The sequence below is a fragment of the Shewanella sp. A22 genome, from assembly GCF_053850585.1.
The window spans coordinates 1-57,671 of sequence record NZ_JBSQBN010000011.1 but is presented as its reverse complement, the minus strand read 5'-3'; the positions used below and the strand labels follow the sequence as shown (position 1 = coordinate 57,671).

Here is a 57,671-nt window from a genome sequence, read left to right as displayed (position 1 = left end):
CAGCAGGATTTGAGCAACCTATCTATGCAACAACCGCTACCGCGGCACTATTACCACTGGTAATAGAAGACGCCTTAAAAGTGGGTGTGACGCGCGACCCTAAATTGATCCAGGCATGTATCAATCGCCTTCAAAAACTGCTTGTATCAGTCGATTATGGCCAATGGATAACCTTACCAATAAACAAACCAACAGCCATATCTTCGACAGAAAGCTCTAAAGATACCTCAGCAGAAAAAACCGTCACAGCAATTATGTATCACAAAGCAAAGCTTAAATTTAAACCTGCTGGACACATTCTTGGTTCTGCCTATGTTGAAATAGACTTGATTGGCCCTAAAAATCGCCATCGGGTCGTTTTCTCGGGTGATTTAGGTGCAACCTATGCCCCCTTACTTGCTAGCCCTAAAAGTCCGTATCGAGCTGATACCTTAGTCATTGAATCCACTTACGGAGATAAAAACCATCAAGGCCGCAAAGATCGCAGCAAACAACTCAAAAGTATTATCGAAAGCGCCGTAAAAGATAATGGTGTGGTACTCATTCCTGCATTTAGTATTGGTAGAACCCAAGAGTTACTGTACGAATTTGAGCACATTATCTACCGCAATAAACACAATCCAGTATGGCAAAATATTGACATTATCGTCGACTCCCCCATGGCCGCTAATTTCACCCAAAAATATCGTCAGTTCAAATCATTATGGGACAACGAAGCCAAAAATAAGCTAGCGCAAGGCCGCCATCCACTCGACTTTAACCAGCTCATCACCGTAGATAGCCACCAAGAACACTTATCGGTCATCAACTACCTCGATTCAACCCACAAACCTGCCATTATTATCGCCGCATCTGGCATGTGTACCGGCGGTAGGATCACCAACTACCTCTGTCGATTTTTACCCAATCCCACCACCGACATCCTCTTTGTTGGCTATCAAGCCAAAGGCACCACAGGGCGAGACATACAAACATACGGTCCACAAGGTGGCTACGTTTATATCAACGAACAAAAGATAGATATCAAAGCCACCATCCACACCATCAGCGGTTACTCTGCCCATGCCGACCAACACAACCTCATCAACTTCGTAAAGCGCATGCACCACAAACCTAGCCATATCATAATCGTCCACGGCGACAATGAAGCCAAACAAGCACTGGCAAAAGAATATAGGAAACTAATACCTACGGCAGAAATCGTTATCGGTAAGGAATGATAAAGATAGATGGCAAGCGGTGAAAGACGATAACAAGCGGTGGCGAGCAGAAAAAGATAGATGGCAAGCGGTGAAAGACGATAACAATCGATGACAAGTGATAAATAGCGGTTGCGGTCGGGAATATAAAGGAGGATGAAGTGAAATTTAAAAATTTAGAGGTTTGGCAACTGAGTTATCAACTATCTTGTGCTATTTATCATCAGACCAAAGATCTTCAAGATTGGGGATATAAAGATCAGATAACACGTTCAGGCTTATCTGTTCCATCAAATATTGCAGAGGGTATTGAAAGGCAAAGTAACAAAGAACAAGTTCAGTTTATGTATATTGCTAGAGGTTCATTAGCAGAGTTAATGACCCAGTTAATGATTGGCAGAGACATCAACTATCTGGACCCTGAGTTTGTTGAACAACAATTACAGCAAGCAAACAAAATATCAGCAATGCTCGCTGGATTAATTCATAAAATAAAAAATAGATAATAAAAGAGGTAAAATCGATGACAAACGATATAAAGCGGTAACCAACGGTGAAGAACGATGACAATCGAAAATGCATGACAAAAAAAGACAAAGCTTGTTATCACCTGCCACTGCTTATTATTATCTCAGCTTTAACCGCTTGTCACCGTTTGCTATCATCTCAGCCTTAATCGCTTGAAACCGCTTGCTATCATCTCAGCCCCAACACGCTTGTCATCGTCTCAGCTCTTTAGCGATGTGCTCTGCTTGAGCTTGTGACATTTCTGGATCAGTAGACTCAACCATTACGCGAATGAGTGGCTCGGTGCCAGATTTACGCAATAATACTCGGCCGTTTTCGGCAAGTACTGCTTCAGCTTCAATTACAGCTTGTTTTACGACTTCTGATGCTAATATCTCGTTAGCATTATTAGCGGTTAGACGCACGTTAAGCAGCACTTGTGGCAACTTGTTCATACCCGAAACCAGTTCTACCAACGACTGCTTAGAATGTAATATCGCTTGTAACACTAATAACGATGCAACCACCCCATCACCAGTCGATGCATGGTCAAGATGTAATATGTGCCCAGAACCTTCGCCACCAATACGCCATCCTGTCGCTTTTAATTGTTCAACAACATAACGGTCGCCCACTTTGGCACGTTTAAATGGAATATCCATCTCTTTTAACGCAAGCTCAAGGCCAAGGTTAGACATTAATGTACCAACCACACCGCCATTTAATAAACCTTGCTGTTTAGCCGCCTTGGCAAGAATGTATAAAATTTGGTCGCCATCCACAACATGACCATTGCGGTCAACAAACATCACGCGGTCTGCGTCACCGTCAAGTGCAATACCTAAATCAGCCTCATGTACCATCACCGCGGTTTGTAAGCTGTCTAAATGGGTTGCGCCACAATGGTCATTAATATTGGTACCATTGGGTTTGTCATTAATGCTGATAACTTCTGCACCTAATTCACGATACACATTCGGGGCAATATGGTAAGCAGCACCATTGGCACTATCGACTACAATTTTAAGTCCTGCTAAGGTTAAATCTTTAGCAAATACGCCTTTACAAAACTCAATATAACGACCCGCGGCATCGTTAATCCGGCGCACTTTACCCAAATGTTCAGACGCAACACATTCCATCGCATTATGATTCAGGGCTCGATCTAACAATGCTTCAATCGCAAGCTCTTGCTCATCATTAAGCTTTGTACCTGAATTAGAAAAAAACTTAATCCCATTATCATAAAAAGGATTATGGGATGCACTAATCACCACACCGGCATCGGCTCTAAACGTCGACGCTAAATACGCAACAGCAGGCGTTGGCATTGGGCCAACAAGTGCCACGTTTACCCCTGCGGCCGATAACCCAGCCTGAATTGCCGACTCAAACATATAGCCACTACTGCGTGTATCCTTACCTATCAACACTTCTTGAGTACCCGTTGAGGCTAATACTTTGCCGGCAGCCCAACCTAACTTCATCGCAAAGTCAGGCGTAATAGGAAATTCCCCCACCTTCCCACGCACACCATCGGTGCCAAAATACTTACGAGACATAAAAACTCCAAAAATAAAAAAATGCGCATGCGCAGGTTCTAGGAACTCGCAAGCTCGCCTGAGAGCGGACTGCGTCCTGCTAGATTCTATCAGCGAAGCGCCCGAACAGTGACGAAGTCACGCCCTAGCAACCGCAGGCGCCCTATTATTAACATCTATCAGCAAAGCGTCCTCGAAGACCGAAGGTCGTCCTAGCAGCGGAGCGCTCTAGGCTCCTAGGCCCTAGGCTAAAGCAAAAAAACCAACTACAAAGAGTTGGTTTTGATGTTACCAAAAAAATTTTTTTACTGTTCAAGCATAATTTTTTCAATGCTTTGCTTAAAATCAGCACCCAACTTAGCGTCACGTAAGCCATATTCAACAAAAGCATTCATATAACCGAGTTTATCACCACAATCATGCGACTTACCGGTCATGTTGAATGCTTCAACGGTATCTTGTTCAATCAGCATATCAATCGCGTCAGTTAACTGAATTTCATCACCTGCACCCGCTGGTGTTTTAGCAAGCAATCGCCAGATCTTTTCAGATAATACATAGCGGCCAACAACCGCTAAATTAGACGGTGCTTCACCAACATCAGGCTTTTCAACCATTCTTTTGATTTTAGCTGAATCACCCGGTGTTATCTCAACACCGTTACAATCGGCTATGCCGTATTTATTAACGTCAGATTCAGGTACAGGAGCAACCATAATTTGGCTCGCAAATGTCGCTTTGTAACGCGCTATCATCGCAGCTAAGTTTTCTGTTTTTTGATTAGCAGTGTATTCATCTAACACAACATCAGGTAGCACGACCGCAAAAGGGTTATTACCAATACAAGGGTAAGCACATAGTACCGCATGACCTAACCCTTTAGCTTCGCCTTGACGCACATGCATGATGGTCACATCTTTAGGACAAATCGCTTGTACTTCTTCAAGTAGTTGACGTTTTACGCGTTTCTCTAAAGTAGATTCAAGCTCGTAGGATTTATCAAAGTGGTTTTCTATCGCGTTTTTACTGGCATGGGTAACGAGCACAATTTCTTTCACACCGGCAGCCACACACTCATTAACAATGTATTGAATTAACGGTTTATCAACTAAAGGCAACATCTCTTTCGGAATGGCTTTGGTCGCTGGCAACATGCGAGTGCCTAAACCTGCAACTGGAATAACTACTTTCATTTTAAATCCTAGTAAAAATGAGCCCAATCAAAGATTGGGCTCTGGCCAACAATTAATTAGCGGAGAAATATTAAAGAAACAAAGAAGTCCTGATAATCAAAAAATTAAGATACAAGGTTAATGACTTTCTTAGCCGCATCAGAGTTTTTAGCCTTTTGCTGATAAACTAAATCGCAAATACCATCTGTTGGCGCAAAACCTGTAGGTGTCTTAAGTAAAATATCGCGAATGGCTTCATGATTAAACTGATGACAAGCCAAATCTAAACGGTCTAAAATTACAGAATACTCAGCCCATGTTAAATACAACTCATTTGCTGTCATAATGCGTTCATGTTCGGTCCCAGTGACATCATCGCCAATAAGCAGTTCTTCGTATAATTTCTCACCTGGGCGTAATCCACTGAACTCGATAGCAATATCGCCCTCAGGGTTTTTCTCACTACGAACTTCATAACCACTTAAACGAATCATTTTTTTAGCTAAATCAACAATTTTAACCGACTTGCCCATATCCAGTACAAATACATCACCGCCCTTACCCATAGCACCTGCTTGGATCACTAACTGAGATGCTTCAGGTATCGTCATAAAAAAGCGGGTAATTTCGGGGTGGGTAACCGTTACAGGGCCACCATTAGCAATTTGAGTTCTAAACAAAGGCACAACCGAACCCGATGAACCGAGCACATTGCCAAACCTAACCATACAAAAACGGGTTTTATTATTTTCACGTGACAATGCCTGTAAAACGAGCTCGGCCATTCGCTTAGTAGTGCCCATTACATTCGTTGGACGTACCGCTTTGTCTGTTGAAACCAACACAAATGTTTCAACCTTTGCCGCTATAGCTGCCCTAGCGGTATAAAGAGTACCAAACACGTTATTGCGAACACCTTCAACGACATTGTGCTCTACTAGAGGCACATGCTTATAAGCTGCAGCATGGTAAACCGTTTGCACACCAAACGACTCCATAACCGCTTGCACACGGTTTTCACGCTGTACTGAACCCATGATAGGAAGAATTCTGACATTTAAACTGAGCTCTTTAGCCGTTGCATTTAATTCACGATCTATGGCATACAAAGCAAACTCAGATAACTCAAAAAGCACTAACTTTTTAGGTGACTGTTTCAAGATCTGTCGACATAGCTCCGAACCTATAGAGCCTCCGGCACCAGTGACCATAACCACTTTGTCTTTAATATTGGCAGACAAAAGATCTTCGCGAGGATTCACGGCATCACGCCCCAGTAAATCATCGATTTCGACTTCTTTAATATCACTGTAAAGCTTAGTCCCATTAACTAAATCAGCCATCGCAGGAATGGTTAATATCTGAATAGCCAAAGGTTCTAACCGAGTCAATATCGCCTGACGTTTGGCACGAGTAGCGCTTGGCATTGCAAGTAGCACTTTAGTGACTGATTTTTGCTTAATCAACTTACGAATAATGGAAGGTGAATGAACATGAACCCCTTGTATAACCGTACCATGTAAGCACACATCATCATCGACAAAAGCAAAAGGATGATATTCATGGCTTTGAACCAACGACGTTAATAATTGGCGGCCACTCACGCCAGCACCATAAATGATCACTGGTTCACCAGTACGTTTCATCCCAGAACCAACAATGGAGCGTACAATTGTTCTCGAACCGCCAATAAAAACTAATGAAAAAGCGGCATATATTAACGGGACTGTGCGAGGGATATTAGCTTCAGCATAAAAAGAAACTAATACTAATGTAATGGTTGAAACCGCAACCCCAATGACAATGGCAACAAGAGCTTGTAATCCCATGTAACGCAGCACCGCTCGGTAAAGGCCTAATTTGGCAAATAACACTAGACTTATAGGAAGAACGATTGAAATGACCATCCAAAAAGTAGCATTGCTCAACACGCTGATATCATCGAGTCGGACCAATAGAGCGGCCCAAAAAGCAGAAACTAAAAAAAATGAATCAACAAATAAACTTACCAACCGTTTCTGAGGACGAGGTAAAGAGAAAATACGTTGCAAAAAATCCATTTCGCGCTCCAAATTAATAACATTCATAATAATAAAAAATCTTATCTACATAAAAGCTTGTATAACCAGTCAAAACATCGAGTTTAACACGAGTGTACATTATTGATAAAAGTTATATGATAGTGAAAAGACATATCAGCACAATATTCAATAAGACATTGGCTGATATAGGCTTGATCATGACAAAGCAAGAAAAATTGATGAGACAAATTACCTAGCAAGTAGGATACATTGAGACAAAATTATCATAGTGGACGCCAAACCAAATCGAGCATTGACCAATAGATAGCAGTCAATGGTCTACTTGTTGTAGAACTCACGATACCATTTCACAAACTCAGCAACACCTTCTTTTACGCCGACTCTTGGTTTGTAACCCGTTGCTTCAAATAAATCTTCGACATCAGCATAGGTCTGGTAAACATCCCCTGGCTGCATCTCTCGGAAGTTTTTCTTAGCTTCAATGCCTAACTCATCTTCAATAGCTTTGACAAAGCCCATCAGATTAATCGGTGAACCATGCCCTATGTTATAAACAGAATAAGGCGCAGAGCTGGTCGCTGGTGAACCTTTTTCGACAGTCCAAGATTTATCACGTCTTGGTATGACATCAGCAATTCGAACCACACCTTCAACAATGTCATCGACGTGAGTAAAATCACGCCACATATCACCATTGTTATTGATGTCTATTGTTTCACCATCTAAGATCTTCTTGGTAAAGATGAACGGTGCCATATCAGGACGCCCCCAACTGCCGTAAACCGTAAAGAAGCGAAGCCCAGTAGTAGGAATATCATACAAATGCGAATAGCTATGCGCCATCAACTCATTAGACTTTTTGGTCGCAGCGTAAAGTGAAACAGGATGGTCAACGCTATCTGAAGTTGAAAATGGGGTTTTACCATTTAAGCCATATACAGAGCTTGAGGATGCATAAACTAAATGTTTCACTTTGGTGTGGCGGCAACCTTCTAAAATATTCAAATGCCCAACAAGATTGGAGTCTGCATAAGCATGTGGATTTTCAATTGAATATCGAACACCAGCTTGCGCGGCCAGATGTATAACGCGGTCAAACATTTCACTTTCAAATAATTGCTTAACAGACTCTCTATCAGCAATATCTAATTCAACTAAACGAAAGTTGTTGTGCGCGATTCGTTTTAAACGTGCATATTTTAAATTAACGTCATAATAATCATTGATATTATCAACACCAATAATCTCATGTCCCGCTGCGACTAACTTTTCGACTACAGCACTACCTATGAAGCCAGCTGCGCCAGTAACTAAATATTTCATAAACGTCTCGAAACTTATATTAAAGTACTAATCTGAACCAAAAAGATCACGAGTATAAACTTTATCACTAACATCGCGTATTTCATCAACCATCCGGTTTGAAACAATGACGTCACAAGACGCTTTAAACTCTTCTAAATTCTTAATAACTTTTGAATGAAAGAATTCATCTTGCTCAAGCACTGGTTCATAAACGACAACTTCAATACCTTTAGCTTTCAAACGTTTCATAATTCCTTGGATACTTGATGCTCTAAAGTTGTCAGAACCCGACTTCATAATTAAGCGATAAATGCCAACACGATTGGGATTACGCTTCAAGATACTACTTGCAATAAAGTCTTTACGAGTGGTATTGGCATCAACAATTGCTCCAATAATACTGTTAGGGACATCAGCATAGTTTGCACGAAGCTGTTTAGTATCTTTAGGTAAACAGTATCCACCGTAACCAAAAGAGGGGTTGTTGTAATGAGAGCCTATTCGCGGATCTAAACCAACACCTTCAATAATTTGACGCGCATCTAAACCATGTGATTCAGCGTAAGTATCTAACTCATTAAAGTATGCTACACGAAGTGCAAGATAAGTATTAGAGAATAATTTAACGGCTTCAGCTTCTGTTGAATCAGTAAAAAGTACTTCAATATTATCTTTTACTGCTCCTTCTACTAGTAAGTTAGCAAACACTTGCGCACGTTCAGAGCGTTCACCGACAATAATACGTGAAGGGTAAAGGTTATCATAAAGCGCCTTACCTTCACGTAAAAACTCAGGCGAAAAAATTAAATTATCACAACATAACTCTTCTTTAATTCGAGCTGTATAACCAACAGGCACAGTTGACTTGATAATCATTACAGCAGAAGGATTTATAGTCATCACATCTTTTATTACCGCTTCTACAGATGATGTGTTGAAATAATTAGTTTCAACATCGTAATCAGTAGGAGTCGCGATAATGACATATAGGGCGCTTTTATACGCAAATTCTTTATCAAGCGTAGCTTTAAAATTAAGTGATTTATTAGCTAAAAATTCCTCAATTTCAACATCGACAATTGGTGATTTTCTTTCATTAAGCATCGCTACTTTTTCTGAAACAATATCTACCGCGACAACTTCATGGTTTTGAGCCAAAAGCATCGCGTTTGATAAACCCACGTATCCGGTGCCAGCAACAGCAATTTTCATTATTAATTATCTTCCTACTAAGAATTATTTAGGCTTTACTGCGTCACCAGAACCACTGCCGGTGACTGTCATCATGATGTACTTGAAGTAATCTTTAACTGTTAAGCTATCAATCATCTGCTTATCAGTTTTGGCTAATAAAGCCGGTGTAGACATATCAATATTTTGAACCTGAGCTAAACCTGTTATTCCTGGTAAAACGTTATAAATGCCTAACGCATCACGCTCTTTAATTAACTCTTCTTGGTTAAACAAGTTAGGGCGTGGCCCCACTAAGCTCATCTCACCTTTGACTACATTAATTAATTGTGGTAACTCATCAATTTTTGTTTTGCGCAGAAAGGACCCAAGTTTAGTGATTGAAGCATTACTTGCGAGATGACTAGCGACAGATTTCGTTTCAACAGACATAGTGCGGAATTTAATAAGCTTAAAAGCCTTCTTGCTTTTTCCAACACGAATTTGCACAAAAATAGGCGAACCAGTATCAAACATGCCTATAATGGTGACAACAAGTAAAATAGGCCATAAAAGTAATAAGCCAAAGGAGGCTGCTAAGAAATCGATAAAACGGATCATTTTTTATTCTCAGAAAGTGAAGCCATTGCTTGCTCCATTGTATAAGGAGGAACCCATCCTAACACTTCTTGGGCATTAGATGAGTCAACTTGTAAGTTTCCTAATAGCTGTTCAGCCATTGCATTTTTTCCAACGAGTCGAGCTACTAAGTACATAAGACTAACAGGAACAGGTAGCTGAATTAACTTTTTATTTAGACCTTTAGCAATTGCATTAGTGAATTCCTTGATAGAAACTGTTTCGCCATCTGAAGCAAGAAAAGTATGCCCTGCTGCATTGGGCGCGTTCACACATGTTATTAGCAAATCAGCTAAATTCTGAACAGAAATAAAGTCTCTCTTGTTATTGCAAGCTCCAAAAGGTAAAAAAGGCATATTTTTAACTAACTTTGTTAACAAGCCAAAATTACCTGGAGCTAGTGCACCATAAACTAAAGTTGGACGGACAATTACTACTTCAAGATCCGTCTTCTTAGCAAGATCGATTAAACCAACTTCGGCCTGATATTTAGATAGAGAATAATGATTGTTAGGTTTTTGGGGGGAATGTATTGAAAAAGATACTCGACTAGTAGAAGTTCCATAAACACCGATCGAACTAACGAATATAAAACGTCTAACACCAGCCTTTACAGCCTCTGATGCTAAATGAAGCGTGCCCTCTACATTAACAACGTTAAAATCGTCATAGGAAGCTCTATTTGTATGAGCTAATCCGGCCAAGTGTATCACAGAGTCGCAATCAACAAAAGCCCCATCCCAATCAGTATCCTTAGACAAACTATTAATCTTATAGCTATCTAAAAATGAATCGACATCATTATTACGGATCACACAACGGAATAACGAAGGTTTATTCGAAACCAAAACTCTACCAACAAAACCTGAAGCCCCAGTTAATAAAACTTTCATTACTTTGACCCTTAAAAAAATTATAGACAAAAGATAACCAACTAAAACTAAGAGCAGGCTACCAAATTCGAATTCATAGGATTAGCGTCTAATTATAAAAAAGAATTGAAACAAATTTTAATTCACTAAACCTAAAAGTAGCTGGGCTAAAGCATGAGTGATTGAATTTTAGATAAATCGTGAAAGTTTATTAAACAAAAATCCATAAAACCATCCATGTTAGCTTAACAAACGCGTCCATGCGGTTGATATTCGTTTAATAAACTTCCACTAATCAAACGAAAAGCATTCGCGATCTAACCCTACTAAAGTAGCCCTATTTAATCTAAAATCTGCAATTTTTAGATTAAACATCCAATTCGGAGTAGAGCGACAAACTACTTTAATGATTTAATTCTAAACCAAAAAATTTATAAAAAATGTCGCCAAATTAACTATAAATAAAATTCCACAAAAATGTTTTACTATAAAAAATAAAGCAGAGCATTATAAAATAAGTAAAGTGCAAGTTAGGGGTAACACTTTTAATCTAGTCACATAAAACTTATTAAAAAACCAGCAAAAAGAAACGTATACCACAATTATTTTCAAAAATTTTAAAATACCAGCTTTTGCAATAAACCGCTTTAAAATTTAGACTTACATCAGCTAAGTTAAACTATCAAGACTCTTAAAAATGCAATTTAATGCGAAAGATTACTCGGCTTGTATAAACCAATTTGTTAAATGATAAAAAAATGGATGTAGATACGTAATTAAGCAGTGTTACGCCTAGGGTCAAACTTTCTAAATATCGCGTTAAAAAACCTTTGAAAACAAACTGGAAAAATGATTCTGAAACAAGGATAAAAACACAAGAGCGCTTTATGAAGGGGCAAGCCTAATCGCAAGCTACCTTTAAAACCTATTTTACCTTGCTCATAATTCAACTTAAAATTTTGTTTTTTTATAGTGTGATAGTCAAATCGATAATAAATAAGGCTTTCACTCAAATTATGAAATCTCAAGTTGTTACTTGCTAATCTAAACCAAAGTTCATAATCCTGCCTACGCCTCAGGCTTTCGTCATATCCGCCATAATTAATGATTTCAGATTTTCTAAACATAACGCTCGGATGTATAATTGGATTGCACCATAAAGAGGCAATTATATCGCTATTATATTCTGGATTTACCTTTTCACCTGTGACATTCCCTTCAAGATCGATTACTGTCGCCCCACTCCCTAATACTGATATCTCGGGATGACTTAATAAATAAAAAACTTGTTTTTCTAACCTCTCAGGTAAAGCAGCATCATCAGTATCTAATCTTGCTATAAACTCTGCTTCGCAGAAAGAAAGCCCGTAATTAAGTGATTTAGCCAATCCTGAATTACAATCTAATTGAACAACTTTTATATCCATTTTATGTACAAATTTATTTACAACTTTTACTAGTTCGTTATTTATAGGGCCATCATAAACAACTACCACTTCAAAATTATAATAAGTTTGTTCAGATATACTTTTTAAGCACTCATAAAAAAACTTAGGTTTTTCTGCATCGTACAAAGATAAAAGAAAAGATACCTTGTGACTGTTAACTAAGCTAGGAACTACTTGCATAATAAACGCTTAATTTCCTGATGGTTATAGCCTTGACCTAAACAGAACCCATAAAAATTCATCAATTCTAACGAGGCTCGCTTCTTTACATATAAAGGTAGCAACCTATTTTTAGAGATTTTTTCGATTACATCAATAGGTACCACTTGTAAAACAACCTCGCTTAGAAACTTGTCCAAATTTATATCAAAATAAAGATCAACACCTCTTTTAGACTGTGACCAATTAAGCTCTTTAATCAAGAGACGTCTCAGCAAAATCTTATTTTCATACAGCTTAAAATCAAATTTATACTCCAAAGGCAAATTAAATACATAGTTTGCTAGGTCCTCATCAACCCATGGAAAATATACTTCGCAACCAAGTTCCTTGGCTGCAGCTCTAGTTTTTCCCATCATACATTGGTGATCATGAAATGATCCCCGAGAAAAAGCTCTAAAATCAATAAACTCTATTTCATTCATAGATTTATTTATCTTTGAAAAAAATGAATTTAAAGAAAAGCTCCCTTTCAATGGAAAAAAACATGATAAAGCGGATAAGTCACCATGCGACTCTGCAGGTGAACGTATATACCACCTTAAACCAGGCAAAGAGTTAGGCCTAAATTTCCAAAGGTTTATGAGTGACAGCTTGAAGGACTTAACTTGGTCAATCGACGGAAGATAACCAAATGTTTCATCATTGCCTAATCCATCAACTACCGCATAATCCTTAGGTGAAAAACCAGTCTCATCGAAGAAAGCACGTAAACCAAATAAAAAGAAAAGATAACCTTGATCCATTACTAGATTTGGCATTTTGTTACAGGAATTTAAAAAAACTTTTGAATCAAACTTATCGATTATTGTATCCACATCGACAAAATAAGAAGTATGACCTAACTGAGTAGCAATTTTTTTTATATACTCTTTCAATTTGTGATCATCTTTTCTTAAAAAAGTTAGTGTATCAACAGAAACTCCGGCTTTCTTGTATGCTAACGCAAGAGACATTGAGTCTTTGCCATCGCTTAATAATAGCAATGGCTTCTTACATCCGCACTTTCCCAAGGCTGTCTTTATCTTTTCTAATAAAATATATTCATCAGGTATACTATCTTGAGTATAGTGTTTTGAACTCATACGAAAAGCATATGAATTAAAACATTCGAGCCCTGCGGCGCCTACAGATAACTTTTCATTGAAACTTGTCTTACTATCACTAAAATATTTAGGGCATATCATGTGTCTAGCAAAAGTAACTAATGCTTTATTAATTTCCATTTTTGTATTCATAATTGTTACACTTCGAGGTTGTTATTTCATTATGCCTGATTCTAGTTTGAAAAAGGCACGAATTCCAGAGAAGAAAAATTTATACCTTTTTAATTTCTGATCCAAAGTTAAAATTTCAAATAGCGTAAAACACAACTTCATCAATAGCTTAAACTTTAGTTTTTTTGTGCTAACACATGAAAATATCAAACGCAACGAGTCCCTTGATCTATAGTGTAACCTGAACGGAGCACCATAAAAAAATTTATAGCCAAATAATGAAGAAAAACCATCCCCGTAATCATGAACAAGCTGAACGTCATTATTTAAACGAAAATCATATCCTTGTTGCTTGGCCCGCAAACACCACTCTGTATCCCCCAAGTTCAAGAAATAATCTTCATTAAATAATCCAACTCGACCTAAAACCTCGTATTTAATTAACATTCCTGACAATTGTGTTCTTTCAACTAATGAAAATTTATCACCATTATTTTCCGCTTTGAAAAAGCTATCGTGAATGTTTTTTCCAGCAGAGTTGACAATAGTTGGGGCTATTATTGGATAATTACTATTAATCGCATCTTCAATAAATTTAGATAATTGAACTGATGAAAAATAGCTATCTTGATCTAGGAGTAGAAAGTAATCAAATGAATTGCCAGCATACTTTATACCTGAGTTCATTGCTCCAGTAATACCTGAGTTATCCTGCGAGAGCTTTTTTACTTTATCATACTCAAAACCAACAATTTTATTATCATCAGATGAATTATCCACAAGGATAACAAGGTCGGTTTGCTCCAATAAATTAGGAAGTAGTGCTGCCAAGTTATCAATGCATGGGTTATACAGTGAAATTATCACACATATTTTTTTCTTAACAGTCACTTTAAGTACCTAACCTTTACAAAAAAATAAAACATAAAATAAAAAAACAAATTGAAAAACATTGTAGAAATCCAAATCTGAGGATTGTATATTAAGGTATAAGCGCCTATAGCCAAAATAGTATAAAAAATTAAATGGGCTTCATTTTTCAACCTAGGTCTATACTTCGCAAAGAAACCAACAAAAATACCTATAAAAATAGAAATTACGTATGAAAAATTATTGAAATAAACATAATTAAAAATGTCGAATGTAGATGACGGTCCAATATTATCCTCCAAATAAGGATAATGAATATGCATAACCTTTACGCCTAAAGAAGGGCCAGTAAGCTGCACTCCAAAAATGGAAAAAAGCCCTTTAAGTTCAAAAAACAAAATACTTAGAATATCTTCTCCGTTATATAAGTGGTCAACATAACCATTTGGCAAAGATAAAATTTGCATATCGCCTGACATCGCTAAACGTTGTACAACTAACTGTAGTGGATTTACAGTAATACCATTCGTATATAACTGATTAAAAAAAACCCCACCTAAAACAACTACAAAAAAAGTTGTCGACAAAAAGAATACTTTCTTAACCTTATCTCGGCTTAATCTAATACCAAATAGAAAGTGCACAAGATAATAAATAAAAAAATATGAAAGGAAAAACATTTTTGAACCAGACAGCAAACCTGTGACAAGTAAAATAAAAATAATAAAGTTATCAAAAAAACTAAGTTTAATTTTACTAATTACTTTAATAGTAATAAATACAATTATAAAAATATATGTAGAACTACCTAATCGACCTATTATTCCAGCCAATGGGATTGATGAAAAAACAGACCATTTACTATTTTCAAATAATGGAATCCCAAAAGCTGTATATGTGATTAAAATGGAAAAAATATAAATGTAACATGATAATTTATATGAAAAGCGAAATCCTTTGGAACAATTAAAACCATTAAAATTACATCTATTATTTCCATTTATTGACAATATACTAAGAATAAATGTTGAAAAAATGAAACCTATCCAGAAAAGTGCCTGAACCATATAGAAGTAGTAGGAGTATTTACTTTCTATATAACCAAGTATATCTAGGTAGATAACACCAATTAGTGCAAATTGGTAATTAAAAAAAACAAAAAAAACAACAGGGTGAAAAAACTCAAATCGACATAATTTTAACAAAATGAATGATAGAAACATCACACTGAAAAGTACACGATAATATAGGTATGGATAATCAAAAAAAAGCAACCAAAAATCTAACTTAGACATATTTTTCCGATGATCTTTTTATAAATTAGTTTAATGGTTTTTTGTGGATAAACTATGAAACATTGAACTTTAGAGCCAAAATGAAACATTAACCATGCTCTATAAGAGCATTCTAGATTACCTGCCGCACCATAGATACCACTTTCTAATTTACTCAATATCTTATAATAATCATTTTTCAGCATAGGGTTTATACCAGTTGTAGATACACCACCAGTTTTATAATATATAATAACCTTCCTTAGATGATAAATTTTGGTTCCTTTGGACAAAGATCTTAAATAAAAAGGTAAATCTTCTAATAATCTAAAATCATCGTCGAAATAACCCATGTTTTCAATAAAGCTTCTTCGATAAGAAGTCCTAGCTCCGGAAATAAAGTTTCCGTATTGCAAGATGTGACCTAAAATACATTCCGAGCTTAATTGAAGTAATTCTCTATCTTTCTTTTTTGGTAATCGATTACCTATCTCTTTAGAAGGATCATCATCATATACTAAACAGTCATAAGTTACTAAGTTAACATTTCCTTTATCAAAAGCAAGGGCTATTTCTTTAATAGATGAATTATCATAAAACACATCTCCTGAAGATAAGGGAATAATAATTTCACATGAGGTTTTCAATAAGCAAAAATTAAAAGCTTTTACTGTACCCTGATTTTCATCTGATCTTATATAAGTAACATTTTTTCTGTTTGCTATTAAATCAAATAAATCTGAAACAACGCTGTCATCTAAAACACTAGAACCATCATCATAAATAATGTATTGATAATCGAATTCTTGCTCCAAAACGGAATTAACAGTCTTTATTAGAGAGTTATAATTATTATAAATTAACGTAACAATACAAGTTTTCATTTTTGCCTTATCATAAATAGCTTTTAGGCCATTGAGGAAAATAGGATCACCGAACTATTTTTTTTATATTAAAAAATAAAAAAACAAAATAGATAGAGTAGTTAATAAAATATGCGAGATTTGCACCTTGAGTTTTATACTCAGACACAAAAATAAACGTTAGAAAGACAAAACTAAAAGCAAACAATATTTCTGATGTGATAAATAATTTTGTTTCGCCACGTGAAATCATAGGAAAAGCATAAATCCAACTTGCAATTTTCATAACGTCTCCCATTAACTGGACACTAAATAGTTCTCGTGCAGAATAAAACTCTTTAGTAAATAACAACCAAATAGCTAAGTCACGAAATAGGTAAACGACCAAAGATAGGAATATCACTAAAGGTATTATTAATTTTGCGGTTTGATGTATTTCTGTGATAATTTCATCGGCTTTACTAATGGATGAGAGCCTTGGCAAGTAATACGTTCCCAATGCAACTGTTATGACGCCTAAATATACCTCTGAAATTTTCCATACAGCCTGCCAATGTCCAGTTTCATCCCAACCTACTTCGCCGATCAGTATATTCCGGACAAAGATTAACGCAATAGGTAGTGATAAACCGGATGTAATAGCCATCAAAATATAGCCACCAATATCCGACTTTGCCTTGGAAGTACTCCGCCCCCAGCAATACTTCAACTTTAACCATGGCTGCCTAATATTTACTAAGAACATAAAAGCACCAATGATTGCTGATTGTGATGCTGCTGCTAACAGAGCTCCTTCTATACCAGCCCACCAAATCATTAGTGACATTATAATGCTAGATATCGTAACCGCTATCATACCTAAACATACATAGCGCCTATATTGTTGCTGCCCGTTAATAACAGAATTGCAAAAAGTCCCCAAAGCAGTAATAGGTAAGAGCACAACTGAAACCTCTATAACCCAACGAAACTCAGTTTCGTGAAATAACCACAAAGCGACATATTCAGAAAAAAATAGTCCTACAGGGATTATTATCAATGAGAGTATAACAACCCATTGAACTGAAGCTCGCCACCATGGCGAGCAATTTATAAAACCTTCCTTATGCTTCTCTGAGGTAAATCTTACAATTCCGTTACTCACTGGGGCTGTGACTAAACTATTTAAAACACTAATCAGACTTTGGACTTGCCCCAAAATAGCCATACCGGAAGGTCCGGAATACACAGCTATTAACTTCGCAATAACAAACCCCATAAGCATTTTCAGCAACGTCAACAAACCGGTCATGGATGTAACTTTGATTAATCTTTTCATTTACAAAAGTTATTGATAGTTCTTATTACGAAATCAACATCTTCAGCTTTCATAGTTGGATCCATGGGTAAAGATAATACTTCATTATGAATAAGCTCAGTTATAGGCAATGAAATATTGTGAAAATCTGGATATGCTTTTTGTTTGTGTACAGGTATAGGATAATGTATTAACGTTTCTATACCTTGCGTACCCAAAAATTGTTGTAGCTCATCTCTGTATTTTGTTCTTATAACAAACAAATGCCAAACATGCTCATTTTCACATTCAACTTCTGGTGTAACAATAAGAGGATTATCTATGCCATTTATATAACGTTGAGCAATTAACCTTCTTTTCTCAATATCAGAATCTAAAAAAGCTAGTTTTACTCTTAACATAGCAGCTTGAATTTCATCTAAACGACTATTTGTTCCTTGATAAAGATTTTCATATTTTTTATGTGAACCATAATTTCTTAATGCACATATTGTTTCTGCAAGCTCTTTATCATTAGTAGTAACAGCTCCTGCATCCCCTAAAGCCCCTAAGTTTTTTCCAGGGTAGAAACTAAACGCTCCTGCATCACCCCATGTTCCAGCTCGTACATTTTCAATTGAAGAACCGTGAGCCTGAGCACAGTCCTCTAGAACTAGTAAATTATGTTCTTTTGCAAACGCCATAATTTCTTTCATCGGCGAGATTCTACCGTATAAATGCACTGGTAAAATTACTTTAGTTTTTCTGCTTATACTTTTTTTAATGTTATCTATAGTAAGATTGAAGGTAATGGGATCTGGTTCTACCAAAACAGGAGTTAAATTATTATTAGATATTGCAATAACTGATGCTATATAAGTGTTTGCAGGGACTATTACTTCATCACCATCTTTTAACTTTCCTAGCTCTTTCCAAGCTTTCAAGACAAGCGTCAAGGCATCTAAGCCATTCGCAACACCGATTACACTTTTGCTATCACAATACTCAGCAAACTCCTTTTCAAAAGATGCTAATTCTTTTCCCATAATATACCAACCTGAATCAATTACACGTGAACAAGCTTTCTTTAATTCTTTTTCATATTGTTGGTTTATTGTCATTAAATCTAAGAATGGGATCATTTAATTATTTCTCTAGCAGGATTACCGATAACGGTGGAGTATGGTTTAACATTTTTAGTAACTACAGAGCCCGCACCTATCATTGCAAACTCCCCAACAGTAATTCCGGGTAAAATAGTCGCGTTAGCACCTATAGATGCATTTTTTTTAATAATTGTTTTAAAAAAGTTGTCTGGATATTCTTTTGAGCGTGGTGACTTATCATTAGTAAAAGTTACATTTGGGCCAATAAATACATTGTCCTCAACTTTTATACCATCCCAAATTTGCACCCCACTTTTAATAGTAACTCTATCTCCAATCTCTACATCGTTTTCTATCAAACAATGAGAGCATATATTACATTCTTTACCAATTTTAGCTTGGGGTAGAACAACACAGAACTGCCATATATTTGTATCATTGCCAATATCTATTGATTGAACATCTGATAATTTATGAATCATGATTAGCAATCTCCAAAAAAGACTGATAGTCTCTAATATAATCAGTTTCATCATAAAATGAATCTGCTAAAACCAATAAAACACAGTCTTCAGAAAAGTCAAACATTTCTCTCCAAATAAATGAATCAATAAATAATCCTTGTGATGGATTATCTAGCAGCAACTCTATTTTCTCTTTCCCATCATCTAACATAAAACGACAAGAGCCTTTCAGTACTATAGCTAATTGCTTTAGCTGCTTATGCGCGTGAAAGCCACGTCTCACATCTTTTTTCGTATCGAAAATGTAATAAGCTCGCTTGATTGTAAAAGGAATATTCTTATGATCTTCTAATGAAACTAAGGAACCTCGTTCATCACCGTGACTTTGAAACTGTATAAATTTAATGTTCATTTCAATATGCCTATTTGACTAATGCTTGATCCATTTTTATCTTTTCCTGAAAGTATAACTGGGCCATTCAAAGGCCATTTAATTCCGATATCAGGATCATTCCACAAAATACTAACTTCAGAATCAGGATGGTAATAGTTACTACATTTATAAACAAACTCTGCTTCATCGCTAGTCACGTAAAAACCATGAGCAAAGCCTTCAGGGACCCAGAGTTGACGTTTATTCTCGGCAGAAAGATATTCACCAACCCATTGGCCAAATGTTGGCGAACCCTTTCTTATATCAACAGCCACATCAAATACCTCCCCGGAAACTACACGGACTAGTTTTCCTTGGGTATTTTCAGTCTGGTAATGTAGCCCACGCAAGATCCCTTTCTTGGATTTTGAATGGTTATCTTGTACAAATTGCGTATGCTTACCTGTGACTAATTCTTCGAATTTTTTTTGATTCCAGGTTTCCATAAAGAAACCGCGTTCGTCAGCAAACACGCTTGGCTCTATAATTTTTACATCAGGAATACGGGTATCTATTACTTTCATTCTATTATCCTGCATATGCTTGAATATTATTTAATGCTATTTTCCAATCACTTGCTTCAATAGAAAATACTTTGTTAATTTTTTCAGTACATAGACGAGAGTTACTAGGTCGCTTTGCCGGTGTTGGGTATTGCTTAGTTGTGATGCTAGTTAAGCTTGGCTTGATTTGAATTAGGCCTTGGCCGATGGCGTTATCAAAAATAGTTTCTGCAAACTCGTACCAGCTTACATGTGGTAAACCAGAAAAATGATATATTCCATACTCAATTGGCTCACCTTCATCAATGCGCTTAGCTATTTGTATTAAGGCATTAGCAATATCACCTGCGTAGGTTGGTCCACCATACTGGTCACCAACAACACTCAATGTATCTCGAGCCGCCCCTAAGCGCAGCATGGTTTTTGCAAAGTTGTTACCATGTTCACTAAAGACCCAAGCTGTACGTAGAATAATGTATTTATCACATTCTTGAACCACAGCAATTTCGCCTGCAAGCTTACTTTTTCCATAAACACCATGAGGGTTTGTAGCATCCGTTTCCAAATACTCGCCCGCTTTATTTCCATCAAAGACATAATCGGTCGAGATATGCAAAATGGCCGCACCAACAATTTGTGCAGCCTGGGCTAAGTACTTTGGACCATCACGATTTATAGCATAAGAAAGTTCGATTTCCTCTTCAGCCTTATCAACCGCAGTATGCGCTGCTGCATTAATAATGATGTTAGGCTTAAAATCAGTAACCGCTGAATTGACTGCATCTCGATTGGTAATATCAAGATGTTCTCTATCTAGCGCTAGTACCTCAGCATTCTCATGATTCGCTAACTGCTCAGTTAGGCTAGCCCCTACCTGGCCATGACAACCGGTAATTAAGATACGCATTAGCTTCCAGCCTTTTTCTGAGAGTCTGTCACTAGACGTGTCAAATACTGTCCGTATTCGTTTTTCATCATTGGCTTAGCGAGCATCAATACTTGCTCATTGGTCAACCAACCATTGCGCCATGAAATTTCTTCGAGACAAGCGACTTTTAATCCTTGGACATTCTCAATAGTTTGCACGAAAGAAGAAGCTTCATGAAGGCTTTCATGCGTGCCTGTATCTAGCCAAGCAAAACCACGGCCTAGTAGCTCTACATTTAGTGAGCCGTCATTTAAGTACATTTCATTGAGAGTGGTTATTTCTAGCTCACCACGATGTGAAGGTTTAACTTTTTTTGCCATTTCAACAACACGATTGTCATAAAAATAAAGCCCAGTAACCGCATAGTTTGACTTTGGCTTTTCCGGCTTCTCTTCAATCGATATCGCTTTCATATCTTCGTCAAACTGAACTACGCCAAAACGCTCAGGGTCTTTAACTTGATAACCGAAGACAGTAGCTCCTGACTCACGTGATGCAGCATTTATTAGCGTTTTTGAGAAAGATTGTCCATAAAAAATATTATCACCCAAAACTAAGCAAACGCTATCATCACCAATAAATTCCTCTCCGATGAGAAATGCTTGTGCTAAGCCATCTGGACTAGGTTGGATTGCGTACTCAAGGTTAATTCCAAAATCTGAACCATCTCCTAATAAGCGCTTAAAGCCCGCATTATCTTCAGGGGTCGTAATAATTAAAATATCTCTAATACCTGCTAGCATTAACGTTGCTAAAGGATAAAACACCATAGGTTTATCGTAGATAGGCAAAAGTTGTTTTGAAACACCACGAGTTAGTGGATATAAACGAGTACCACTGCCACCTGCTAATACAATCCCTTTCATTACTTATCACCTGCCTGTGAATTACTAATTACACCTAAACGTTCTCTTTGATATGAACCGTCTTGTACACGCTGACTCCACACCTGATTATCAAGATACCACTGTACCGTTTTGCGAAGTCCTGTTTCAAAGGTCTCTTCAGGCAACCAGTTCAGCTCTTTACTCATTTTGCTGGAATCAATAGCATAGCGACGGTCATGACCTGGACGATCTGTCACATAAGTAATTTGTTCTGAGTAAGGAGCACCCTTAGGCATTAGCTCATCTAAAATGGCGCAGATAGTTTGTACTACTTCCAAATTTTGTTTTTCATTGTGACCACCAATGTTATAGGTTTCACCAATCACACCTTCAGTGACCACCTTATATAGAGCACGAGCATGATCTTCTACATAAAGCCAATCACGGATCTGGTCACCTTTGCCATAAACTGGCAAAGACTTGCCTTCTAATGCATTCAAAATCACTAGAGGGATAAGTTTTTCAGGGAAGTGGTAAGGACCATAATTATTTGAGCAATTGGTCACAATTGTTGGCAAACCATACGTGCGTAACCAAGCGCGAACAAGGTGATCACTAGATGCTTTAGATGCCGAATACGGACTACTAGGAGCATAAGGAGTGGTTTCAGTGAATAGGGGTAACTCGTCTGAATTTTGTACTTCATCAGGATGAGGCAAGTCGCCATAAACCTCATCGGTAGAAATATGATGAAAACGAAAAGCTGTCTTTTTATCTGCTGATAGCTCGTTCCAATATGCACGAGTCGCTTCAAGAAGGGTGTAAGTGCCAACGATGTTGGTATGAATAAAGTCAGCAGGACCTGTTATTGAACGGTCGACATGAGACTCTGCTGCCAGATGCATTACAGCATCTGGCTTATGCTCATCGAAGACTCTATCTAGTTCAGCTCGGTTACAGATATCAACTTGCTCAAAAGCGTATCTTTCATCTTTCTCTACGCTGACAAGCGACTCAAGATTGCCAGCATAAGTTAACTTATCGACGTTAATTACGCTATCATCGGTATTGTTGATAATATGGCGAATGACAGCAGAGCCGATGAATCCGGCTCCACCTGTGACTAGAATCTTCATTTTTTACTACCAAATTTAATGAGTTTAGCCATACTACATGGCTATTTAGGAGTGATAAATTTTGAAAAATTTCACTATCATATCTCAGCCTTTTAAACTTCGCTGAGACACTTTTTATCCATTTTGAGACAATCGAATTTTCGTTATCCCTTGTAGAGCCTAGGTTTTACCGTTTTTTCGAAAATGGTCCAAATAGGCAAATAAAGAGTTGAGCCTAGATTGCTAGAGCGCTTCGCTGCTAGAAACTATAAAAGCAAAGAGTCTTAATTCTCTTTTCTAACAAAATATCTAATTAATACCAACATGACACCCAACATACCACCAAGCATTGTGCCTAAAACACAGATTAAAGCTCGCTTAGGTTTTGATTTCTCTTCTGGTATTAATGCTGGATCGATCGTTTTAAATACATACTCATCACGTACTTCAGCAAACATAATTGTTTTCGCTTGCTCTTCTATTAATTTATATAAAATTGAGCGAATATCTGCGATATTTGTTTGTTCGATTTGAGATTTTAAAAATGTTGTGCTGCGGTTAGCTTCTGCTACATCACGTTGCTTCATTTCTTTATTAATATCAGCTACCAACCAATTAACCCATTGTTGGGCAACTGTGGGGGACAAGTGTTCTACCGACACTGTGACCATACCAGTATCTTTTGCCACGTTAACCGCAATAATTTTACTGAATTCTTTATAAGCTTCTTGCATTGAGGGTTTTGGCTTAAACGGGACATTGACTATTCGAACCCATTTTTGGTCAACTTGGTTATATAACTCATCATCGTATATAATCGTGTTATCAGCCATGTTCCATTTTTTTGCGGCCATTAAGTCTGGCAAAATATTATGATTTTGTATAAACGAGCTGGCAAATTTACGCGATTTAATCACTTCTATTGCCATTTGGGTTTTATCTCCCCCTCCACCACTTAAATTAATACCCGCCATGCTTGCCAGGCCACCAACCTGACCTGCAAGGGCGGCTAAGCCACTGACACCGATTTCTGGGTCAGTCTGTACCAATAATGCTTCTGATTTATAAATATTTGGCTGGCTTACTGCAAAAATAACAGAACCAATAGCAAACACGGTTGTGATTGCGATAATTAACCATTTTCCTTGCCAGATTACCGAAAATAACTCACGAAGATCGATCTCGTCATCTGGTGCATTACCCATAGATTGAGTAGAAACAAAGTTTGCGTCATAAGTAGGTTGAAGGTTTTGTTTAGTCATAAGTCTTTTTTGTCTGGGTAGCAGTGTCTAGATTCTAGGACGCTATGCGACTAGATTGCTACGCTACTATAAGGTCAAAAGATGTCGGCTGAAATCTGCCAATTTATAATTAGTGTCGGTAAATGCAATAAGTATCTTGAAGCATAATCTTAACGACAAAACTATTTCTAGAAACGAATTATCACACTAGGCGCAATCCACTTAAAAATAGCGACAACACTATTTAGTTAGTAAAGAATAAACGTAATGCCCTATCGCTCATTAAGTGTTTAGAATTAGATTCCTGAAACAGCAGCAAATGCTACAGCAGTATTATAAATAATCTGGGTAACTTGCGACCAGAGAGTTAGCTTATCTTTGTATTCTGTGTCAAGAGGAACAATCACCGTGTCACCTGCAGCAATTTGCGTATCAGTATTAAACCAAATGTTTTTCGTTGGCATCATTACCGAACCATCCGCCTTGATAACATAAATTCTATCATCATCCCCTCGCTCTCTTGGGCCACCAGACATAAGTAGGTAATCGTCTAAGGTTAAGCCTGCTTTAAATCTATGTGTTGAAGGATGTTGAACTTCCCCCATAACCGCAACAGTTTGCTTAATCGTAGGCACATAAAGTACATCGCTGTCTTCTAGCTGGAGGTCAGCTTCAGGAATCCCCATTTTGATGGCATTAAGGTCGACAACTAACCGCCCTACCGCTTTAATATTTCCTAAGTCAGTAAGCATTAGCTGTGCTTCTGAATAATTAACGACAGAACCGTCTTTTGATACCCCACGAGTTGCAAGGTCGCGTCGAAGTTGGTCGGCTAACTTTTTAATTTCTAGCTCTTCTTGTATTCGCACTGATTCACGCACAAATACAGCCGCAGAAGGATAAGCGAACTCAGTAAACCCACCGGCTCTAGCAATAGCATCCGATAGTTTTTCACCTCGTCTGATGTTATATGTACCAGGGAATTTAACTTCACCTCTGATTTCAATCACTTTTCTTTCTTGCCAGTCTGGAGTGGTAAGAACAGTTACCATATCGCGACCTTTCAGTTCGATATTGTCTTGCTGATTACCATTAATCGCTGAATTAAGATTAATTTGTTGATGAATAATATCTGATACTGCGGCAGTGGTATGAGTTCGAGTGAGCTCGGCTCGCTCAGTATAGGCACCTTCTAACAATCCACCAGCCGCTTTCAATAAGTCGGTTATTTGGGCTGCATTTGTTAAAGGATAAACACCTGGGTGACGAATTTTACCTGTAATGGCAACGATTTGAATGCCTTGTTGTGCACTACTTTGCTCGGTTAGTTTGGTCACAATAGGATACAATAATTCTTTACGTGACATAACATTGCTGAGTTTAATTAAGTCTCGGTCTTCAAACAAATTAGACAGCATTTTAGCCACTTCATTGCCGACTAAGGTTTGTTCTTCTGATTTTTTGGCATTAAGCGCTACACCCGCTATCTGGGTTGAATATTTACTTGCCACTGTGTGATCTAAAGTTTCGAACCCTACTTTAAATAAGTCGGCCCCCAGTAATGAGTCACCTTTAAGGGATGCAATTTTATTAACACGTTTTTTAACTAACGAATTTAACTCAAAACGATTTTGACTGTCGTCATTAAAGTTAAAAATCATAACCTTATCGCGAGGCTGCAAGATAATATTTTCAATAGAATTTGGCGATGTAATGGCTTCGCCTGGGGCAAACTGTAATGTTTCTATATCACCGTGCTTGTTAATTTCGCGCACAACCAAACCATAATCAAGATCAGCCGAAAGCAGTAAATCCCCCCAAATTGAAGGCAGTAAATCACTAATACGCTGTTGCTTCCATTGATATTTACCAGGACGAACTACAGCTCCCACTATAGTGATGGCATCTTCATACTGACTTGAAGCATTTTTAACACGAATAAAATCACCAGCCTTAGCTAATGTTTTGTTGCCTTTTTCCGTGGTTAAATCGACATTGATAATACTTTTTAAGCCATTAGCATTGTAGCGCTCTATGCTGCTATTTTTAGGATAAGCACCTTGCTTAATGCCAGCAGCCATATTGATCACGTCTGCAATCGTTTCATTCTTTTTTAACTCATAAATAGCAGGACGTTGAACTTCCCCAGCCACACTAACAAGCCCATCTATTGATGGAATAAATACCACGTCTCCAGAACGAAGATTAATGTCGCCAGAAGCGTCACCACGCAGTAGCAAATCATATAAATCAAGTGAACCTACAAGCTTTCCGTTACGCTTCACTTGTACATTGCGTAAACTGCCTATTTCATTAACGCCGCCGGCCACAAATAATGCTTGAGTAATGGTTGATAAACTAGAAACGGTATATGAGCCTGGTTTATAGGCGTCGCCAGCAATGAAAATGCGAATTGAACGTAATTCACCCATGGTGATATTAGATTCGATGCCTATCATTTGTTGCTTAATGCGCTTTGACAATTCTTGACGTAAATCTGAAAAACTCAGTCCAGCGACTGAAACGGGTCCTAAATCAGGAATTTGAACCGTACCATCACGATTAATAGTTAAACTGTATTCGTTACTTTCTTTGCCGTATAACTGAAGCTTAATGACATCTCCAGGGCCAACCATGTAATTACTTGGAACGGGCACATCACTTACTGGCGCAAATGTTGTGGGTTCACCAGCAAACATGTCATAACCAAAACGTTTTAGCCTATCTTTATCACTGTCTTCTTTAAAATCAAACTCGCTATTTTTAGCTATTGTTGGTTGTTCATTTGCTGAACTTTGACGAGGCTCCACGACATTAGGATTAGTCACATTAACTGCGCTACTAGCACTACCAGTCAGTATTGAAGGATCAATACCATACTGCCTAGCCATTCTTTGTTGTTCTGATTTAGGCAGCTGTTTAAATTGCTCTATCATTTGTGGTGAAGGCGTAACAGCTTGAACAGGTGTGCTGAAAATAATAAAGGCCGACAAGCCAGCTAGTAACATGTTTTTGGTTTTATGTAGCACCAGATATCTCCAATATTATTTTTATGAGTGAGTAAAAATGACAAACGGTCGAAAACGATAGTAAACGGTGTAGCCTAATAAAAATCGATTACAAACAATGTAGATAACGAGCGATTACAAGAGTTAACTTCAACTACGAAGATTCAAGGCCGCTACGTGGATACTTGGCTGCATTTTTAGGGACTTCTTGCTGTTAAGACTCATGTAACACGCTACCGTTCCGCGTGGGGTAGCCCTGATTCAGTACATCCTGTACTTCTTTCTTCGGGCCAGCTAAAGCTGTTAATAATTGTTCCCGGCAATTATTAACAGGCACGCTACCGCCCATAGATTACGGCTTCCAACATGCCCTTCGCGAAGCGAAATATGTATTTTTTTGACTGAAAATGCATAACAGTCGTAAATCAAGCGCGGAATTATACTCAAAAATCAACTTGGATGCTCGAGTAAAAACACCTAAACGTTTCTAAAATGTTGCCACATAGTATAAATATGGCTTCAGAGAGTCAAAATTAAACCTTTTTAGTTTCAAATAGCTCTTTTTTTCACCTAAATTTATTTCACAAATAGACAATATCCTACAAAGAGTATCGCTATTATCTGACTCATTACCCTTTAGCTTACTTGCTCACTTTCCGCCACAGCTTGCAAATTGGCAAACTCAACTAACATTCGTTTCTGTTGCCCCATAATGTTAAATAATACATGGCAACGCTTATCTGGATTATTTTCATCAAATATGGCTTCGAGGTCTTTAAACGGTCCGTCGATAAATTTGACTTTGTCACCCTTGGTTAATGGTTTTTCGACTTGTGGCACAAAATCTTGCACGCGCCTTTTGAGCGCTGAAATAATTCTGTCGTCAATGGGGGTCATTTCTTCTCGGCAGCCGACGATTCGGTTAGCACCACGAGTGCTGTGAATCTTGCTCACGCTAGTGATTTGGGGATCAAAATAGATAAACAGGTAACTCGGGAATAACGGTGCCGTAACCATTTGCTTTTTGTTACGAACCATTTTTTGTTGGGTGATCATCGGTAAATAACTTTCGACTTGTTGTAAAGCCAAATTTTGCTGAGCACGTGTTTCTTCACGTGGTTTGCAGTACAGTAAATACCAAGATTTCATCATGACTCGCTTGTTTAAATTTGTTCATTTGTCTGAACAAGTGACGTCCCATTCACGGAGTAGGATAATAGCAAAATAACTTACCTTTTTGAATGGATTTTTTAAGCAATAATGCTTATAAATTCAGCATTTAATTCATTCTATGATTTCAGAACAAGCAAAAAACAACCACTTACTTAGTAACTAATTGATTTATCGTATGACGTTTACTTAACAACGATTAAAGAGGAAAACCAGCAAGCTTTATAGGAATCAATTTAGACAACATTAATTCTGATATTAGCTTAAGCAAAGTCGTTATAAAAAAGCCTCGAAAATCGAGGCTTTTTTAGTACGGTTACTCTTTGCGGGTTGAATTTGGTTCAAGGCAAAGACGTTTTAATCAAGGTGAGTGGATAGCGGCCTTGCATTGATGACCAACATTTGCAGCAAAACCAATCTTAAAAGATAAACAAACCTTAATACGCTTTTAGCAATAAATATTATTTTGTTGGCTTGGGTGGATAATTCATCATGACAGTGCTAATGGCTTTATTGATGCTATTGATACGTTCTTCTGGGGTGCTTTGCTCGCGTACTGTATCGGCCACTGTACCACGCCAAACTAATATGCCTGTTTTATTGTCAACCAAGTCGACCATTAGCGTACCTACGTCGTATTCTCGCACTGTGGTTTCACTTTGTATGCTGCCACCCCATCCCCAACGAGGACCATAATATGGGTTATAACCATAATGGCTGTTAAAGGTGTCTATGTTGATCTTTTTATCGACTTTAGTGATGTAGTTAACTAATAAATCGGCGGTTTGCTTATCTGTTTTACTGATACCTTTTTGGCTTAATTGGGTTTCAATGGCGGCGCGCACACGTTGGTCCATAAGGCCGTCTAAATGATAGCCCGCATCATTATTTTTTTTCTCTACCCATGAGTAGGTTTTATATTGCTCAAATGATACCGATGGATCGAAGTCTGAAGTTGATTTCATGGTACTACAAGCGCTCAATGCTAATACTGCAGCAGCTATAAACAGGTGTTTCATACAGGCTCCAAAAACAAGATGTTAATTGCTACAAGCTTATAGAGAGCAAGGGCATTGTCAAGTTAACAAGATTTCATAACAAACGATAACAAACAGAATAGGTGCCAGTAACGATGGCAAGCAAACACTTTCACCCGCTTGTTATCGCTTGTTATCTATGCTCATCATTTACATTGCTTATCCATACTGTTTGATAGGGTTGCAGCTGTATGGTTTGGTTAGTGTCTTCTATTTTTTGCCCACTTAATAGATCCACCCAATCTTCTGCAATGATAAGGTTGAGCTCACTAATGGGTAGGTCGGTAATGTGATCCGATATATTACTAATGCAAAAGATACTTTGCTTTCGATTTCGGCTCTGACGCCAAAAACCAAATAACTGTAACCCTAGATGTAAGGTAAATTGAGTGGCATTAGGATGAAAGGCAATTTGTTGCGTACGGATATTAATTAACCCAGTAAGCATCGTTAACACTTGGTTGTGGGTGCTAGTAGCGTCTGTTAACTGTTGTGTTAATTGTTCTATATCCCATCGATGACGGTTAATGGCTCGATTATGTGACGTATTGGCCAGTTTTTCATAGTCGTTGCGTGTGCCGAGTAAACTATGAATATAAATACCTGGGATCCCCTCCAATGCCAACATAATGGTATGGGCGCACACAAAACGTTCCATCCCCCATAAATCTTTACCTTTGGTGGTGCCTTGCAGTGCATCAAACAATGCAATGTTCATTTCGTAAGGTTTCTGTTCACCACTTTCTGTCGTTCTTGATGATATTTGGCCACCAAATTGCCTCATTGTATCAACTAAGGTTGTAATTTCATCTTCATCTAACAAGCCTTCAACAGGCCTTAAGCCAACTCCATCATGGGACGCAATAAAGTTAAAGTAGGTTGTACCATCTTGTGCGGGTGGCATACTCATTAGCCAACGCTTTAAATACAAACAACTGCCAGTAATAAGACTGTTAATTAACAATGGCGGCAGTGAAAAGTTATAAATGCAGTGGGCTTCGTTAGCATTGCCAAAATAGGTTAAGTTTTGGGTATTAGGAATATTGGTTTCGGTAATGATGATGGCATCTTGTTGGCTATGTTCAATGAGTGTACGTAACAAACGAACTACGCCATGAGTTTGCGGTAAGTTAATTGATGTAGTACCAACTATTTTCCATAAAAAAGCCACTGCATCGAAGCGAAAAATACTCACTCCGGCATCCAGATATTGACGAATAATTCGAACAATTTCGATTAATACCTGCGGATTACGAAAATCGAAGTCGACTTGATCATGGCTAAAGGTGCACCACACATGTTGGATCCCCTTTGTTGTATCGGTTGGTCTTAACAGTGTTGATGTTCTGGGGCGAACAACAGCACTTAAATCGTCAGTAGGATCAGCCGTAAAGAAGTAGTCGTGGCCAACACCCTCGCCTTTACAAAAGTTCTCAAACCATAAGCTACGGCTAGAACAATGGTTAATCACTAAGTCTGACATTAATCGTCGTTTACTGGCAATGGCGCTAATATCTGCCCATGACCCTAACCCTTCGTTAACGCTAGAGTAATCAATAACCGCAAAACCATCGTCTGAACTGTAAGGAAAAAAAGGCAAAATATGCACAGAATTGATGCAACTTAAATAACTGTCAATAAATTGCGCTAGCGTGGTTAGCGGCGGCTCACCTTGTTGGATAACACTGTCGCCATAAGTGATCATGATAATGTCTTTTTCAGACCAATGATTTACAAAGGGTTCTGGTACTTGGCAATACTCAGTGATACGCATAATATCGATCAGTTGTGTTGCCAACTCTGAGATACTGATATTAAGTTCAACATCATTGTAAATACTGCCAAGTTGTTGCTGCAGCTTTTGCTGTAAATCATCTAATACTGACATATGGTGGTCCTTGTTAACCATTAACCTCAACTAAACTCAGCGTTATCTGCTTCAACAGCGGCTTTTAATTGTTCAAGTACATCAGGCATAGCACTTACCACTCGGCTCCATGTTGGCATAAATGGCGTTTCCATTGGATTATCTAAGAATCGTTGCCCTGCCGTAACAATGTTTTGAGCAAACATTTCAACGGCTTTTTCTTCTAAATGAATATCTGTGGTAAGGCCATTCATTAAGGCATCGTTATGATAAGTTTCGACATAATCGAGAGCGACTCGGTAATAAGTCGCCTTGAGGGTTCGAAACGATTCGGTGCTAAAGGTATGACCTTGGGTAGCAAGTTTACGGAAAAATGCCTTGGTAATGTCAATCGACATTTTAGACAGACCGGCATCTTCGTTATCTAATGATAAATCTTGATGTTTATGATCGTAATTATCGGTAATGTCTACTTGGCAAATGCGGTTATGGGCATAATTACGCTGCATTTCTGATAGCACACCAATTTCTAATCCCCAGTCGCTTGGAATACGTAAGTCATTAAGTACATCTCGTCTAAATGAAAACTCGCCCGCTAATGGATAGCGAAAACTGTCCATGTATTCTAAATATTCGTTATAACCGACTACTTTTTTAAGCGCTTTGATCAACGGTGTCACTAATAAACGAGACACTCGGCCATTAATTTTTCCGTCGGCAATGCGCGCATAAAACCCCTTACTAAACTCATAATTAAACTGCGGGTTGGCGACTGGATATAATAAACGAGCCAGTAATGATTTTTCATAGGTGACAATGTCACAGTCGTGTAATGCTACTGACTCCGTTTTACCCGATGCCAAAATATACCCCATGCAATACCACACGTTTCGACCTTTGCCCATTTCTTTAGGTGCTAAACCAAGCTTTTGTAATTTGGCATCTAACGCTTTTAAACGTGGGCCGTCATTCCATAATATGCGGTGATGTTGCGGTAAGCCGCCAAAAAAATGTAATGCATGCTTGTACTGGGTAAGATCGGCTCTGTCTAATCCAATAACAATTTCGTTTAAATATGGCACTTCTTTTAATTTGCTCACAATATCTTTTAGTGCGTCACCCTCTAACTCTGAATACAGTGACGGTAAAATGAGCCCTAGAGGCCGTGTTTTGGCAAACTTAATTAAGTCTTGCTCAAGCTCTTCATGGGTGCGTCTTGTTAAGTTATGCATTGTGGTGATAATGCCATTTTGATAAAAATCGGCCATGTTACGCCCCTTGGGTTAATTGTTGATTTAATGGTGATGTTGACGACAATAGCGTTTTAGTAATGCATTCAGCCCAACCTTTGGGACCATATTGACTGCTTTTAATCGTTGTATTTTCTGTGGTTAATACAGGAAATTCGTGTGTAGGCGACTTAATTTGAATGGCAATATCGGCAGCTTCGAGCATGGCATTGTCATTACCACTGTCACCAAGCGCAATTGTCGTAACAGGTGTGCAATATTGTGTAGCGAAGACATCGGCTAACCATTTCATCGCCCTGCCTTTATCTGTATCGCCGCCGATATGTAAAAAACGTCCTCCCTGCAACGTATGCGCACCAGCATGGGTCATCAATTCAATAAAAGCTTGTTTACGCACATCATCGCCTTTCCAAAAAATGGGTTCAGCATAATGTCTGACCAGTGCTAGCTTGGCGTTATCTGGTGACAAGTCGGTGAGTTCACACAGCGTCTCAACAGACAAAGACGAAAAACCAACAAAATCATTACTGAAGGTTTGGGCATGTTGGTTTAATAGTTCAAGCCAGTATTGTCGTGGTTGGCAGAATTCTTTAACCCAATAATAGCCTTGGGTAAAGGTACCTATAGGCTGCTGGTCAAAGTAGCCAATGGGAATATAAATGACCGCACCATTTTCTGAAATAAACGGCGAATTAAAGCCAATGGTTTGTTGCAATTTTTCCATTTCTGCAAAGGTTTTACTGGTATTGGCAATAATAGGAATTTGTCGCTCATTCAGGGCTTCTATCACGTCGATGGCATGACTAAAACTGTAATCAAAGTGATCAAGCAACGTTCCATCTATGTCAGTAAAGATAAGTGGTCTTGGTGTCATATCATGTCCCTTTTCAATCATTGCATGCTGACTATAAAGAACGGTACAAAGTGATAACGGGCGGTAACGAAGATAACAAGCGGTGGCAAGCGTAAGGCCTAGAAGCTAATTCGCGGCGCGGCTAGATTCTATAAAAGCTGAAAGCCAACGTTCAGCCGTTTCCACACTATCCGTTTGTTATCGATTTTGACTGCCCTATTCGTTAAGTGAACGTTCGCTTGTTGTCTTCTTTTCATTCTTTTGTAAGCGCTGCGTTCGTTTATTATCGCCCGTTATCGCTATTTCGTTGTCGCTGTTACTCGATTAACAAATAAGTAGATTCAGGATGTGTGCCAAACATAGGCCCTTTGCACCTTAATGGCACAAATTATCTTTACTTATTGATATTTTTGATTTTATTTATAGATAAAAAACGATGATGTATAAATACGTCTTAAGCTGGATTCACTGATATGTGCAACCACGAATAAAAAACGCACCATTTTGGTGCGAGATAACAAGGGTGGTGAAAGCGATAATAAGAGATGACAGACGAAAAACGACAAGCGACAGATACTGGAACACTTCGCTGCTAGATGTTATAAAATCTTAGCAGCAAAGGGGGCTAGAAGCACAACGCGCTATTCCCCGGAGCGGCTAGCAGTTAGGAGTAGGTTAAAATTGATTTTCAAAATAACTTTCAACAATCAGTACCGCGGACACTGCATCAATTTGACCTTTAGTTAACGCTTTATAACCACCAAGTTCAAATAAACGTGCCTTAGCATCTGCTGTGGTTAAGCGTTCATCTTGGGTGGCTATGTTAACCCCAAAACGACCATTAATTCTATTGGCAAATTTTCGCGCTCTTTGTGTCATGTCTTGTTCGGTGCCATCCATATTTAGTGGTAAACCCACCACCACAAGATCGGGCTGCCACTCTTTTAATAATTTATCAATATCATCCCAATTAGGGATCCCATCAACGGCTTTGATTGACAGCAAAGGTGTTGCACTGGCAGTAATGGCTTGACCAATAGCAACACCAATACTTTTGGTGCCATAGTCGAACCCTAAGACGGTTTGTGGTTGCATGTGTCTCTCTTTGTTTACTCTGTAAGTACCTAGGTGATGATAAAAGAAGTGCTGATGACAAGCGAAAAAACAGAGTGCTAAGGTTACTCTATTGGTCAGCAATGGATAGTCATCACTGTGGCCGCCTGTTATCACCTTGCATCGACATTAGCGCTTGTTATCTTATTTTATGCGTGACCGACTTGGCTGGACATTTGCCAAATATCAAAACCAAGCTGTTGGGTTGCCATTTGCCACATTTGTTCAGGATCTGCATTAAAAAGTAACTCTGGTGTCGCTTTGATTGTTAACCACGTATTGTCGGCGATTTCTTGTTCAAGCTGATCTTTACTCCAGCCGGCATAACCGAGCGCCACAATGAAGTTTTCTGGAGACTTATCAGAACCGATTGCAGCCAAAATATCGCGCGAAGACGTTAACATGGCATGTTCACTAATTTCAGTGCTGTTTAGCCAGTGCTGTTGAGGGGTATGTAACACAAAACCGCGTTCTGGTGCCACAGGGCCACCGATGAGCACTTGACTGTCTAATGAGAATAAAAACTCTTGAGATAGGTGGAGCTCCATCTGTTCAAGCAGATCCTCAACCTCAACGCCAATTGGACGGTTAACCATTAACCCCATAGCGCCCTTTTGATCATGCTCGCAAATGTAAATAACTGAACGCTCAAAAAATGTGTCGTCTAGTGACGGCATCGCAATTAAAAAGTGGTCTTTGAAGCTATCCATATATTCTCCTCAATAGTGTTTTAGCCTGTTATCCACCCGCTAATTTCACTGTGAAATTCAACTTTTCTAATATGGATTTTATCTGTTCGCGGTTATCTGTTTGTACTTCAATACTGAAGTCTTTCACTGTACCACCGCAGCCACATTGTTTCTTTAGTTTTTGTGCAAGGTCTTTTAACGCTTTTTCATCTAACGCTAAGCCTTTAATCACGCTAACGCCCTTACCTTTACGACCTTTGCTATCTTTGTGGATCCGCACTATACCATCGCCACTTGGTATTTCTGCTTGTGGCTTAGGTTGATCAATACGACCTTTATCAGTGCTATAAACTAATGCGATATTGGGATCTATTCTCATAATATTTCTTTAACAGCAAAACATTGTTTGAGTTTAACAAATCATAAAAGCGGAGGCGAGGATATAAAGCTAAAAGCCTGGGGACTGGGACGCTTCAAAAGCAACAGCCTAGAGAGCTGCGCAGCTAGATCCTATAAAATCTTAGCAGCGAAGCTGTCCCTAGCTGTGATGTGGTATGCCTTAACAGCGAAACCGCCTAGATGACTTAAAGAAAAGGTTTTACCAGATTTGCCATCATATTGATGTGGTCGTCGTTGTCATTCAAACATTCAATGTATCTGAAGTTTTTTCCGCCAGCATCTTCAAAAACGTGGCGATTTTCACCTTTGATTTCTTCTAATGTTTCTAAACAATCAGCGCTAAATGCTGGGCAGATCACCGCAATGTCAGTGATACCTTTAGCAGGCAAGCTACCTATGGTTGCATCTGTATAAGGTTGTAACCATTTTGCTTTACCAAACCGAGACTGGAATGTGGCGACATAATCGTCTTCACTAAAGCCTAGCTTTTCCACCACTAAGCGAGTTGTTTTCATGCAGAAGCAGTAGTAAGGGTCGCCTAAATGCAAGTTACGCTCTGGCATACCGTGAAAAGACATGACTAATTTTTGTGGTTTGCCGTGTTGGTCAAAATCTTTTTGAATTGAAGCAACAAGTGCATCGATAAAGTCAACGTTGTCATGATAGGTATTAATAAAATGCAGTGCTGGGATATAACGCCATGTCATTAGCTCTTTTGCTAAAGCATCAAAAGCTGAAGCGGTTGTTGGCGCTGCATATTGCGGATACAAAGGCAAAACAACAATGTTATCGATGCCTTGCTTGTGCATAGTTTGCAAAGTACTCGAAACAGATGGCGAACCATAACGCATCGCCAAATGCACACTTGCATCGTACCCTTGGGCTTGTAACTGTTGGGCTAATTTGGTTTGTTGATGTTGGCTGATCGCCAGTAAAGGAGAGCCTTCGTCGGTCCATACTTGTTGGTACAAGGCTGCCGATTTAGCTGGACGAATTCGCAAAATAATACCATGAAGAATGATCATCCATAATAATTTTGGAATTTCCACCACTCGTGGATCGGCTAAAAATTCTGCTAAGTAAGTGCGAACAGCAGATGCAGTAGGCGCATCTGGTGTGCCTAGATTCATTAATAATACACCTGTTTTGCCGCGAGCTTTATGGCCGGTGTCTTTATCTAACCCTGAAAAACTAGCCAAAGTACCATCTCCGTTATTAATATGGATTTACAAATACATCTCACTTTGAATAACCCGTGAGTTTGCAATAAGATTTTATCGCATTTATTTAACACAAAAAGAGCGCTAAGTATCGATTTTATCATCTACTTAACTCGTATTCGGCAAAAATAATTTGAGCTAGCTGATTCAGTAAAATAACATTTACTGTTGCACAATCAATTATAAAACTGACTCAATCGCATTTTTTAACTCTTGGCTATCCGGTTTTACCCGCGAGTTAAACTGTTGTACTGTTTGACCATCACCTGAAACAAGGTACTTATAAAAGTTCCATTTGGGTGCTGCGCTTTTGTCACCTAAATATTTAAAAACTGAGTTTGCATCGCGGCCTCTCACTGGTGATGTTGCAACCATAGTGAATGTCACACCGTAATTGATAAAGCAAACATCAGCCGTTTTGGCTTCGTCTTTTTCCTCTTGGAAGAAATCATCTGACGGAAAACCAATCACCACCAGTCCTTTATCTGCATATTGTTTGTGCAATGCTTCAAGCGCTTCAAACTGAGGTGTAAATCCACAATGTGAAGCGGTATTAACAATTAATACAGCCTTACCTTGGGTGAGTTCGCATAAATTGACGTTGTCTTTTGAATGTAATTTACGGGCTTCAACATTGAGATAGTCAGGACAATTTGCAGCTAAAGCCCCAACACTGAATGTGAATAAGCCAATTGCCGTTAAGTATTTAATCATTTGTATGTGTCCTTTTATCAAAAAAGAATCGATAAAAAATAGGCATCGATGAATCAATTCATCGATGCCTATACGCTGTAGCGGTTAATTCAGATCAAAAATGATTAAAAATAGAAGCCAATATTGATGTTTAATCGAGAATGCCACGATGTATCACCATTATCGACGCCAACACCTGGACCATCAACAAAATACATATTTTTTCCGGCAATCCAATCTACATAAGAATAAAGCTTACCCGCTGTGATAGCACAACCAGTCACGTTTTGGATAGAATCATCTAACCCTTGACCTGATACCATCACTTGGCTGTAGTCGTTATAACAATTCACATTAGTGATTGGGCCCCAATCAACATCAAACGATTTAGCAATGTTTACTGTCGCGACATCGGCTTTAGCCGCTATTGGAGACTGATATTGGAATGCACTAATTGCAACGCGTTCGCTATCTTTAATATCATAATCGTAATGGATGTACTGTAACTGTAATTGCCATTGTTTCCAGTCTAATTGCCAATGCGCTGCAGCTGCAAGGCTATTGGTATCTTCACCATCTACGGTAGCAACATCAGCCATAAAATCTAACTGACTGTACTGTAATGAACCACCTAACTTATGAGTCACATCACCAGAGGTAAACTCACGCTCTACACGGGCGTTGATTTGTCCTGATTCTTCATACGGAGATTGATCAGTTGTAGCAACGTCAAATGAGTAACGGTCGTAACGCGAACCATTGCCATATTCGTCATTAGCAAAGTAAGCTAAGTCGTAACGCCAGCCGTCTTGTTCATTTTTATAATGGATACCGGCATCGTAGTCATCTTCAAAACCAAGATAATACGTTGCGCCAAACCAAAATGAATGGGCTGCATAAGGTAATAAACCAAATGGAACTTGCGTCACACCCACTTGCACAGATTGCGCTTCGTCAAATTGATATCCCATGTAGGCATGATGTACTACGTCCATGTCTTGATACCAACGATACTGAGCAGAGGCAAATATGCCATCTTTACTCTTGTAGTTAACGTCAGCACGGAACAATTCAAATTCAAGCTTTGATTTGTTGTCGTAGTCTTTCCAACCATAATTAATTCTTACTGCACCGCCGATATCGACTTCATCAGTAACAGGTACAGCTGAGGCCACAAATGGAAACAAGATGAGTGAAGAAAGAACGGTAAATTTTTGCCATAACTGCATAGAACATCCTTGAAATAACAATGTTAAAAAGCGTGAAAAAAATGAGTAATGTGTAGTGTGTTTAAAACGGATAAGGATACTAGATAAAGGTGTTAATCTACTTTTGTCACCGTTAAATTCACAACAACAGTAGTCATTATTACAATATTGACCAGTATGATAACAAAAAAGGCCACAAAATGTAGCTTGTGACCTCTCATTACAAATGGTTCGAGTGATAATTAGCCTATTTAATTGGCTACATTAACCACTAATTCATATCTAACGTAATACCTTCCATTGATCCCGAAGAAGATGTTTCATTATTAAGCAATTTAATCATCAGACGTAAATCATTGGGTGAGTCTGCATGATGTAAAGCATCTGCGTAGCTAATTTCACCTTCCACATACAAATCGAGCAAAGCCTGATCAAAGGTTTGCATTCCCTGCTCGCGCGACTTACCCATGGTTTCTTTCAGTAAATGCAACTCATTTTTAGCGATCAAACTGGCCACGCGAGGCGTGTTAATTAATACTTCAATGGCTGCACGACGGCCGGTTCCGTCTGATTTAGGAATAAGTTGTTGCGCCACAATACCGCGAAGGTTTAACGATAAATCAAAAAGCAGTTGATTATGTTTACTTTCCGGCACTAAATGCATAATGCGGTCAAGTGCTTGGTTAGCATTGTTTGCATGCAAGGTCGCCATACATAAATGACCCGTTTCAGCAAATGAAAGGGCAAATTCCATGGTTTCTTGCGTACGTATTTCACCAATAAGAATCACATCTGGCGCTTGACGCAACGAGCTTTTAAGCGCGGCATCAAAAGAGTCCGTATCGATACCGACTTCTCGCTGAGTAATAATACTCTTGCGATGTTCATGTACAAATTCAACGGGGTCTTCAATCGTTAGAATATGGCCTCGAGCATGAGCATTTCGATACCCCACCAGCGCGGCTAAGGATGTTGACTTACCCGTACCAGTACCACCAACCATAATAATAAGGCCACGTTTGCTCATGACTAAATCTTTTAAAATAGCGGGTAATTTTAAATCATCAACTTCAGGGATTTGAGTTTCAATACGGCGCATAACACAACCGGCTGATTCACGTTGCCAAAATGCGCTCACCCGGAAACGGCCTAAATCTTTTGCCGCAAAGGCAAAATTACACTCACTGGTGTCGTGAAACTCTTTCTTTTGCACATCACTCATTAATGATTCAACAAACAACAACGATTGCTCTGACGTTAATGGACTTTCAGATAGTTGACGTAACTCACCATCAATTTTTGCACTGGGCGGAAAACCGGCAGTGATAAATAAGTCTGACGCCTTTTTCTCTACCATGATATTTAAAAATGGACGAACATCCATGACCCAGTTCCTTAGAAATTAGTTTGTTTATTTGAACTTTTTTGCATCGCGTCTTCACGGGTAATTAAGCCACGATTAACGAGATTTTGCAGACATTGATCAAGGGTCTGCATACCGTGAGACATCCCCGTTTGAATGGCCGAATACATTTGCGCGACTTTGTCTTCTCGAATAAGATTTCGAATCGCTGGTGTGCCCATCATAATTTCATGTGCAGCCACTCGGCCTCCGCCAATTTTCTTTATCAATGTTTGTGAAATGACCGCTTGAAGAGACTCAGACAACATGGTGCGAACCATACTCTTTTCACCTTCGGGAAATACATCGACCACACGGTCAATGGTTTTTGCAGCTGAGGTGGTATGTAAAGTACCAAACACTAAATGGCCAGTTTCTGCCGCCGTCATGGCTAAACGAATGGTTTCAAGGTCACGCATTTCACCCACAAGAATTACATCGGGGTCTTCACGCAATGCACTTCTCAGTGCCGCATTAAAGCTATGGGTATGTTTATGAACTTCACGCTGATTGATTAAGCATTGTTTGTTTTGGTGTACAAATTCTATTGGGTCTTCAATGGTTAAAATATGGTCATGTCGATTTTCATTCACATAATCGACCATCGCAGCCAATGTGGTTGATTTACCAGAGCCGGTAGGCCCTGTGACCAACACTAATCCACGTGGAAAACTGGCGATTTTCTTAAAAATTTCTGGCGCCCCCAATTGTTCAAGCGACAGAATATCAGACGGAATAGTACGAAATACAGCACCTGCACCGCGCGATTGATTGAATGCGTTAACACGAAAGCGGGCTAAATTGGGCACTTCAAATGAAAAATCGATTTCAAGATGTTCTTCATAGTCTTTACGTTGTTTATCATTCATGATGTCATAAACAAGACCGTGAACGCCTTGATGATCTAATGCAGGCAAGTTAATTTTTCTTACCTCACCATCAACACGGATCATAGGAGAAACACCTGCAGAAAGGTGTAGATCTGATGCTTTGTGTTTTACACTAAAGGCGAGTAATTCAGTGATTTCCATAGTAGAGACATCCATTAAACCAACATGATGACAACAATAGCAGACAGAATATCAATCGCCCAGAATAGAATTAACCAAGCGGCGCAAAATTATTCACGTTCACCGAACGAGATAACCTTACTTGCTGTAAGCAAAACCAAACCCATTAATGACATTATTGCGGCTTATCAAGCAGGACAGCGTCAATTTGGTGAAAACTATGTGCAAGAAGGCGAGAGTAAAATTATTGCCTTGCAGGCAGATTACCCCGATATAAAGTGGCATTTTATTGGCCCATTACAATCCAATAAAACCAAGATTGTCGCAGAGAATTTTGATTGGATGCATACTCTCAGCCGAGAAAAAATAGCCCAACGTTTACATGAACAACGGTCAGAGAACAAACCGCCATTAAATGTGTGTATTCAGGTTAATATAAGCCAAGAGGAATCTAAATCTGGCGTTAAATCTGCCGATGTCGCCACGTTAGCACTTACTATTGCATCTCTACCCAATCTTAAGTTACGTGGATTAATGGCCATTCCAACTGCCACTGATAACGTTCATATTCAGCAGCAGGAATTTGGTCAATTAAAGCAACTTTTTGACCAACTTAAACGGCAATACCCAAGCGTTGACACCTTGTCGATGGGCATGAGTGGCGACCTAGACATTGCTATCGCTAACGGTTCAACCATGGTACGCATCGGCAGTGCAATCTTTGGCCAAAGATAAAATCAACAGCCTAGAGCGCTGCGGTCTAACAGGACGTAGTTAGCCCTAGAACCTAGAAGCGTAGCGTCCTAGGGCTGAATTAGGTAACATACACAGCAACTGGACATCAATTCTCTTATATATTGGATACAGACTTAATGACTCAAGCAAAAGTATGTTTTATCGGTGCGGGTAATATGACCCGTAGCATTATTAGTGGCTTAGTTAAACATGGCTATCCTAGTGATCTTATTCATGCGACCAATCCAAGCAAAGGAAAGCTAGATGCGTTGCAGCAAGATTTTGCAATTCAAGTTTCCCATGATAATCACACTGCTGCACAAGCTGCTGATGTCATCGTATTAAGCGTAAAACCTCAATTAATGGCATCTGTTTGTGAAGACTTAAGCTCATTGGATTTAGCCGGTAAGTTGATTATTACCATTGCAGCTGGTATTCCGGCGTCTCGTTATCAAACCTATTTTAAGCAACCCATAACATTGATTCGCACCATGCCTAATACTCCTACCCAAATTGGTTACGGTATGACAGGCATTTATGCCGATGACAGTATTTCTTCCGAGCATAAAGCTATTTGCGAAACATTAATGCAAAGTGGTGGAAAAGTGGTTTGGGTTGATAAAGAATCAGAATTAGATCAAGTCATTGCACTTGCTGGTAGCTCACCTGCTTATTTCTTTTTGTTTATAGAGTCGATGATCGCCTCTGGGATCAAAATGGGAATGGATGAAGATAAGGCAAGGTTATTGGCAGAGCAAGCAGCTTTAGGCGCGGCACAAATGGTTATTCAAAACCAACAATTATCGGTGACAGAATTACGTCAAAATGTGATGTCAAAAGGTGGGACAACAGCTAAAGCCGTTGAAACCTTCCAACAAGGTGGTTTAACTGAGTTGGTCGATAAAGCCATGACAAACTGCTTGGCAAGAGCGCAAGAAATGGCTAAAACATTTTAGCGCCGTAAGATGAACGATTATTTAACGTCAGATTAACCTCTTTGGTGTAAAATACTTTATGTAAAACTGTATTTATGTAGACCAAATTTGAGTAAAAATCAGTTATATTGATTATTCTGTAAGTCGTACAGATAAATATTGACGCAGTTAATTTTAGTTCTAATTTACGTACTAACTATATTAAGCACTAGATCACATCAACGTAAGGCAATATTCATGAATGCAATGAGTTTTTTAGTCAGCACCCTGTTTGACTTGTACCTAATGGTCGTCATTCTTCGTTTTTGGCTACAACTTGCAAGAGCGGATTTTTATAATCCATTTAGCCAATTTGTTGTTAAAGCGACACAACCCATAATCGCCCCAATGCGTCGACTATTACCCTCAGTAGGACGTATAGACACTGCATCAATTTTACTGGCTTTAATCGTTGTTCTCGTAAAAATGTTAGTACTTACTTTCATTGCCGGTGCAACAGTAGACATGATTACCTTATCACTGTTTTCTGTCGTCTCTGTGGTAAAACAAGCTGGTGTATTACTATTTTGGATGTTACTTATCCGGGCAGTATTAAGTTGGTTTAATCAAGGCTATAACCCAATCGTTATGGTGATGACACAGCTAACCGAACCAATCTTGGCGCCTGTGCGCAGAGTTATTCCTGCGATTGGTGGCTTAGATTTATCTGTCTTAGTGGTATTTATTGCAATGAACTTCATTAATATGTTGTGCGCGCAATACATTCCATTTTGGGCAATCATTTAAATATCGAATACTTCTAAAGAATGAAGCCAGTCAGCTATATTAATGATGAGCAGCAAGGTGACTTGCTGCTTTTTATCTATGTTCAACCAAAAGCAAGCCGCGATCAAATCGTCGGCTTACATGGGGATGAATTGAAAATAGCCATTACAGCGCCACCGATTGACGGTAAAGCCAATGCTTATTTATCTAAGTACCTAGCTAAAGCCTGTAAAGTGCCTAAAAATCAGGTACAGATCCTCAAAGGTGAGCAAGGGCGACATAAACAAATAAAAATATGTCACCCCAAGGTAATCCCTGCGGAAATAGCCGCACTTTTATAACAGACTCATCTATACCAGCGTTATGGCTCACGCCCGCTAAGGACAAATTATGTTTCAATTAATGCGCTTATGTCGCTCTTTCTTATCCATACTGTTGTTATGCCTTGTCACTGTCTGCAATATTGGCCAAGTCCATGCAGAGCAAAAGCAACAAGTCGGCAATTTCGATATTCATTATATGGCTCTCAGTAGCACGTTTATTACCCCTGAAATCGCAAAAATATATGGCATAGAGCGCAGCCGTTACAATGGCTTCGTTAATATTACTGTATTGAATACTAACCAAGATGGCTATCCTGCTGTTCCCGTTGAAATATCTGGCATCGCCAATAATTTACTTGATGCACGTGTCACACTTGATTTTAAAGAGATCCGTGAAGGTAAATCGATTTATTACATCGCAGAAGTACCTTATCGTGACGACCAAGAAGTCAATTTCACCATTGCCATTAAGTATGGCAATCAGTTAAACACTTCGTTGAAATTCAAACAAAAGTTCTATGTAGATTAAATCATCGATAACAAGCGATAAAAAGCCTAGAGCGCTGCGCTACTGGACGCTTCGCGGCTAGAAGCTGTAAAATAAAAAGACACAGCAAAAAGAGTCGGTGACGAGCGATATCGAGCCATGGCAAGCCAAAGCCTTGTCACCCAGCGACTCAATCTTAGCCGCGAAGCTGTCCCTAGCAGGACCCTGTCCGTCCTAGAAGCAAAGCGCACTATCCGCGTAGCGGCCTAGCCACTCCCGTAGCCTATCGCGGGGTAGTTAGCGTATAATAAACGTAAATTTACCCCAACCTTAACTTAGACATATGCAAACTCAAGCCAAACAACAAATTGTTCTTGCCAGTGGCAACAAAGGCAAACTTGCCGAATTTGATCAAATGCTGACAGCATTTAATATTGAAGTATTACCACAGAATCAATTTAACGTGACTGAGGTTGCTGAAACTGGCACGACGTTTGTTGAAAATGCCATCATAAAAGCGCGTCATGCCGCTGAAATAACCGGTAAAGCAGCTATTGCGGATGACTCAGGTATTGAAGTTGATGCGCTACAAGGTCAACCAGGGATATATTCAGCTCGTTACTCTGGTGAGAATGCGACTGAAACCAGCAATTACCTCAAGTTACTCGAGGCATTACAAGGTGAAACGCTTCGTTCTGCCCGTTTCCAATGTGTGCTTGTGTATTTGCGTCATGCTAAAGATCCTACACCAATCATTTGCCAAGCCTCATGGGAAGGTACAATAAACCATGCCCCACAAGGTGAACACGGCCATGGCTATGACCCGGTATTTATTCCCCAAGGTTTTGATTGCTCCGCAGCAGAATTAACCCGTGAGCAAAAAAATGCCCATAGCCATAGAGGTAAGGCACTTGAACTGCTAGTGAGTGCCATGAAAGCACAAGGGATTATTTCATCGACAAATACATCAATTAACACTTTGGATGATAATCAATAAATGACATTGCAATTACCACCGCTTAGTTTGTATATCCATATTCCTTGGTGCGTACAAAAATGTCCTTATTGTGATTTCAACTCCCACGGTCAAAATGGTGAGTTACCACAGCAGCAATATGTTGATGTGTTATTGGACGATTTAAAACAAGACTTGGCTTATGTTCAAGGCCGAAAGTTGCATACCATCTTTATCGGCGGTGGAACGCCATCGTTATTTGATGCCAGTCAAATTCAACGTTTGCTAGAAGGCGCGCAAGCTTTAATCCCTTTTGAAGATAATATTGAAATCACTATGGAAGCCAATCCAGGTACATTAGAACATGACGACTTTAGTGCTTACCGTGGTGCGGGGGTCACTCGATTATCGATTGGGGTGCAAAGCTTTTCCAAAGAAAAACTTAATCTGCTTGGGCGTATCCACAACGAGGATGAAGCTAAAATAGCCGCGCAAAAAGCCAAACAAGCTGATTATTTAAGTTTTAATCTCGACTTAATGCACGGTTTGCCTAACCAAAGTTTTGACGAGGCAATGCATGATATCGATACCGCAACAGCCTTAGCTCCGCCGCACCTTTCTTGGTATCAACTCACCATTGAACCCAACACCTTGTTCCATTCAAAGCCGCCACAATTACCCGACGATGAGAACTTGTGGCAAATTTATGAGCAAGGTCAGCAGCGCTTGGCGGCATTAGGCTACGAGCAATACGAAATATCGGCCTATGCCAAACCTGGATACCAATGTCGCCATAATCTAAATTATTGGCAATTTGGCGATTACCTCGGTATAGGTTGCGGTGCTCACGGCAAAATCACCCTGCCCGACTCAAATCGGATTGTCCGTACCGTTAAAATAAAGCACCCTAAAGGTTACCTAGCGGCGGATAAATATACTTTTGAAACCACTGATGTCATTGAAGAAGATCGCCCATTAGAATATTTAATGAACCGCTTAAGATTAATGAAGCCAATCCCTAAAACAGAATTTGAGCAACGTACAGGACAATCTGCAGAGGTCGTAAAATTGGGAATGCAAAAATCAATTGAACGGGGATTATTGACCGAAACCACAACACATTGGCAATTAACACCTAAAGGCCACATGTTTGTAAATGATCTCTTGTCTCAATTTATTTAAGCAGTCTATTTAATAACACACGATGACTCGCGGTTTACTTTCCAGACCAGTAACTGCGAGTTATACCAATCTCATTAAATATCTGGTCAGTTCACATATTTAATAGGATTGGTATTAATCCTCAAACAGTCCCACTGCAACCTCAATTCACTGACGTTAAAACACACTTTCTAACATTTCTGTTCACATTTTTAGACAAAGCTTGATTAGGATATGCGCCTATAACTAAGATACTTTGGAAAGATATCAATGACTATTAAAACTAAAACAACCCTCGTTGCTGTCGCGTTATCAAGCCTTTTAAGCGCATCAGTTATAGCCCATTCGAATAACATGCCACAATTGAACTCGCAAGAAAGTGCCATAAAAGCAAGCCAACCATCAGAGTCAGAAAAGGCTAATGCATTATTTGAAGCCATTTTTATGGAAAATGTGATGGCGAATCCGGTTAACCAAACTTACCTTGGTATCAAACAAGATTACGGCAAATGGAATGACTTATCAGATACTGCTGCCGACGCAGATTTAGCGCGCACTAAAGATCAACTTGCGAGGCTAAACCGCCTTGATGTCAATAAACTCAATGAACAAGCTGCGTTAAGTTATGAGCTATTAAAAATGAGTTTAGAACACAGCATTGCGGATGACCAATGGCGTTATCACACCTATCCTATTAACCAAATGTATGGTGTCCACTCAAAAGTGGCTTCATTTCTTATCAATCAACATCAAATAACTGATGAGAGCGATGCCAAAGCCTATATCAGTCGCTTAAATGGGATACCAACACTACTATCGCAATTAGAAACCTCATTAGACATCCGTGCTAAAAAGCATATCATCGCGCCAAAATTTGTATTTGCCTATGTGATTTCAGATAGCAAAAACATTATAAATGGCGCACCATTTTCTGATACTGGAAAAGATAGCGCTTTATGGGCAGATGCGACACGTAAGATCAATAAACTCAAAATCTCTGATGACAGTAAGCAAGCTTTATTGACCGAAGTTAGACAAGCCCTGCTTACTAAGGTAAAGCCTGCATATGAGCAATTAATTACCTATACCAAGTCACTTGAAGCACGTGCAGATACTAAAGATGGTGTGTGGAAACTGCCTGAGGGAGAGGCGTTTTACAATAACGCTCTTGCCCGCACCACCACAACAAACATGACTGCAGACACCATCCATAAGCTTGGTTTAACTGAAGTTAAGCGTATTCATGATGAGATGCGGGTTATCATGAAAAAACTAGGTTTTACCGGGAGTTTGCAAGAGTTCTTTGTTTTTATGCGCGATGATAAACAATTTTATTATCCTAACACCATAGAAGGTAAAACAGCGTATCTAACCCAAGCCAAGTCGCTGATCGATACTATGGAGTCTCGTTTAGACGAAGTGTTTACCATTAAACCTAAAGCTGCGTTAGTGGTGCGAAAGGTTGAAGCATTCCGAGAAAAATCAGCTGGTAAAGCATTTTATGATCAGCCCGCACCAGACGGCTCACGCCCTGGCAGCTATTACGCCAACCTTTACACTATGGAAGCAATGCCAAAGTATCAAATGGAAGCTCTGGCTTACCATGAAGGGATCCCAGGACATCACATGCAAATTGCCATTGCACAAGAATTACAAGGCATTCCGAAATTCCGTAAGTTTGGTGGCTATACTGCTTATATTGAAGGCTGGGGGCTTTACTCAGAGTATTTCCCTAAGGAAATGGGGTTTTATGCCGATCCTTATTCTGACTTTGGCCGTTTATCAATGGAGCTATGGCGCGCATGCCGTTTAGTGGTTGATACTGGTATACATGCTAAAAAGTGGACTCGAGAACAAGCAATCGCTTATTACGTTGAAAATACACCTAATGCTGAATCTGATGCGATAAAAATGGTCGAACGTCATATTGTTATGCCATCACAAGCAACGGCATATAAAGTCGGAATGATTAAGATATTACAGCTACGTGAGCAAGCTAAAAAAGCATTAGGTACTAAGTTTGATATTCGTGAATTTCATACCTTAATCTTAAAAAATGGTCCATTGCCATTAGATATACTTGAAGAACAAGTAAATAAGTGGATTGAGAAGGTTAAATTACAGTAATTTAATCGTAATAATGAAACAAATGGCAACTCTAGGTTGCCATTTTTTATCGCTTTCCACAAAAAAATAACCCCAGAACAAAGTCTGGGGTAAACCAAAAAAACTAGGATGATGGTTTTAAGGTTGGCATTGTTTTAGTTTGTAACAATCATTGCCAACACTGATCCAAAACTTGCAATAATGCCGATTTGTACGCCTCTCTGGAAAGGGGTCATTTTTCAGAAAAACGTTTGGTTCAAATCATTTTGAATCAACTCACTACCATTGTATTGATATAAGAACAGAGTTCAACCATTTAACAAATGTAAATCACTAACCTCTTGATTAGTAAATCGCATATTAACAGAAAACATTATATTCAATCACAACAAAATCAAATGCTTAACCTGCCACTACAGGGCGAGAGATAGCGCTGTTTCAAACAAAGAACAATGTTTTCACTTTTTACTTACGAAGTTTATACAAATGGTCATACTTAGCGTCCCAATATGGCGGGCTACCAATATGAGTTTTGATAAAATCAATAAACGCACTCACCTTTGGAGCTAAATGTTTACGGCGTGGGTAAACGGCTTGCAATGGCAGATTATGAGTTAATTGCCAGTCGGGTAACAAAGGCACTAATGTCCCTTGGGCAATTTCATCTTCCAGTAAATAACTGGCTAGATATACAATACCTAAACCACTTACGGCTGCAGATTTTAATGCCGGGGCATTATCAACACGGAAATTACCTGACACCCCAATTTCACAATAATCTTCGCCCTTTTTAAATTGCCAAACACTGTGTTCATGCCATTCACCTTGGTACACTAAACAGTTGTGTTCAACCAACTGTTCAGGTCGGCTAATATTGCCATGCTGAGCAATATAACCTGGGGATGCCACGAGCAAAAACTGGCATTTCATTAATGGTCTAGCCACCATGCCTAACGGTAATTGTTCAGACATAGTTAACAGTAAATCTAAGCCTTCACTGACAACATCAACTTTGTGATCAAGTAAACTCACTTGTAACTCAAGTTCTGGATGTTTCGCCATGAATTCCGGTAAAGCTGGAATAATATGCATAGTACCAAATGATTGCGATATCCCGACTTTTAACACTCCGCGAGTTGCATCATTTAAGTTATGCACACTTGAGACCGCTTGCTCAGCATCTCGAAGTAGCTCTTCACCTTGTAAATATAGTAAGTTACCGGCTTCAGTCAGACTTAAGCTACGTGTCGTACGTTGAATAAGCTGCACACCAAGTTTATGTTCAAGATCTGCAACTTGAGTACTCACTTTAGATTTAGAAATACCAAGACGTCTGGCGGCTGCACTAAAACTTCCTGCTCGTGCAACATGAGTAAAAATTGCGATAGGTTCTAACAGTTCTAACATGAAAGTCGCCTTAAGCTGTTTACGACATTAATAAAAATTTCAGATTTTTGTATGCCATTGTGAATAACTAAACCTTGTAACATATCGATATCAATATTCAGTTATTATATTTATTCATGCAAAAAGAGCATCAAAGTTAACCAATACTGCAAATCAGCACCAACAAATGACCATTCCGAAATATAACCACATCTAAAGTAGAGTGTAATTTTGTTATAATTTTTATGAGTATAACAAAAAAAGCCCATATGGCTCTATATTTATAATTGACAATTTTTTTATCAGAACAAAGCAACGCAAGCTATAGCGGTGAAATCGGTAAATTAGCCAGGTAAAAAAAGCCCCTGTGTCTTCAAAAAGAGTACAGGGGAAAGTCAGGAGTCTGGAAAGGGAGATTGAAAAAAATAATTTTTATATTTACTCCTTTAACTCACCTAGTTTAGCTAATGTATAAGGTGCTAGTTCTGGAATGGCTTTCCGCACTTGGCTTTCTAACACCAATAATCCTTCAAAATTGTCACATACTTTATTTGCTCGCTGCTCAAGTCCCTGCGATTGCGATTCAAATTGTTGCTCAATATCCTTACCAATATTTTCCATTTTTACTGAAAAGGCATTTATTTTCTCTTCAAATGTCCCGCCTTCTGAAGACATGATTTGACTGCCTAATGTCATCATTAATGTGCCCATTGAATTGGATACCATTTGTTCTACTTCTTGCTCAAACTCTTCATTAAATGCATGTTCTATTGAAGAGTCAGTTGAACCTAGGTAAAATTTATCGCCTTGTTGATATGCCATAGTATCAATACGTTTTTGAATACCACGGGTTAATGTTTCAATTTGACTACCTGTTGCATCACCAAAAATGGGCGTTAGCGCCATATTAATCGCTTGAGAGGCCATGGAAACCACATCCGCCACCAAATCAATCACGTCAGGCACTTGTCGTGATAACTCTTCAGAATACTGTGTAAGTAATGCCTGTTGCTTATCGTTTAGGGTGACTTTTTTGCCATCAACATATAATTGCCCCAGTTCAACACGGTACTTCTCTGTACCATTATCGCTAAGCTGTAAATTTGAAGGTTCAACGGTAACGTCGTAGTTTAATGTGACGTCACACTTTTCATCATTAATTGACATTTTTGCCATGGCAGGAGTGGATACAACGGCAGTAAATAACACGCTGGTTAATGCTAAACCACAAATCAATTTTTGTTTGGTCATAATAAAAGTCCTTTTGCAAAACGAATATCAATGAAGTATTAGTTAATGTGAAGCATTAGTTGTGCCAAGATAAATAAAACACTATTTTACAAACACTTAAACCACTAAATACTTATAGGAATAGATTTAAAATTGAGAAAATGAATGAGGATATGCATTTATTTGTAAAATAAACCAAAAAGTAGTCTATTTTACAAATATAGATGTGACATTAAAAAATAGAGCGACCTAGTGTTTGACTTAACAGTTCGAGCATGGCCGTTCCAGCCAATGAATTACCATTTTTATCAAGCTCTGGAGACCATACACAAATAGACATGTCGCCAGGAATAACCGCAATAATGCCGCCTCCAACACCGCTTTTACCGGGCATACCCACTCGATAAGCAAACTCACCTGCGCCATCATATAAACCAGATGTCGCCAGTAATGCATTGAGTTGTCGAGTTTGTACAGGCGACACTAAACTGTCACCATCAAGTGTCTTACCACGATTAGCCAAATAGAACATTGCACGAGATAAGTCTGCACAGTTCATTCTTAGCGCACAATAATGGAAATAGGTTTTAAGCACCGTATTCACATCACCATCAAAATTACCAAATGACTTCATTAAATAGGCAATTGAAGCGTTGCGAGCACTGAACTGGAACTCCGAATCAGCGACAACCTTGTCGTAAGATAACGTTGGGTTTTGACTTAATTGACGGACAACCTCAAGCATACGATGCTTAGGCGCCCCTAAGCGTGCGTATAACAAGTCAGCAATCACCAATGCACCAGCATTAATAAAAGGGTTACGAGGTTTACCACGTTCTAATTCAACCTGTACGAGTGAGTTAAATGAATGCCCTGAGGGTTCTTTACCCACACGACTCCATATTTCGTCTTCGGTATATAGATTAAGCGCTAAAGTAAGGCTAAAAACTTTTGAAATACTTTGAATTGAAAAAGGTTCTAAATAATCACCAGCCCCCATTGTTTGGCCGTCAATGGTTGTCACTGCAATTCCGATTTTGTTGGGGTCAATACAGGCAAGCGCAGGAATATATCCTGCGACCTTGCCTTTACCCAATAGCGACCTGACTTTATCGACTGCTTGTTGAAGTAATAATTGTTCGGGCAATTTGACCTAACCCCACCAAATATCAAACAACTCACTCACATTAAGATCAGTTACTGGCTTGTCTTTCCAAAATGCATTGACTGCAGCAATATCATCATCAGTACATTTGCCAATCATTTGGGTCGCAATAATACCTTCCCATTGTTTATGTCCACCGCCGTGGAAACCTAATTGACGAGGCTCAATCACTTCAGCAATAAACTGATCAACTAAATTATCGATATCTTCTTCAGATACAGATTCATCAAACGTCCAGTTAAGTTCAAATCCTAACTCTTGAAACTCATCAACCCGTAACTTTTTACGTAAACGACGACTGCGGTTTTGCGCCATGGTGCATTCTCCAATTGTTGAAAGTGTAGTTGTGATTAAGCGATACGCTCAAACATGATATCCCATACGCCATGACCAAGTCGGTGGCCTCTAGCTTCAAACTTTGTTAGCGGACGATGCTCTGGACGTTCGACAACGGTACCCGTTTCCGATTGATTTTTATAGCCATCTGCAGCATTCATTATCTCTAACATATGCTCGCTGTAATTTTCCCAATCTGTCGCCATATGAAACACACCACCAATTTTAAGCTTACGACGGATAAGTTGCACAAACTCAGCTTGCACAATTCGGCGTTTATGGTGACGTTTTTTATGCCATGGATCAGGGAAAAATAATTGTACTCGCGCAAGAGAGCCATCGGCAATACTGTGTTCTAACACTTCCATTGCATCATGATGATATATTCGTAAATTAGTGACGTTAGCTTCACCCGCATCCGCAAGACACGAACCAATACCAGGTTTATGAACTTCGATGCCAATAAAGTTTTGCTCTGGGGCTGCTTGGGCCATTTGGACTAATGATGCGCCCATACCAAAACCAATTTCCAAAACGGTATTCGCATCGCGACCAAAAACGTGGGCCAAATCCAACGGTTGTGGAGTATAATCAAGGCCCATAGTTGGCCAATATGCCTCAATTGCTTGAGATTGACCTTTAGTTAATCGGCCTTCACGTAAAACAAAACTTCTGATTTTACGAATATACTTACCGTCTTCGTTAAATTCAGCTGTGGTAACGTCGCTCATTATTGCCTCATTGCTTGCATACTTTACGTAGCGTATTTGTTGTAGCAACTGGCTAGGTAGCCTGTCGCTATTTGTTAATACACTACGTCATTGCTATCTGTTATAGATCATTTTAAAAATTCAGTTAGCCATTATACCTAAACTCGTAGCACATGTTTACGCTAAATTAGACAAGATCATATGATTCTGCTCAGCTCACGATATAAAGCTAAAACACTTTGCCTACTTGTTTAATAAAATAGCTATAGATACACTGCGCCCATGAAAAAAGAGACTTCGTTTGCCGAGCATATTATCGCTTGGTACGACCTACATGGTCGTAAAACCCTGCCATGGCAGATTAACAAAACGCCCTATCGAGTTTGGGTGTCGGAAATTATGCTCCAACAAACCCAAGTAGCAACGGTTATTCCATATTATGAAACCTTTATGGCTAGATTTCCGACGGTAGTAGACCTTGCCAATGCACATCAAGATGAAGTTTTACACTTATGGACTGGACTAGGTTACTACGCCAGAGCGCGTAATCTACACAAAGCGGCGCAGCATATTCGTGATGCCTTTAATGGTACGTTCCCGAGCCACTTTGATGATGTCGTCGCACTACCAGGTATAGGTAAATCCACTGCTGGCGCAGTGTTATCCTTATCACTCGGGCAACACCACTCGATTTTAGACGGTAATGTAAAACGAGTTTTAGCGAGACACAGTGCTATTGCAGGTTGGCCCGGACAAAAAAATGTTGAACAACAATTATGGCAATTAACCGATGCATTAACACCAGCCAAAAATGTTGAAAAGTTTAACCAAGCAATGATGGATATTGGCTCAAGTGTTTGTACTCGCAGTAAACCCAATTGTGCCGTTTGCCCAGTAGCAATTGATTGTGTCGCTCAACAAACGGGGCACCAAAGCCAATACCCGGGTAAAAAGCCTAAAAAAGTCACGCCAGAAAAGTCAGCTTTTATGCTGGTTTTAGTCGATAACAGCGCAGACTCGGTGAAAGTTCAGCTTATCCAACGTCCACCCGCGGGTATATGGGGAGGCTTATGGTGCTTTCCGCAATTTGAACACAAAGCAGCATTAGATGATTATTTATCGCTACACAATTTAATTGCATCAGATCAAGGGCTAGCAGGATTTAGGCATACTTTTAGTCACTTCCATCTGGATATTCACCCCGTATTAGTTGAATTATCTGACGAACACCCAACAGGCATCATGGAACAAACCTCGGCTCTCTGGTATAACATAGAGCAACCTGCGAAAGTCGGGTTGGCAGCTGCCACAGAACGTATTTTGGCTAATTTAGCCGTACTTTTCGCGACACATTAGTTTTTACAATAATTAAAGTTAGTAAGGAATCATCATGGCTCGCACAGTTCACTGTCAACATCTCAATAAATCAGCTGACGGCTTAGATTTTCAGCTTTATCCTGGCGAATTAGGTAAGCGTATTTTCGACAATATCAGTAAAGAAGCATGGGGCTTATGGCAAAAAAAGCAAACTATGCTCATTAATGAAAAGAAGCTCAATATGATGAATGTCGATGATCGCAAGTTTCTTGAAGAGCAGATGACGCACTTCTTATTTGAAGGTAAAGATGTCGAAATCGAAGGCTATGTTCCGCCAGCTGAAGATGAGTAACGAACCGATATAAACAATCATGTTGTCAAGATAAAGCCGCTTAGTTTAGCGGCTTTATCTATTTAATAACTAACCAGCGAGGTTATTGCTTAACGCCTTCTACTACTAATGCTAATTCAACATTAGCAGAGGCTGGGCCTAAATCCATTTTGACACCAAAATCTTTCATTGCAAAAGTAGTTGTACCACTAAAACCTGCACGATAACCGCCCCAAGGGTCTTTACCTTCACCAATAGCAACTGCATCGATTGTTAAAGGTTTTGTGACGCCATTTAAGGTAAAGTTACCATTAATGACAAACTGATTGTTACCTTTATCAACTATAGATGTCGATGTAAAAGAAGCTTCTGGGAATTTACTGGTATTTAAAAAGTCTGCACTGCGTAAATGCTTATCACGCTCGGCATGATTAGAATCTACACTGTTAGTATTAATTTTAACATTCACTTTGGCATCAGCCACTTTGTTAGCATCAAAACTAAAGTCACCAGAAAACTCATTAAAACGTCCTACAACAAAACTATAACCCAAATGGCTTACGCTAAATTGAATCGATGCATGTGCACCTTGAGTGTCGATAACATAGTCGGCAGCATTAACAGCAACAGGTAACATAAACGTTGACCCTATTAGGGCTGCTATAAGGTGTTTCTTCATGATTTTTATTCCTTTAAGTTAAATAGTTAGGTAAAGCTTTTTTTGTCAAAAATCACAACCAGGCTTGTTGATTTATCGTGGTTGAAACATCAGCAGGCCCAAATGCATTAGAGAATAAGATGGTGCAATTACTTGCTAATACGACTCGGTATCAGCATTCGCTTGAGGGTGTTATCTTTATCAATCACATGATGCTTTATCGCCCCCGCAGCATGTAAAACAACTAGTCCGATTAAGCTATAAGCAAGATACTGATGTATTAGTCCCGCGATATCTGCTTGGTCCTCAATAAAGGCATTAGGAAAAGGCACCGCAAACCAGTCAAAAATCCAGATATCTCTACCATCAGCGGTTGAAATCATAATGCCTGAACACATGATCAGTAGCATAAGCGTATAAAGGAGTGTGTGCGCCCATTTCGCCAAACGTTTTTCCCATTGCTGATGATTCGGTAGCGGTTTAGGGGTGTGAGATATCACTCGCCATACTAATCTTAACAAGGTCAATCCAAGTAAAAGCAGACCGACACTTTTATGAATATGGGGTGCGGTTTGATACCAACTACTGTAGTACGTCAGCTCGACCATCCAATAACCCACACTAAAAAGGCCAATAACTGCGATAGCAGACAACCAATGGATAAAAATGGTGACCAGCCCATAGCCCGCTAAAGTGTTTTTAAACATGTCTTGCTTTCCTTGGTAAAAGTCACAACATCTTAACGTCATTTTCCGGAAAGAAAATCAGTAAAAGTAGCCAATATCATTCGATAAAATAGAAACAAACATAAATGCCCTAAATTCACTATCAGAATGGGGATGATTAAAGGCAATATAAGTCAATTATGGTTGTTAAATAATCGAGATATCACCCATCACTATGGGCAATAATTTTTGTTTTCGAAATAACAACACCTTAAGCACTGTTAATTAAGATGTTTCAACCTACAAAAAAGTTCGCTTATTTACATGTAAATTTATTATTCGTCAGCCTCCTACATTGAAATGGGTGTTCAAACGATAAAATTAACTAAAAACACACAACACAATAAAATCCATCAGCGTTCTTGCACTCTCGCAATAGAAAATTGCGAAGTCTATACTACCTTGCTAACGCAAAAAATGACCTCTTGTATTAAAAACAATCAGAAAGCGATAAAAAAGCCCCCATTTGCACATTAACTAGCCGAACAAGTAAAAACATTTGAAAAACCACTTGCACGATAAAATCCATCACTATATTATGTGCGCACTCCAGACGAGACAGGCATTGATTACCAAGTTAATACCTAGTTTGAAGTAGCTAACTAACGCTTAGTTAGTTGCCCGAATAGCTCAGTCGGTAGAGCAGAGGATTGAAAATCCTCGTGTCCCTGGTTCGATTCCGGGTTCGGGCACCACAATTTAGCCGGCATAGCTCAGTTGGTAGAGCAACTGACTTGTAATCAGTAGGTCCCGAGTTCGACTCTTGGTGCCGGCACCATAAAAACAAAAACGCCACTCTTTGAGTGGCGTTTTTGTATCTGTAATATTAGTTGAATGAAGTATCTATATTCATACCAATCCGCATTAGAATATGATCTATTTTAATAAGGATTGGTATCAAATGTGTTATACACGTTCCAGTAATGATGTGATCAGAGCCACTCAGCTTTTTCGGTTTGAGACGTATTATACCAATCTCATTAAATATCTGGTCAGTTCAGAGTCTCTCAGTTTTTTCAATTCAAGGCACATTGATGTAGAAATGGTTGTTCCCTTTTAAATCGATGTAACACAGAAGTGGAATACCTGAGAGACGCCATTCTGGCGGGTTTCAAAGTCCTTTATGCTTCGTTAGATGCTTTCAAAATACGACTGCATGGTCTATTTTTTTCCATAAAAAATAACACATTCCCACC

General features: G+C 38.9%; 54 protein-coding genes and 2 tRNA genes (1 of these 56 running past the window's edge). 14 read left to right on the top strand and 42 right to left on the bottom strand.

Annotation, left to right across the window (positions count from 1 at the left end):
* Positions 1–1,220: the 3' portion of an MBL fold metallo-hydrolase RNA specificity domain-containing protein gene (locus tag ACWXWT_RS03915; RefSeq protein ID WP_456040301.1), read on the top strand. The gene continues 244 nt to the left of window position 1, outside the view; only the last 1,220 of its 1,464 coding nucleotides appear in the window; its start codon lies beyond the left edge, outside the window; it ends in the stop codon at positions 1,218–1,220.
* 140 nt (positions 1,221–1,360) lie between these two features.
* Positions 1,361–1,705, top strand: a complete 345-nt coding sequence (locus ACWXWT_RS03910) for a four helix bundle protein (protein WP_456040300.1) — start codon at positions 1,361–1,363, stop codon at positions 1,703–1,705.
* 213 nt (positions 1,706–1,918) lie between these two features.
* On the opposite strand, the gene glmM is transcribed toward ACWXWT_RS03910, so the two are convergent.
* The 35 genes from glmM to ACWXWT_RS03735 all read right to left on the bottom strand — a co-directional run bounded on the left by glmM (position 1,919) and on the right by ACWXWT_RS03735 (position 41,171).
* Positions 1,919–3,268 carry a phosphoglucosamine mutase gene (gene glmM / locus ACWXWT_RS03905; protein WP_456040299.1) on the bottom strand — a complete coding sequence of 450 codons (1,350 nt, stop codon included), beginning with the start codon at positions 3,266–3,268 and terminating at the stop codon, positions 1,919–1,921.
* A 284-nt stretch (positions 3,269–3,552) separates the two neighbouring features.
* The gene (gene galU, locus ACWXWT_RS03900; protein WP_456040298.1) at positions 3,553–4,440 is read right to left on the bottom strand and encodes a UTP--glucose-1-phosphate uridylyltransferase GalU; all 888 of its coding nucleotides are present in this window, start codon (positions 4,438–4,440) and stop codon (positions 3,553–3,555) included.
* 104 nt (positions 4,441–4,544) lie between these two features.
* On the bottom strand, positions 4,545–6,479 hold the full coding sequence (locus tag ACWXWT_RS03895) for a polysaccharide biosynthesis protein (RefSeq protein ID WP_456040297.1): 1,935 nt from the start codon (positions 6,477–6,479) through the stop codon (positions 4,545–4,547).
* Between the two features lie 300 nt (positions 6,480–6,779).
* Positions 6,780–7,784: an NAD-dependent epimerase gene (locus ACWXWT_RS03890; RefSeq protein WP_456040296.1), complete on the bottom strand. Its 1,005-nt coding sequence runs from the start codon at positions 7,782–7,784 to the stop codon at positions 6,780–6,782.
* 27 nt (positions 7,785–7,811) lie between these two features.
* Positions 7,812–8,978 (bottom strand): nucleotide sugar dehydrogenase, encoded by a 1,167-nt coding sequence (locus ACWXWT_RS03885; RefSeq protein WP_456040295.1) that lies wholly within the window; start codon positions 8,976–8,978, stop codon positions 7,812–7,814.
* 24 nt (positions 8,979–9,002) lie between these two features.
* Positions 9,003–9,557 carry a sugar transferase gene (locus tag ACWXWT_RS03880; protein ID WP_456040294.1) on the bottom strand — a complete coding sequence of 185 codons (555 nt, stop codon included), beginning with the start codon at positions 9,555–9,557 and terminating at the stop codon, positions 9,003–9,005.
* Positions 9,554–10,468, bottom strand: coding sequence for an NAD-dependent epimerase/dehydratase family protein (locus ACWXWT_RS03875; protein WP_456040293.1), 915 nt, complete (start codon positions 10,466–10,468; stop codon positions 9,554–9,556). Before ACWXWT_RS03875 ends, ACWXWT_RS03880 begins: the two co-directional genes overlap by 4 nt.
* Positions 10,469–11,223: 755 nt before the next feature.
* Positions 11,224–12,075: a glycosyltransferase gene (locus ACWXWT_RS03870; RefSeq protein WP_456040292.1), complete on the bottom strand. Its 852-nt coding sequence runs from the start codon at positions 12,073–12,075 to the stop codon at positions 11,224–11,226.
* Positions 12,066–13,352, bottom strand: a complete 1,287-nt coding sequence (locus tag ACWXWT_RS03865; RefSeq protein ID WP_456040291.1) for a hypothetical protein — start codon at positions 13,350–13,352, stop codon at positions 12,066–12,068. The genes ACWXWT_RS03870 and ACWXWT_RS03865 overlap by 10 nt, the downstream gene beginning before the upstream one ends.
* A gap of 21 nt (positions 13,353–13,373) precedes the next feature.
* A complete protein-coding gene (locus ACWXWT_RS03860) occupies positions 13,374–14,222 on the bottom strand; it encodes a glycosyltransferase (RefSeq protein ID WP_456040290.1) in 849 nt (282 codons plus the stop codon).
* Positions 14,219–15,496, bottom strand: a complete 1,278-nt coding sequence (locus ACWXWT_RS03855) for an O-antigen polymerase (protein WP_456040289.1) — start codon at positions 15,494–15,496, stop codon at positions 14,219–14,221. The genes ACWXWT_RS03860 and ACWXWT_RS03855 overlap by 4 nt, the downstream gene beginning before the upstream one ends.
* Positions 15,484–16,359 carry a glycosyltransferase gene (locus tag ACWXWT_RS03850; protein WP_456040288.1) on the bottom strand — a complete coding sequence of 292 codons (876 nt, stop codon included), beginning with the start codon at positions 16,357–16,359 and terminating at the stop codon, positions 15,484–15,486. Before ACWXWT_RS03850 ends, ACWXWT_RS03855 begins: the two co-directional genes overlap by 13 nt.
* 46 nt (positions 16,360–16,405) lie before the next feature.
* Positions 16,406–17,629: an O-antigen translocase gene (locus tag ACWXWT_RS03845; protein WP_456040287.1), complete on the bottom strand. Its 1,224-nt coding sequence runs from the start codon at positions 17,627–17,629 to the stop codon at positions 16,406–16,408.
* Between the two features lie 23 nt (positions 17,630–17,652).
* On the bottom strand, positions 17,653–18,756 hold the full coding sequence (locus tag ACWXWT_RS03840) for a DegT/DnrJ/EryC1/StrS family aminotransferase (protein WP_456040286.1): 1,104 nt from the start codon (positions 18,754–18,756) through the stop codon (positions 17,653–17,655).
* A complete protein-coding gene (locus ACWXWT_RS03835; protein WP_456040285.1) occupies positions 18,753–19,202 on the bottom strand; it encodes an acyltransferase in 450 nt (149 codons plus the stop codon). Before ACWXWT_RS03835 ends, ACWXWT_RS03840 begins: the two co-directional genes overlap by 4 nt.
* The gene (locus ACWXWT_RS03830) at positions 19,192–19,596 is read right to left on the bottom strand and encodes a sugar 3,4-ketoisomerase (RefSeq protein WP_456040284.1); all 405 of its coding nucleotides are present in this window, start codon (positions 19,594–19,596) and stop codon (positions 19,192–19,194) included. The genes ACWXWT_RS03835 and ACWXWT_RS03830 overlap by 11 nt, the downstream gene beginning before the upstream one ends.
* On the bottom strand, positions 19,593–20,141 hold the full coding sequence (gene rfbC, locus ACWXWT_RS03825) for a dTDP-4-dehydrorhamnose 3,5-epimerase (protein WP_456040283.1): 549 nt from the start codon (positions 20,139–20,141) through the stop codon (positions 19,593–19,595). Before rfbC ends, ACWXWT_RS03830 begins: the two co-directional genes overlap by 4 nt.
* A gap of 4 nt (positions 20,142–20,145) precedes the next feature.
* On the bottom strand, positions 20,146–21,027 hold the full coding sequence (rfbD, locus tag ACWXWT_RS03820; RefSeq protein WP_456040282.1) for a dTDP-4-dehydrorhamnose reductase: 882 nt from the start codon (positions 21,025–21,027) through the stop codon (positions 20,146–20,148).
* On the bottom strand, positions 21,027–21,914 hold the full coding sequence (rfbA, locus tag ACWXWT_RS03815; protein WP_456040281.1) for a glucose-1-phosphate thymidylyltransferase RfbA: 888 nt from the start codon (positions 21,912–21,914) through the stop codon (positions 21,027–21,029). The genes rfbD and rfbA overlap by 1 nt, the downstream gene beginning before the upstream one ends.
* Positions 21,914–23,011, bottom strand: a complete 1,098-nt coding sequence (gene rfbB, locus ACWXWT_RS03810; RefSeq protein ID WP_456040280.1) for a dTDP-glucose 4,6-dehydratase — start codon at positions 23,009–23,011, stop codon at positions 21,914–21,916. The genes rfbA and rfbB overlap by 1 nt, the downstream gene beginning before the upstream one ends.
* Positions 23,012–23,274: 263 nt before the next feature.
* On the bottom strand, positions 23,275–24,252 hold the full coding sequence (locus ACWXWT_RS03805; protein ID WP_456040279.1) for a Wzz/FepE/Etk N-terminal domain-containing protein: 978 nt from the start codon (positions 24,250–24,252) through the stop codon (positions 23,275–23,277).
* A 275-nt stretch (positions 24,253–24,527) separates the two neighbouring features.
* A complete protein-coding gene (locus ACWXWT_RS03800) occupies positions 24,528–27,260 on the bottom strand; it encodes an SLBB domain-containing protein (RefSeq protein ID WP_456040278.1) in 2,733 nt (910 codons plus the stop codon).
* Between the two features lie 615 nt (positions 27,261–27,875).
* Positions 27,876–28,388: a transcription/translation regulatory transformer protein RfaH gene (gene rfaH / locus ACWXWT_RS03795; protein ID WP_456040305.1), complete on the bottom strand. Its 513-nt coding sequence runs from the start codon at positions 28,386–28,388 to the stop codon at positions 27,876–27,878.
* Positions 28,389–28,870: 482 nt separating this feature from the next.
* Entirely contained in the window at positions 28,871–29,428 is a 558-nt protein-coding gene (locus tag ACWXWT_RS03790; RefSeq protein ID WP_456040277.1) for a DUF4136 domain-containing protein, read from the bottom strand.
* 151 nt (positions 29,429–29,579) lie between these two features.
* Complete coding sequence (locus ACWXWT_RS03785) at positions 29,580–31,334, bottom strand: sugar phosphorylase (protein WP_456040276.1); 1,755 nt, start codon at positions 31,332–31,334, stop codon at positions 29,580–29,582.
* A 26-nt stretch (positions 31,335–31,360) separates the two neighbouring features.
* Complete coding sequence (locus ACWXWT_RS03780) at positions 31,361–32,581, bottom strand: glycosyl transferase (protein WP_456040275.1); 1,221 nt, start codon at positions 32,579–32,581, stop codon at positions 31,361–31,363.
* 1 nt (position 32,582) lies between these two features.
* Positions 32,583–33,437, bottom strand: a complete 855-nt coding sequence (locus ACWXWT_RS03775; RefSeq protein ID WP_456040274.1) for an HAD-IIB family hydrolase — start codon at positions 33,435–33,437, stop codon at positions 32,583–32,585.
* Positions 33,438–34,091: 654 nt separating this feature from the next.
* Positions 34,092–34,511 (bottom strand): Holliday junction resolvase RuvX, encoded by a 420-nt coding sequence (gene ruvX, locus ACWXWT_RS03770; RefSeq protein WP_456040273.1) that lies wholly within the window; start codon positions 34,509–34,511, stop codon positions 34,092–34,094.
* Between the two features lie 167 nt (positions 34,512–34,678).
* Entirely contained in the window at positions 34,679–35,239 is a 561-nt protein-coding gene (locus ACWXWT_RS03765) for a YqgE/AlgH family protein (RefSeq protein WP_456040272.1), read from the bottom strand.
* Between the two features lie 28 nt (positions 35,240–35,267).
* Entirely contained in the window at positions 35,268–35,597 is a 330-nt protein-coding gene (gene yciH, locus ACWXWT_RS03760; RefSeq protein ID WP_456040271.1) for a stress response translation initiation inhibitor YciH, read from the bottom strand.
* A 205-nt stretch (positions 35,598–35,802) separates the two neighbouring features.
* Positions 35,803–36,816: a ferrochelatase gene (gene hemH / locus ACWXWT_RS03755; RefSeq protein ID WP_456040270.1), complete on the bottom strand. Its 1,014-nt coding sequence runs from the start codon at positions 36,814–36,816 to the stop codon at positions 35,803–35,805.
* Between the two features lie 201 nt (positions 36,817–37,017).
* Positions 37,018–37,551 (bottom strand): glutathione peroxidase, encoded by a 534-nt coding sequence (locus ACWXWT_RS03750; RefSeq protein ID WP_456040269.1) that lies wholly within the window; start codon positions 37,549–37,551, stop codon positions 37,018–37,020.
* Positions 37,552–37,655: 104 nt separating this feature from the next.
* Positions 37,656–38,759, bottom strand: a complete 1,104-nt coding sequence (locus ACWXWT_RS03745; protein WP_456040268.1) for a hypothetical protein — start codon at positions 38,757–38,759, stop codon at positions 37,656–37,658.
* Positions 38,760–39,009: 250 nt separating this feature from the next.
* Complete coding sequence (locus ACWXWT_RS03740; RefSeq protein WP_456040267.1) at positions 39,010–40,122, bottom strand: PilT/PilU family type 4a pilus ATPase; 1,113 nt, start codon at positions 40,120–40,122, stop codon at positions 39,010–39,012.
* An 11-nt stretch (positions 40,123–40,133) separates the two neighbouring features.
* On the bottom strand, positions 40,134–41,171 hold the full coding sequence (locus tag ACWXWT_RS03735) for a type IV pilus twitching motility protein PilT (protein WP_456040266.1): 1,038 nt from the start codon (positions 41,169–41,171) through the stop codon (positions 40,134–40,136).
* 27 nt (positions 41,172–41,198) lie between these two features.
* Here ACWXWT_RS03735 and ACWXWT_RS03730 point away from each other — a divergent pair, with 27 nt between their 5' ends.
* The 8 genes from ACWXWT_RS03730 to ACWXWT_RS03695 all read left to right on the top strand — a co-directional run bounded on the left by ACWXWT_RS03730 (position 41,199) and on the right by ACWXWT_RS03695 (position 48,638).
* Complete coding sequence (locus tag ACWXWT_RS03730) at positions 41,199–41,885, top strand: YggS family pyridoxal phosphate-dependent enzyme (RefSeq protein WP_456040304.1); 687 nt, start codon at positions 41,199–41,201, stop codon at positions 41,883–41,885.
* Between the two features lie 137 nt (positions 41,886–42,022).
* Positions 42,023–42,841: a pyrroline-5-carboxylate reductase gene (gene proC, locus ACWXWT_RS03725; RefSeq protein WP_456040265.1), complete on the top strand. Its 819-nt coding sequence runs from the start codon at positions 42,023–42,025 to the stop codon at positions 42,839–42,841.
* Positions 42,842–43,057: 216 nt separating this feature from the next.
* On the top strand, positions 43,058–43,606 hold the full coding sequence (locus tag ACWXWT_RS03720) for a YggT family protein (RefSeq protein WP_456040264.1): 549 nt from the start codon (positions 43,058–43,060) through the stop codon (positions 43,604–43,606).
* A gap of 20 nt (positions 43,607–43,626) precedes the next feature.
* On the top strand, positions 43,627–43,926 hold the full coding sequence (yggU, locus tag ACWXWT_RS03715) for a DUF167 family protein YggU (RefSeq protein ID WP_456040263.1): 300 nt from the start codon (positions 43,627–43,629) through the stop codon (positions 43,924–43,926).
* A gap of 49 nt (positions 43,927–43,975) precedes the next feature.
* Positions 43,976–44,437: a DUF4426 domain-containing protein gene (locus ACWXWT_RS03710; protein WP_456040262.1), complete on the top strand. Its 462-nt coding sequence runs from the start codon at positions 43,976–43,978 to the stop codon at positions 44,435–44,437.
* Positions 44,438–44,738: 301 nt separating this feature from the next.
* Positions 44,739–45,392, top strand: a complete 654-nt coding sequence (gene rdgB / locus ACWXWT_RS03705; protein WP_456040261.1) for an RdgB/HAM1 family non-canonical purine NTP pyrophosphatase — start codon at positions 44,739–44,741, stop codon at positions 45,390–45,392.
* Positions 45,393–46,532 (top strand): radical SAM family heme chaperone HemW, encoded by a 1,140-nt coding sequence (hemW, locus tag ACWXWT_RS03700; RefSeq protein WP_456040260.1) that lies wholly within the window; start codon positions 45,393–45,395, stop codon positions 46,530–46,532. It begins immediately after the preceding gene.
* Between the two features lie 249 nt (positions 46,533–46,781).
* Entirely contained in the window at positions 46,782–48,638 is a 1,857-nt protein-coding gene (locus ACWXWT_RS03695; RefSeq protein ID WP_456040259.1) for a DUF885 domain-containing protein, read from the top strand.
* A 444-nt stretch (positions 48,639–49,082) separates the two neighbouring features.
* Here ACWXWT_RS03695 and ACWXWT_RS03690 read toward each other — a convergent pair whose 3' ends face one another.
* The 5 genes from ACWXWT_RS03690 to trmB all read right to left on the bottom strand — a co-directional run bounded on the left by ACWXWT_RS03690 (position 49,083) and on the right by trmB (position 53,465).
* The gene (locus ACWXWT_RS03690; RefSeq protein WP_456040258.1) at positions 49,083–50,024 is read right to left on the bottom strand and encodes a LysR family transcriptional regulator; all 942 of its coding nucleotides are present in this window, start codon (positions 50,022–50,024) and stop codon (positions 49,083–49,085) included.
* Positions 50,025–50,441: 417 nt separating this feature from the next.
* Positions 50,442–51,254, bottom strand: a complete 813-nt coding sequence (locus ACWXWT_RS03685; RefSeq protein WP_456040257.1) for a YggN family protein — start codon at positions 51,252–51,254, stop codon at positions 50,442–50,444.
* A gap of 211 nt (positions 51,255–51,465) precedes the next feature.
* A complete protein-coding gene (gene glsB / locus ACWXWT_RS03680; protein ID WP_456040256.1) occupies positions 51,466–52,380 on the bottom strand; it encodes a glutaminase B in 915 nt (304 codons plus the stop codon).
* Positions 52,381–52,386: 6 nt separating this feature from the next.
* Positions 52,387–52,713, bottom strand: coding sequence for a YggL family protein (locus ACWXWT_RS03675; RefSeq protein WP_456040255.1), 327 nt, complete (start codon positions 52,711–52,713; stop codon positions 52,387–52,389).
* 35 nt (positions 52,714–52,748) lie between these two features.
* On the bottom strand, positions 52,749–53,465 hold the full coding sequence (trmB, locus tag ACWXWT_RS03670) for a tRNA (guanosine(46)-N7)-methyltransferase TrmB (protein ID WP_456040254.1): 717 nt from the start codon (positions 53,463–53,465) through the stop codon (positions 52,749–52,751).
* Positions 53,466–53,726: 261 nt separating this feature from the next.
* Here trmB and mutY point away from each other — a divergent pair, with 261 nt between their 5' ends.
* A complete protein-coding gene (mutY, locus tag ACWXWT_RS03665) occupies positions 53,727–54,800 on the top strand; it encodes an A/G-specific adenine glycosylase (RefSeq protein ID WP_456040253.1) in 1,074 nt (357 codons plus the stop codon).
* A gap of 34 nt (positions 54,801–54,834) precedes the next feature.
* On the top strand, positions 54,835–55,113 hold the full coding sequence (locus ACWXWT_RS03660; RefSeq protein WP_101086395.1) for an oxidative damage protection protein: 279 nt from the start codon (positions 54,835–54,837) through the stop codon (positions 55,111–55,113).
* Between the two features lie 82 nt (positions 55,114–55,195).
* On the opposite strand, the gene ACWXWT_RS03655 is transcribed toward ACWXWT_RS03660, so the two are convergent.
* Positions 55,196–55,771, bottom strand: coding sequence for a YceI family protein (locus ACWXWT_RS03655; RefSeq protein ID WP_456040252.1), 576 nt, complete (start codon positions 55,769–55,771; stop codon positions 55,196–55,198).
* Positions 55,772–55,899: 128 nt separating this feature from the next.
* On the bottom strand, positions 55,900–56,457 hold the full coding sequence (locus ACWXWT_RS03650) for a cytochrome b (RefSeq protein WP_456040251.1): 558 nt from the start codon (positions 56,455–56,457) through the stop codon (positions 55,900–55,902).
* A 637-nt stretch (positions 56,458–57,094) separates the two neighbouring features.
* On the opposite strand from ACWXWT_RS03650, the gene ACWXWT_RS03645 reads away from it, so the two are divergent.
* Together ACWXWT_RS03645 and ACWXWT_RS03640 are read left to right on the top strand one after the other, a co-directional pair.
* A tRNA-Phe gene (locus ACWXWT_RS03645) sits at positions 57,095–57,170 on the top strand.
* Between the two features lie 7 nt (positions 57,171–57,177).
* Positions 57,178–57,253, top strand: a tRNA-Thr gene (locus tag ACWXWT_RS03640).
* The last annotated feature ends 418 nt before the right edge of the window (positions 57,254–57,671 follow it).

Excerpts from the sequence above, each read along its gene's own strand:
- glmM (WP_456040299.1), bottom strand. The coding sequence starts at position 3,268 with ATGTCTCGTAAGTATTTTGGCACCGATGGTGTGCGTGGGAAGGTGGGG.
- galU (WP_456040298.1), bottom strand. The coding sequence starts at position 4,440 with ATGAAAGTAGTTATTCCAGTTGCAGGTTTAGGCACTCGCATGTTGCCA.
- ACWXWT_RS03895 (WP_456040297.1), bottom strand. The coding sequence starts at position 6,479 with ATGGATTTTTTGCAACGTATTTTCTCTTTACCTCGTCCTCAGAAACGG.
- ACWXWT_RS03890 (WP_456040296.1), bottom strand. The coding sequence starts at position 7,784 with ATGAAATATTTAGTTACTGGCGCAGCTGGCTTCATAGGTAGTGCTGTA.
- ACWXWT_RS03885 (WP_456040295.1), bottom strand. The coding sequence starts at position 8,978 with ATGAAAATTGCTGTTGCTGGCACCGGATACGTGGGTTTATCAAACGCG.
- ACWXWT_RS03880 (WP_456040294.1), bottom strand. The coding sequence starts at position 9,557 with ATGATCCGTTTTATCGATTTCTTAGCAGCCTCCTTTGGCTTATTACTT.
- ACWXWT_RS03875 (WP_456040293.1), bottom strand. The coding sequence starts at position 10,468 with ATGAAAGTTTTATTAACTGGGGCTTCAGGTTTTGTTGGTAGAGTTTTG.
- ACWXWT_RS03870 (WP_456040292.1), bottom strand. The coding sequence starts at position 12,075 with ATGCAAGTAGTTCCTAGCTTAGTTAACAGTCACAAGGTATCTTTTCTT.
- ACWXWT_RS03865 (WP_456040291.1), bottom strand. The coding sequence starts at position 13,352 with ATGAATACAAAAATGGAAATTAATAAAGCATTAGTTACTTTTGCTAGA.
- ACWXWT_RS03855 (WP_456040289.1), bottom strand. The coding sequence starts at position 15,496 with ATGTCTAAGTTAGATTTTTGGTTGCTTTTTTTTGATTATCCATACCTA.
- ACWXWT_RS03850 (WP_456040288.1), bottom strand. The coding sequence starts at position 16,359 with ATGAAAACTTGTATTGTTACGTTAATTTATAATAATTATAACTCTCTA.
- ACWXWT_RS03845 (WP_456040287.1), bottom strand. The coding sequence starts at position 17,629 with ATGACCGGTTTGTTGACGTTGCTGAAAATGCTTATGGGGTTTGTTATT.
- ACWXWT_RS03840 (WP_456040286.1), bottom strand. The coding sequence starts at position 18,756 with ATGATCCCATTCTTAGATTTAATGACAATAAACCAACAATATGAAAAA.
- ACWXWT_RS03835 (WP_456040285.1), bottom strand. The coding sequence starts at position 19,202 with ATGATTCATAAATTATCAGATGTTCAATCAATAGATATTGGCAATGAT.
- ACWXWT_RS03830 (WP_456040284.1), bottom strand. The coding sequence starts at position 19,596 with ATGAACATTAAATTTATACAGTTTCAAAGTCACGGTGATGAACGAGGT.
- rfbC (WP_456040283.1), bottom strand. The coding sequence starts at position 20,141 with ATGAAAGTAATAGATACCCGTATTCCTGATGTAAAAATTATAGAGCCA.
- rfbD (WP_456040282.1), bottom strand. The coding sequence starts at position 21,027 with ATGCGTATCTTAATTACCGGTTGTCATGGCCAGGTAGGGGCTAGCCTA.
- rfbA (WP_456040281.1), bottom strand. The coding sequence starts at position 21,914 with ATGAAAGGGATTGTATTAGCAGGTGGCAGTGGTACTCGTTTATATCCA.
- rfbB (WP_456040280.1), bottom strand. The coding sequence starts at position 23,011 with ATGAAGATTCTAGTCACAGGTGGAGCCGGATTCATCGGCTCTGCTGTC.
- ACWXWT_RS03805 (WP_456040279.1), bottom strand. The coding sequence starts at position 24,252 with ATGACTAAACAAAACCTTCAACCTACTTATGACGCAAACTTTGTTTCT.
- rfaH (WP_456040305.1), bottom strand. The coding sequence starts at position 28,388 with ATGAAATCTTGGTATTTACTGTACTGCAAACCACGTGAAGAAACACGT.
- ACWXWT_RS03790 (WP_456040277.1), bottom strand. The coding sequence starts at position 29,428 with ATGAAACACCTGTTTATAGCTGCTGCAGTATTAGCATTGAGCGCTTGT.
- ACWXWT_RS03785 (WP_456040276.1), bottom strand. The coding sequence starts at position 31,334 with ATGTCAGTATTAGATGATTTACAGCAAAAGCTGCAGCAACAACTTGGC.
- ACWXWT_RS03780 (WP_456040275.1), bottom strand. The coding sequence starts at position 32,581 with ATGGCCGATTTTTATCAAAATGGCATTATCACCACAATGCATAACTTA.
- ACWXWT_RS03775 (WP_456040274.1), bottom strand. The coding sequence starts at position 33,437 with ATGACACCAAGACCACTTATCTTTACTGACATAGATGGAACGTTGCTT.
- ruvX (WP_456040273.1), bottom strand. The coding sequence starts at position 34,511 with ATGCAACCACAAACCGTCTTAGGGTTCGACTATGGCACCAAAAGTATT.
- ACWXWT_RS03765 (WP_456040272.1), bottom strand. The coding sequence starts at position 35,239 with ATGGATAGCTTCAAAGACCACTTTTTAATTGCGATGCCGTCACTAGAC.
- yciH (WP_456040271.1), bottom strand. The coding sequence starts at position 35,597 with ATGAGAATAGATCCCAATATCGCATTAGTTTATAGCACTGATAAAGGT.
- ACWXWT_RS03750 (WP_456040269.1), bottom strand. The coding sequence starts at position 37,551 with ATGATTAAATACTTAACGGCAATTGGCTTATTCACATTCAGTGTTGGG.
- ACWXWT_RS03745 (WP_456040268.1), bottom strand. The coding sequence starts at position 38,759 with ATGCAGTTATGGCAAAAATTTACCGTTCTTTCTTCACTCATCTTGTTT.
- ACWXWT_RS03740 (WP_456040267.1), bottom strand. The coding sequence starts at position 40,122 with ATGGATGTTCGTCCATTTTTAAATATCATGGTAGAGAAAAAGGCGTCA.
- ACWXWT_RS03735 (WP_456040266.1), bottom strand. The coding sequence starts at position 41,171 with ATGGAAATCACTGAATTACTCGCCTTTAGTGTAAAACACAAAGCATCA.
- ACWXWT_RS03730 (WP_456040304.1), top strand. The coding sequence starts at position 41,199 with ATGACAACAATAGCAGACAGAATATCAATCGCCCAGAATAGAATTAAC.
- proC (WP_456040265.1), top strand. The coding sequence starts at position 42,023 with ATGACTCAAGCAAAAGTATGTTTTATCGGTGCGGGTAATATGACCCGT.
- ACWXWT_RS03720 (WP_456040264.1), top strand. The coding sequence starts at position 43,058 with ATGAATGCAATGAGTTTTTTAGTCAGCACCCTGTTTGACTTGTACCTA.
- yggU (WP_456040263.1), top strand. The coding sequence starts at position 43,627 with ATGAAGCCAGTCAGCTATATTAATGATGAGCAGCAAGGTGACTTGCTG.
- ACWXWT_RS03710 (WP_456040262.1), top strand. The coding sequence starts at position 43,976 with ATGTTTCAATTAATGCGCTTATGTCGCTCTTTCTTATCCATACTGTTG.
- rdgB (WP_456040261.1), top strand. The coding sequence starts at position 44,739 with ATGCAAACTCAAGCCAAACAACAAATTGTTCTTGCCAGTGGCAACAAA.
- hemW (WP_456040260.1), top strand. The coding sequence starts at position 45,393 with ATGACATTGCAATTACCACCGCTTAGTTTGTATATCCATATTCCTTGG.
- ACWXWT_RS03695 (WP_456040259.1), top strand. The coding sequence starts at position 46,782 with ATGACTATTAAAACTAAAACAACCCTCGTTGCTGTCGCGTTATCAAGC.
- ACWXWT_RS03690 (WP_456040258.1), bottom strand. The coding sequence starts at position 50,024 with ATGTTAGAACTGTTAGAACCTATCGCAATTTTTACTCATGTTGCACGA.
- ACWXWT_RS03685 (WP_456040257.1), bottom strand. The coding sequence starts at position 51,254 with ATGACCAAACAAAAATTGATTTGTGGTTTAGCATTAACCAGCGTGTTA.
- ACWXWT_RS03675 (WP_456040255.1), bottom strand. The coding sequence starts at position 52,713 with ATGGCGCAAAACCGCAGTCGTCGTTTACGTAAAAAGTTACGGGTTGAT.
- trmB (WP_456040254.1), bottom strand. The coding sequence starts at position 53,465 with ATGAGCGACGTTACCACAGCTGAATTTAACGAAGACGGTAAGTATATT.
- mutY (WP_456040253.1), top strand. The coding sequence starts at position 53,727 with ATGAAAAAAGAGACTTCGTTTGCCGAGCATATTATCGCTTGGTACGAC.
- ACWXWT_RS03660 (WP_101086395.1), top strand. The coding sequence starts at position 54,835 with ATGGCTCGCACAGTTCACTGTCAACATCTCAATAAATCAGCTGACGGC.
- ACWXWT_RS03655 (WP_456040252.1), bottom strand. The coding sequence starts at position 55,771 with ATGAAGAAACACCTTATAGCAGCCCTAATAGGGTCAACGTTTATGTTA.
- ACWXWT_RS03650 (WP_456040251.1), bottom strand. The coding sequence starts at position 56,457 with ATGTTTAAAAACACTTTAGCGGGCTATGGGCTGGTCACCATTTTTATC.